57 protein-coding genes (1 of these 57 only partly in view) are annotated in these 54244 nt (G+C 67.5%); 32 read left to right on the forward strand and 25 right to left on the reverse strand.

Annotated features, from left to right (window positions below; genetic code table 11):
• The first annotated feature begins 133 nt into the window (after positions 1–133).
• Complete coding sequence (locus HZ321_RS14995) at positions 134–1258, forward strand: glycosyltransferase family 4 protein (RefSeq protein ID WP_181703191.1); 1125 nt, start codon at positions 134–136, stop codon at positions 1256–1258.
• Here HZ321_RS14995 and HZ321_RS15000 read toward each other — a convergent pair.
• Together HZ321_RS15000 and HZ321_RS15005 are read right to left on the reverse strand one after the other, a co-directional pair.
• The gene (locus HZ321_RS15000; protein ID WP_181703192.1) at positions 1231–1731 is read right to left on the reverse strand and encodes a hypothetical protein; all 501 of its coding nucleotides are present in this window, start codon (positions 1729–1731) and stop codon (positions 1231–1233) included. The two genes, HZ321_RS14995 and HZ321_RS15000, sit on opposite strands and share 28 nt — an antisense overlap.
• Positions 1721–2584 (reverse strand): hypothetical protein, encoded by an 864-nt coding sequence (locus tag HZ321_RS15005; protein WP_181703193.1) that lies wholly within the window; start codon positions 2582–2584, stop codon positions 1721–1723. Before HZ321_RS15005 ends, HZ321_RS15000 begins: the two co-directional genes overlap by 11 nt.
• Before the next feature lie 379 nt (positions 2585–2963).
• On the opposite strand from HZ321_RS15005, the gene HZ321_RS15010 reads away from it, so the two are divergent.
• The 5 genes from HZ321_RS15010 to HZ321_RS15030 all read left to right on the forward strand — a co-directional run bounded on the left by HZ321_RS15010 (position 2964) and on the right by HZ321_RS15030 (position 10335).
• A complete protein-coding gene (locus HZ321_RS15010; protein ID WP_181703194.1) occupies positions 2964–5432 on the forward strand; it encodes a GNVR domain-containing protein in 2469 nt (822 codons plus the stop codon).
• A gap of 190 nt (positions 5433–5622) precedes the next feature.
• Positions 5623–6759 (forward strand): glycosyltransferase, encoded by a 1137-nt coding sequence (locus tag HZ321_RS15015; protein ID WP_181703285.1) that lies wholly within the window; start codon positions 5623–5625, stop codon positions 6757–6759.
• Between the two features lie 178 nt (positions 6760–6937).
• Positions 6938–7288, forward strand: a complete 351-nt coding sequence (locus HZ321_RS15020) for a hypothetical protein (protein ID WP_181703195.1) — start codon at positions 6938–6940, stop codon at positions 7286–7288.
• A 134-nt stretch (positions 7289–7422) separates the two neighbouring features.
• The gene (locus tag HZ321_RS15025) at positions 7423–8790 is read left to right on the forward strand and encodes a GH1 family beta-glucosidase (protein ID WP_181703196.1); all 1368 of its coding nucleotides are present in this window, start codon (positions 7423–7425) and stop codon (positions 8788–8790) included.
• A gap of 234 nt (positions 8791–9024) precedes the next feature.
• A complete protein-coding gene (locus HZ321_RS15030) occupies positions 9025–10335 on the forward strand; it encodes a hemolysin family protein (RefSeq protein WP_181703197.1) in 1311 nt (436 codons plus the stop codon).
• A 14-nt stretch (positions 10336–10349) separates the two neighbouring features.
• On the opposite strand, the gene hpaR is transcribed toward HZ321_RS15030, so the two are convergent.
• A complete protein-coding gene (gene hpaR / locus HZ321_RS15035; RefSeq protein WP_342343858.1) occupies positions 10350–10784 on the reverse strand; it encodes a homoprotocatechuate degradation operon regulator HpaR in 435 nt (144 codons plus the stop codon).
• A gap of 545 nt (positions 10785–11329) precedes the next feature.
• Between hpaR and HZ321_RS15040 the strand changes: the two genes are divergently transcribed.
• Genes HZ321_RS15040 through HZ321_RS15055 form a run of 4 tightly spaced genes read left to right on the forward strand, consistent with a single transcriptional unit; the run spans position 11330 to position 14397 of the window.
• Positions 11330–11680: a hypothetical protein gene (locus tag HZ321_RS15040; RefSeq protein ID WP_181703199.1), complete on the forward strand. Its 351-nt coding sequence runs from the start codon at positions 11330–11332 to the stop codon at positions 11678–11680.
• A 10-nt stretch (positions 11681–11690) separates the two neighbouring features.
• The gene (gene aztA, locus HZ321_RS15045) at positions 11691–12473 is read left to right on the forward strand and encodes a zinc ABC transporter ATP-binding protein AztA (RefSeq protein WP_181703200.1); all 783 of its coding nucleotides are present in this window, start codon (positions 11691–11693) and stop codon (positions 12471–12473) included.
• Positions 12470–13342, forward strand: coding sequence for a metal ABC transporter permease (locus HZ321_RS15050; protein ID WP_181703201.1), 873 nt, complete (start codon positions 12470–12472; stop codon positions 13340–13342). Before aztA ends, HZ321_RS15050 begins: the two co-directional genes overlap by 4 nt.
• A 29-nt stretch (positions 13343–13371) precedes the next feature.
• A complete protein-coding gene (locus HZ321_RS15055) occupies positions 13372–14397 on the forward strand; it encodes a metal ABC transporter solute-binding protein, Zn/Mn family (RefSeq protein WP_181703202.1) in 1026 nt (341 codons plus the stop codon).
• Positions 14398–14401: 4 nt separating this feature from the next.
• On the opposite strand, the gene HZ321_RS15060 is transcribed toward HZ321_RS15055, so the two are convergent.
• Both HZ321_RS15060 and HZ321_RS15065 read right to left on the reverse strand, forming a co-directional pair.
• A complete protein-coding gene (locus HZ321_RS15060; RefSeq protein ID WP_181703203.1) occupies positions 14402–15373 on the reverse strand; it encodes a hypothetical protein in 972 nt (323 codons plus the stop codon).
• Between the two features lie 241 nt (positions 15374–15614).
• Positions 15615–16139, reverse strand: coding sequence for a DUF1134 domain-containing protein (locus HZ321_RS15065; RefSeq protein WP_244635903.1), 525 nt, complete (start codon positions 16137–16139; stop codon positions 15615–15617).
• Between the two features lie 254 nt (positions 16140–16393).
• Between HZ321_RS15065 and HZ321_RS15070 the strand changes: the two genes are divergently transcribed.
• From HZ321_RS15070 to HZ321_RS15100, 7 genes are all read left to right on the forward strand, one after another.
• Positions 16394–16816 (forward strand): YHS domain-containing (seleno)protein, encoded by a 423-nt coding sequence (locus tag HZ321_RS15070; protein ID WP_181703205.1) that lies wholly within the window; start codon positions 16394–16396, stop codon positions 16814–16816.
• Positions 16817–16930: 114 nt separating this feature from the next.
• Positions 16931–17590, forward strand: a complete 660-nt coding sequence (gene chpT, locus HZ321_RS15075) for a histidine phosphotransferase ChpT (protein ID WP_181703206.1) — start codon at positions 16931–16933, stop codon at positions 17588–17590.
• A gap of 143 nt (positions 17591–17733) precedes the next feature.
• Positions 17734–20565 carry a hybrid sensor histidine kinase/response regulator gene (locus HZ321_RS15080; RefSeq protein WP_181703207.1) on the forward strand — a complete coding sequence of 944 codons (2832 nt, stop codon included), beginning with the start codon at positions 17734–17736 and terminating at the stop codon, positions 20563–20565.
• On the forward strand, positions 20562–21056 hold the full coding sequence (locus HZ321_RS15085) for a chemotaxis protein CheW (RefSeq protein WP_181703208.1): 495 nt from the start codon (positions 20562–20564) through the stop codon (positions 21054–21056). The genes HZ321_RS15080 and HZ321_RS15085 overlap by 4 nt, the downstream gene beginning before the upstream one ends.
• A gap of 43 nt (positions 21057–21099) precedes the next feature.
• Complete coding sequence (locus HZ321_RS15090) at positions 21100–21465, forward strand: response regulator (RefSeq protein ID WP_181703209.1); 366 nt, start codon at positions 21100–21102, stop codon at positions 21463–21465.
• A gap of 35 nt (positions 21466–21500) precedes the next feature.
• The gene (locus HZ321_RS15095) at positions 21501–22685 is read left to right on the forward strand and encodes a protein-glutamate methylesterase/protein-glutamine glutaminase (protein WP_181703210.1); all 1185 of its coding nucleotides are present in this window, start codon (positions 21501–21503) and stop codon (positions 22683–22685) included.
• On the forward strand, positions 22682–23557 hold the full coding sequence (locus HZ321_RS15100; protein WP_181703211.1) for a CheR family methyltransferase: 876 nt from the start codon (positions 22682–22684) through the stop codon (positions 23555–23557). The genes HZ321_RS15095 and HZ321_RS15100 overlap by 4 nt, the downstream gene beginning before the upstream one ends.
• A 75-nt stretch (positions 23558–23632) precedes the next feature.
• Here HZ321_RS15100 and HZ321_RS15105 read toward each other — a convergent pair whose 3' ends face one another.
• Positions 23633–24736 carry a hypothetical protein gene (locus HZ321_RS15105; protein WP_181703212.1) on the reverse strand — a complete coding sequence of 368 codons (1104 nt, stop codon included), beginning with the start codon at positions 24734–24736 and terminating at the stop codon, positions 23633–23635.
• Positions 24737–24895: 159 nt separating this feature from the next.
• Between HZ321_RS15105 and HZ321_RS15110 the strand changes: the two genes are divergently transcribed.
• Both HZ321_RS15110 and HZ321_RS15115 read left to right on the forward strand, forming a co-directional pair.
• On the forward strand, positions 24896–25465 hold the full coding sequence (locus tag HZ321_RS15110) for a nitroreductase family protein (protein WP_181703213.1): 570 nt from the start codon (positions 24896–24898) through the stop codon (positions 25463–25465).
• On the forward strand, positions 25465–26070 hold the full coding sequence (locus HZ321_RS15115) for a flavin reductase family protein (RefSeq protein WP_181703214.1): 606 nt from the start codon (positions 25465–25467) through the stop codon (positions 26068–26070). Before HZ321_RS15110 ends, HZ321_RS15115 begins: the two co-directional genes overlap by 1 nt.
• Before the next feature lie 4 nt (positions 26071–26074).
• Here the strand turns inward: HZ321_RS15115 and HZ321_RS15120 are convergent, their stop codons facing one another.
• Positions 26075–26671, reverse strand: a complete 597-nt coding sequence (locus HZ321_RS15120; protein WP_181703215.1) for an aldolase/citrate lyase family protein — start codon at positions 26669–26671, stop codon at positions 26075–26077.
• 68 nt (positions 26672–26739) lie between these two features.
• Between HZ321_RS15120 and HZ321_RS15125 the strand changes: the two genes are divergently transcribed.
• Both HZ321_RS15125 and HZ321_RS15130 read left to right on the forward strand, forming a co-directional pair.
• Complete coding sequence (locus tag HZ321_RS15125) at positions 26740–27804, forward strand: transglycosylase SLT domain-containing protein (protein ID WP_181703216.1); 1065 nt, start codon at positions 26740–26742, stop codon at positions 27802–27804.
• Positions 27805–27905: 101 nt separating this feature from the next.
• Complete coding sequence (locus tag HZ321_RS15130) at positions 27906–29372, forward strand: DUF2336 domain-containing protein (protein ID WP_181703217.1); 1467 nt, start codon at positions 27906–27908, stop codon at positions 29370–29372.
• Positions 29373–29412: 40 nt separating this feature from the next.
• Here HZ321_RS15130 and HZ321_RS15135 read toward each other — a convergent pair whose 3' ends face one another.
• Together HZ321_RS15135 and HZ321_RS15140 are read right to left on the reverse strand one after the other, a co-directional pair.
• On the reverse strand, positions 29413–29925 hold the full coding sequence (locus tag HZ321_RS15135; RefSeq protein ID WP_181703218.1) for an Hpt domain-containing protein: 513 nt from the start codon (positions 29923–29925) through the stop codon (positions 29413–29415).
• Positions 29926–30078: 153 nt separating this feature from the next.
• On the reverse strand, positions 30079–30864 hold the full coding sequence (locus tag HZ321_RS15140; protein ID WP_181703219.1) for an NAD kinase: 786 nt from the start codon (positions 30862–30864) through the stop codon (positions 30079–30081).
• Between the two features lie 104 nt (positions 30865–30968).
• Between HZ321_RS15140 and cutA the strand changes: the two genes are divergently transcribed.
• Positions 30969–31322, forward strand: coding sequence for a divalent-cation tolerance protein CutA (gene cutA / locus HZ321_RS15145; protein ID WP_181703220.1), 354 nt, complete (start codon positions 30969–30971; stop codon positions 31320–31322).
• 118 nt (positions 31323–31440) lie between these two features.
• Here cutA and ctrA read toward each other — a convergent pair whose 3' ends face one another.
• Positions 31441–32136: a response regulator transcription factor CtrA gene (gene ctrA, locus HZ321_RS15150; RefSeq protein WP_181703221.1), complete on the reverse strand. Its 696-nt coding sequence runs from the start codon at positions 32134–32136 to the stop codon at positions 31441–31443.
• A 443-nt stretch (positions 32137–32579) separates the two neighbouring features.
• Here ctrA and fliI point away from each other — a divergent pair, with 443 nt between their 5' ends.
• Entirely contained in the window at positions 32580–33926 is a 1347-nt protein-coding gene (gene fliI, locus HZ321_RS15155) for a flagellar protein export ATPase FliI (RefSeq protein WP_181703222.1), read from the forward strand.
• 6 nt (positions 33927–33932) lie between these two features.
• Positions 33933–34346, forward strand: coding sequence for a flagellar export protein FliJ (gene fliJ, locus HZ321_RS15160; RefSeq protein ID WP_181703286.1), 414 nt, complete (start codon positions 33933–33935; stop codon positions 34344–34346).
• 90 nt (positions 34347–34436) lie between these two features.
• Here the strand turns inward: fliJ and ychF are convergent, their stop codons facing one another.
• From ychF to HZ321_RS15190, 6 genes are all read right to left on the reverse strand, one after another.
• Entirely contained in the window at positions 34437–35531 is a 1095-nt protein-coding gene (ychF, locus tag HZ321_RS15165) for a redox-regulated ATPase YchF (protein ID WP_181703223.1), read from the reverse strand.
• Positions 35532–35614: 83 nt separating this feature from the next.
• The gene (pth, locus tag HZ321_RS15170) at positions 35615–36346 is read right to left on the reverse strand and encodes an aminoacyl-tRNA hydrolase (protein ID WP_181703224.1); all 732 of its coding nucleotides are present in this window, start codon (positions 36344–36346) and stop codon (positions 35615–35617) included.
• Positions 36347–36455: 109 nt separating this feature from the next.
• Positions 36456–37052, reverse strand: coding sequence for a 50S ribosomal protein L25/general stress protein Ctc (locus HZ321_RS15175; RefSeq protein ID WP_181703225.1), 597 nt, complete (start codon positions 37050–37052; stop codon positions 36456–36458).
• A gap of 220 nt (positions 37053–37272) precedes the next feature.
• On the reverse strand, positions 37273–37773 hold the full coding sequence (locus HZ321_RS15180) for a YbjN domain-containing protein (protein ID WP_181703226.1): 501 nt from the start codon (positions 37771–37773) through the stop codon (positions 37273–37275).
• A gap of 382 nt (positions 37774–38155) precedes the next feature.
• Positions 38156–38488, reverse strand: a complete 333-nt coding sequence (locus HZ321_RS15185; RefSeq protein WP_181703227.1) for an accessory factor UbiK family protein — start codon at positions 38486–38488, stop codon at positions 38156–38158.
• Between the two features lie 113 nt (positions 38489–38601).
• Positions 38602–38934, reverse strand: a complete 333-nt coding sequence (locus HZ321_RS15190; protein ID WP_181703228.1) for a hypothetical protein — start codon at positions 38932–38934, stop codon at positions 38602–38604.
• A 228-nt stretch (positions 38935–39162) separates the two neighbouring features.
• Here HZ321_RS15190 and lgt point away from each other — a divergent pair, with 228 nt between their 5' ends.
• Positions 39163–39990, forward strand: a complete 828-nt coding sequence (gene lgt / locus HZ321_RS15195; protein ID WP_181703229.1) for a prolipoprotein diacylglyceryl transferase — start codon at positions 39163–39165, stop codon at positions 39988–39990.
• The gene (locus HZ321_RS15200) at positions 39987–41069 is read left to right on the forward strand and encodes a class I SAM-dependent methyltransferase (RefSeq protein WP_181703230.1); all 1083 of its coding nucleotides are present in this window, start codon (positions 39987–39989) and stop codon (positions 41067–41069) included. Before lgt ends, HZ321_RS15200 begins: the two co-directional genes overlap by 4 nt.
• 6 nt (positions 41070–41075) lie before the next feature.
• Here HZ321_RS15200 and HZ321_RS15205 read toward each other — a convergent pair whose 3' ends face one another.
• The 4 genes from HZ321_RS15205 to pgeF form a co-directional block, all read right to left on the reverse strand.
• The gene (locus HZ321_RS15205) at positions 41076–42008 is read right to left on the reverse strand and encodes a ribose-phosphate pyrophosphokinase (protein ID WP_181703231.1); all 933 of its coding nucleotides are present in this window, start codon (positions 42006–42008) and stop codon (positions 41076–41078) included.
• Positions 42009–42198: 190 nt separating this feature from the next.
• Entirely contained in the window at positions 42199–42810 is a 612-nt protein-coding gene (locus tag HZ321_RS15210; protein ID WP_181703232.1) for a hypothetical protein, read from the reverse strand.
• 75 nt (positions 42811–42885) lie between these two features.
• A complete protein-coding gene (locus HZ321_RS15215) occupies positions 42886–44040 on the reverse strand; it encodes a M24 family metallopeptidase (protein ID WP_181703233.1) in 1155 nt (384 codons plus the stop codon).
• A 15-nt stretch (positions 44041–44055) separates the two neighbouring features.
• Positions 44056–44829 (reverse strand): peptidoglycan editing factor PgeF, encoded by a 774-nt coding sequence (gene pgeF / locus HZ321_RS15220; protein WP_181703234.1) that lies wholly within the window; start codon positions 44827–44829, stop codon positions 44056–44058.
• A 176-nt stretch (positions 44830–45005) separates the two neighbouring features.
• Between pgeF and proC the strand changes: the two genes are divergently transcribed.
• The 3 genes from proC to HZ321_RS15235 all read left to right on the forward strand — a co-directional run bounded on the left by proC (position 45006) and on the right by HZ321_RS15235 (position 47273).
• The gene (gene proC, locus HZ321_RS15225; RefSeq protein ID WP_181703235.1) at positions 45006–45827 is read left to right on the forward strand and encodes a pyrroline-5-carboxylate reductase; all 822 of its coding nucleotides are present in this window, start codon (positions 45006–45008) and stop codon (positions 45825–45827) included.
• Between the two features lie 72 nt (positions 45828–45899).
• The gene (locus HZ321_RS15230) at positions 45900–46574 is read left to right on the forward strand and encodes a TetR/AcrR family transcriptional regulator (protein ID WP_181703236.1); all 675 of its coding nucleotides are present in this window, start codon (positions 45900–45902) and stop codon (positions 46572–46574) included.
• Positions 46575–46916: 342 nt separating this feature from the next.
• Positions 46917–47273: a tRNA-binding protein gene (locus HZ321_RS15235; protein ID WP_181703237.1), complete on the forward strand. Its 357-nt coding sequence runs from the start codon at positions 46917–46919 to the stop codon at positions 47271–47273.
• A 7-nt stretch (positions 47274–47280) separates the two neighbouring features.
• Here HZ321_RS15235 and HZ321_RS15240 read toward each other — a convergent pair whose 3' ends face one another.
• The 4 genes from HZ321_RS15240 to HZ321_RS15255 all read right to left on the reverse strand — a co-directional run bounded on the left by HZ321_RS15240 (position 47281) and on the right by HZ321_RS15255 (position 51292).
• Positions 47281–48342 (reverse strand): LysR substrate-binding domain-containing protein, encoded by a 1062-nt coding sequence (locus tag HZ321_RS15240; protein WP_181703238.1) that lies wholly within the window; start codon positions 48340–48342, stop codon positions 47281–47283.
• Between the two features lie 249 nt (positions 48343–48591).
• Positions 48592–50052: an ATP-binding protein gene (locus HZ321_RS15245; protein ID WP_181703239.1), complete on the reverse strand. Its 1461-nt coding sequence runs from the start codon at positions 50050–50052 to the stop codon at positions 48592–48594.
• A gap of 15 nt (positions 50053–50067) precedes the next feature.
• The gene (locus HZ321_RS15250) at positions 50068–50775 is read right to left on the reverse strand and encodes a response regulator (RefSeq protein WP_425305409.1); all 708 of its coding nucleotides are present in this window, start codon (positions 50773–50775) and stop codon (positions 50068–50070) included.
• A gap of 13 nt (positions 50776–50788) precedes the next feature.
• Positions 50789–51292 carry a MarR family winged helix-turn-helix transcriptional regulator gene (locus HZ321_RS15255; RefSeq protein ID WP_181703241.1) on the reverse strand — a complete coding sequence of 168 codons (504 nt, stop codon included), beginning with the start codon at positions 51290–51292 and terminating at the stop codon, positions 50789–50791.
• Positions 51293–51513: 221 nt separating this feature from the next.
• Between HZ321_RS15255 and HZ321_RS15260 the strand changes: the two genes are divergently transcribed.
• The 3 genes from HZ321_RS15260 (at position 51514) to HZ321_RS15270 (ending at position 53786) form a co-directional block, all read left to right on the forward strand.
• Positions 51514–52410 carry a branched-chain amino acid aminotransferase gene (locus HZ321_RS15260; RefSeq protein ID WP_181703242.1) on the forward strand — a complete coding sequence of 299 codons (897 nt, stop codon included), beginning with the start codon at positions 51514–51516 and terminating at the stop codon, positions 52408–52410.
• A gap of 77 nt (positions 52411–52487) precedes the next feature.
• Positions 52488–52811: a cupin domain-containing protein gene (locus tag HZ321_RS15265; protein ID WP_181703243.1), complete on the forward strand. Its 324-nt coding sequence runs from the start codon at positions 52488–52490 to the stop codon at positions 52809–52811.
• 198 nt (positions 52812–53009) lie between these two features.
• Positions 53010–53786, forward strand: a complete 777-nt coding sequence (locus tag HZ321_RS15270; RefSeq protein WP_181703244.1) for a class I SAM-dependent methyltransferase — start codon at positions 53010–53012, stop codon at positions 53784–53786.
• Between the two features lie 27 nt (positions 53787–53813).
• Here the strand turns inward: HZ321_RS15270 and HZ321_RS15275 are convergent, their stop codons facing one another.
• Positions 53814–54244, reverse strand: the 3' portion of a protein-coding gene (locus HZ321_RS15275; protein WP_181703245.1) for a molybdenum cofactor biosynthesis protein MoaE. Its footprint extends 31 nt past the window's final position; the window shows 431 of its 462 coding nt (coding positions 32–462); the start codon falls outside the window, past its right edge — the gene reads right to left on this strand; the stop codon is at positions 53814–53816.

A 54244-nucleotide genomic window follows, 5' to 3' on the forward strand; every position in this document is an offset into this window, starting at 1 on the left:
TGCTCTAGGACATGTCGCGGGTTTTTGCGACCGCTTCGTCGGGATGGCTGCATCGCGGCCGGCTTGCCTTGACGCTGCCGCACCCGGGTACTACCGCCAGACCGGTTGGCGCGTCCAGGCAAGCGGGTGAGGGATGACGAGCGGTTCGGGAGAAAGGGTCGTCGCGATCGACGTGCGGATGTGGCGGAACTCTGGCATCGGGGTGCATCTGCGCAACATCGTGCCCCGGCTGGTGTCGGCGCGGCCCGACTGGACCTTCAGGCTTATCGCCGGCCCCTCGTTCGACGAAGTTCCGGACGGACGGATCGAGGTCCGGACGATTTCAGCCGGGATCTACTCGGTGCGCGAGCAGGTGGAGGTGGCGCGCGCGGCGGCAGGGGCGGCCGTGGTCTGGTCGCCGCACTACAACGCGCCGATCCTGGCGCCAGCGCCTCTGGCGGTGACGATCCACGACGTGTCCCACCTGGTTGTCCAGCAGGGGTTCGGCGTCGCCAAGAAGCTCTACGCCAAGGCGCTGTTCGCCGCGGTCCGTCGGCGGGCGAGTGCGCTGATGTTCGTCTCGGACTTCTCGCGCCGGGAGTTTTCCGACGTGGTCGGACCGCCGCGCCAGCCGACCTTCCTGACGCCCAACGCGGTCGGCGAGGCGTGGCTCGCGGCCGGTGCCGGAGGGCCGCCGCCGCGGTCCGGACGCTACGCTGTGGTGATCGGCAACCTGAAGCCCAACAAGAACCTGCCGCGGCTGATGACGGCTTTTCAGGCAGTGGCGGCGTCGAGCGACCTCGATATGGTGGTGATCGGCCGCCGGGACGGGCTGCTGACGGGCGACGAGGGCGTGGCGGCTGCGGCTGCGGCGCTCGGCGACCGGGTGCAGTTCACCGGCTTCGTGTCCGACACGGCGCTGGTCGACTGGGTGCGCCACGCGACCTTGCTGGTGATGCCCTCCTACCATGAAGGGTTCGGAATCCCGCCGCTCGAGGCGATGGCGGTGGGTTGCCCGACGGTGGTTTCGGACATCGGCGCGCACCGGGAATCCTGCGGCGAGGCGAGCCTGTTCGTCGATCCGGCGAGCCCGCAGGACATCGCGCGCGGGATCCTCGCCGTTGCAGGCGATCCGGCCTTGGCGGACGACCTGAGGCGACGCGGCCGCGTTCAGGCGCGGCGGTTCACTTGGGATGCCTCGGCGGAGACTGTGGCGGAGGCGCTGGAGGGGACGATGGCGGGCCGGCACGCTCAGCCGGCGAAGCCACCTCGGCGGTAGGCGGCCCGGCCCATCTCGCTCCACGGCAGGCCGGCGATGTCGCATCCGGGCTGGTGGATGGTGACCAGGATGGGTTCGAACCCGATGGACTCGTCGAAGATCCAACGCGCCCGGTTGAGGTAGTCGCGCGTGGTGGCGGCCATCTTCGGGGCGGTGGTATGGGTGGCGCCGTCGAAGACATAGGTGGCGCTCCATCCCGGCGGGACGATCTTCTGAACCAACCGGTCTTCCGCACCGACCAGGTTGATCACGCCGGCGAGCATGTCGCAGCCTTCGCCTCGCCAGGCTTCGATGCCGAGCGGAACCTTGTCGGGCAGCGGAAAAGGTTCGAAGCCTGCGGTCTTCAGAAAGGCGTCGAGGCGCGCTGCGGATTCGGCGCGCTCCGGGACGCTCGGGGTGCCGCCGGTCGATATCTTGACACCCAAGGTGGCTGCGATCGCCAGGAGGGCGGCGGCGTAGAGCCTAGCGCGCATGGCGGCGGGCTCCGATGGCGCAGATCGCCACGACGGCGACGATGATCAGGTAGTTCGCCACGGTCTGTCCGACCGGTCCGTGCAGCAGATCGTAGCTCTCCGGATAGGCGCCGATCAGCGTCATGCGCAGGGTGTTGATGAAAACGACCGCCCCGGCGGCGGCCATTACCCAGAGGATGTTGGACGGGCGCCAGCGGCGTTGATTGACCTGGGTGAACACGGTCCAGCACAGCACCGACAGCGAGATGTTGGCGAAGGACGAACACTCCTCCAGGATCTGCAGATAGCCGCTCTGGCCGGGTATCCCGACCAGATTGCCGTTGCGATCGGTGCCCAGGATGTTGGAGACGAGGAGGGCGTCGAACGACAGGAAGGCGTCGTTGAAATAGGCCATCAGCCGCCGGCCCCAGAAGATGGGGATGGTGGCCGCCGCCATGATCCAGGCGGCGCGCGTGATGGGAGTCCCCCGCTCGCCGGTCATGATCAGAAGACCGGAGAACGCGAACAGGGCGAGGCTGGCGAACTGGGGAATAGGCAAGGCGGAGACAGCGACGGTCGCCAGGGCGGCGGCGGCTTCGAAGGGTCGTACGTCGTGGCGCGAATCACCCAGCGCCAGCGTGACGGCGAAGTACAGCGCCGCCCAGAGGATGGCGCTGATGCCGAAGGTGTTCGCCAGCGCCGATCCGATGCCCTTGACGACGATCTCCTCGGCCGCGATCCCGTAGATGGCGTTGACGAAGGCGACCAGGAAGGCCAGCGCGAACAGCTCGCCGCGCTTCAGCACCCAGCGCGACGCCGACCGCCCGTCGGAGGCGAATCGCAAGCCGGACGGGCTCTCGGTTGAGACGGTCATGAACAGCCTTTCTGGCTCTTTTTCAGGCGATTCGGTGTCGGTCCCGGTGGGTCGCCGGGGAGATTGCCACGTCGGGGATGCCGCAGCAAAGCGGCCGATTTCGGGCCGGATCCGGCGAGCGCGTTCGGCAATTCACGTGAAATCCAGCTATTCCGGCCGCCGCCGCATTGTCGCCATAGGCCTTGGCGACCCTTAGCGTTGTGCGCCGCCCACCAATCACCTATGGTCCGATACATGGATCGTTAGTGGTTCGTGTCGCGGCGACGGTCGAGCCAGGATGGCGGCGGCTTTTTGATTCTCGGGTTACGGTCACCTGGACAGGCGTGACGCCATGCGTCAGCGCTGCCCGATTCCGTCCAGACGAGCACAGAGGGCGTGGATGCTCAAGGAAGTCGATCCCCTGGACTATGGCGATCAGGCGTCGGATCTCGGCGAGCAGTCCGGCGCGCTCGACCTGTCGCGTATCCAGGCGGCCGCGCATCGTCAGCTGAAGGTGGTGGGGCTGCTCGGCGGCGTCGGGCTGCTGGCCGGGCTCGCCTATGCCTTCACGGCGGTACCCCAGTATACGGCGACTGCGACGCTGCTGATCGACGGCCAGAAGGCGGGCGCGGTGCAGGACCTGGCGAATGGCGCGCCGTTCATGTTCGAGTCGGCGGCGGTGGACAGCCAGGTGGTGGTGCTGCGGTCCGAACGCATCGTCGTCAACGTGATCCAGCGGCTGAAGCTGCTCGACCGGCCGGAGTTCACAGAAGCCAAGCCCAGCGTGCTCGGCCGGGTGACGGGGGCCGTGGGCGACGTGTTCGGGGCGGTCGGTTCCGTGTTCGGAGAGGGCCCGGAGATCCCGCAGCAGGTCAAGGACTACGTGACGCTGCGTGCGGCGGTCTACCGGTTGCTGGGCAACCTGGAGGTCAATCGCGTCCAGCGCACCTATGCGATCGAGATCTCGTTCACGTCGCCGGACCAGAACCTTGCGGCGCAGATCGCCAATGCCTTCGGCGAAGCCTACATGGAGGACCAGCTCGGCTCCAAGTTCGACGCGACCAAGCGCACGGGCCAGTGGATGCAGAGCCGCATCCAGGAGCTGAAGCAGCAGGCGCTCACCTCCGACATCGCCGTGCAGCGCTACAAGGCGACCGAGAACCTCGCGTCGTCGTCCGGCCAGCTGCTGGACGACCAGGCGCTGTCGCAGCTCAGCGCGCAGCTGGTCTCGGCCCGATCCGACAAGACGCTCGCCGACGCGAAGTACCGGCGCATCCGGGCCATCATCGACAACCAGGAAACGGAGGCGGCGATCGCCGAATCGATCGCCAACCCGGTGATCACGGATCTCCGGTCGAAGTATCTGAAAGCCTCCAAGCTGAAGGCGGACATCGCCCGACGGTTCGGCGAGGGGCACAGCCAGGTGGACAACCTGGACAAGGACATGGGCGAGTACCAGCGGCTGATCTTCGAAGAACTCGGCCGGATCGCCCAGAGTCTGCAGAGCGATGCCGATATCGCCGAAGCGCGCGTCCGTTCGCTGGAGGAGCAGCAGGCGACGCTGACAACCCAGTCGTTCGGCAACAACCAGACGCTGGTGAACCTGCGCGAACTGGAGCGCGAGGCGGAAACCTACGACACGCTCTACCAGGAATTCCTGCGGCGCTACCAGGAAACCATCCAGCGCCAGTCCTTCCCCGTCTCGGAGGCGCGAATCATCACGCCGGCGGCCATTCCGCTGGCTCCAAGCGCACCGCGCACGGGCTTCATCGCCCTCGGCTCGCTGATCCTCGGCCTGTTCGCCGGGGCCGGCGTCGGCGTGATCCGCGAGTTGCGCGATCGCGGCTTCCGGTCCACCGAGCAGGTCATCTCCAGTCTTGGCCTGGAGCCGCTCGGCCTGCTGCCGATGCTGTCCAGCGACGGCGGGCTCGCCGACACGACGAAGATGGATACCGGGAGAAAGCTGCCGCTTGTCGGCGACCTGATGGCCCGGTTCCGCAAGACCGGCGCCGCCGCCCAGCGCGGACGGCTCGGCACGCAGACCGCCGTCACCCAGCGGCCGCGTTCGCCCTCGCGCAACACGCGTGGGGAGCCGCACGGCACGGCGGCGGTTCCGCTGCGGCAGGGCGAGCAGCCCTACCGGGTGATCGAGCGGATCCTGCCGATCATGGCCGCGTCGCTCGACAGCCTGCAGTCGCGCTTCGCCGAGGTGCTGCGCTCCAGCAAGGTCGCGATCGACATCGCGACGGTCGACCGGCGGCCGAAAGTGATCGGCGTCGTTTCGCTCTATCCGAACGAGGGCAAGTCGACGGTCTCCAAGAATCTCGCCAGCCTGATCGCCCATACGGGCGCATCCACGCTCCTGATCGACGCGGATTTGCGCAACCCCGGGCTCAGCCGGTCGGTGGTGCCGGAGGCCGATATCGGCCTCGTTGAGGTGATCCTCGACGGAATCCCGGCCCGCGAGGCGATGTATGTGGAGACCCAGTCAGGGCTTCATCTGCTGCCGACGTCCGACCGCCAGTCAGTCACCCATTCCAGCGAACTGCTGTCGTCTCTGGCCATGCGCAACTTCCTGGTCAACGTCGGACGCGACTACGAGTACCTGATCGTCGACCTACCACCGATGGGGCCGGTGGTGGACGCGCGCGCGGCCTCCGCGCTGTTCGACGGGTTCGTGCTGGTTGTCGAATGGGGCAAGACGCCTCGTTCGACGGTGCGAAACACGCTGCGCAAGGAAGCGGACATCCGCCGGAAGACGATCGGCGTCATCCTCAACAAGGCCGACCCGGGGCGGTTGAACTTGTATGAGGAATACGGTTCGATGGGCTACTTCGATATCCACTACGATCGCTACTTCAAGAATTAATACAAAACCGTGGGATGGAGCGATACCTGATCCGGGGCGCGAATCAGGTAGGAATAAGACTGGGAATTGAGCGAATCGCCCTGTTGCGGCGGTTCGTCACGAGGCACCGGCCGACCGCCTCGCGGTCGTCGGGACGGGCATCGAGGGACATGATTTGCGGATCGCTCTAGTTCACTACTGGATCGTCGGGATGCGCGGCGGCGAAAAGGTTCTTCAGGAACTTTGCCGGATGTGGCCCGAGGCGGACATCTACACGCATGTCTACGATCCGGCTTCGGCAAGCGCGGAGATCCGCGCCCACAAGGTGACCTGCACGTTCATCCATCGGCTTCCGAACGCCAAGCGCTTCTACAAGACGTATCTGCCGCTGATGCCGATGGCACTGGAGAACCTGGATCTGTCCGACTACGACGTGGTGATCTCGTCGGAGTCCGGGCCGGCGAAGGGTGTGGTGGTGCGTCCCGACGCGATCCACATCTGCTACTGCCATTCGCCGATGCGCTACATATGGGACCAGTACTTCAAGTACCGGCGCGGGTTCGGCCCGGTGAAGCGGCTGCTGATGAGCGGGATGGTGACCTGGCTGCGCCAGTGGGACTACACCAGCGCCTCGCGGGTGGACCAGTTCGTCGCCAATTCCAAGTTCGTCGCCAAGCGCATCAAGAAATACTACCGCCGTGATTCGGTGGTGATCCATCCGCCGGTAGCGGTGGAGGACTTCGAAGTCCAGCGTGAGAGGGGCGAGTATTTCCTCTGCTTCGGGCAACTGGTCGCCTACAAGCGGGTCGACCTCGCCATCGAGGCCTTCAATCGGCTCGGCCTGCCGCTGGTGGTGGCCGGTGGCGGCGAGGAACTGAAGGTGCTGAAGGCGAAGGCGCTACCCAACATCACTTTCCGAGGCTGGGTGAACGATGACGAGGTTCCGGCGCTGATCGGCAAATGCCGGGCGCTGATCTTCCCGGGCGAAGAGGATTTCGGCATCGTTCCCATCGAGACCATGGCAAGTGGGCGACCGGTGATCGCCTACGCCAGCGGCGGGGCGGTGGAAACCGTGCTCGACGGCATTACCGGCATGCTGTTCGAGGATCAGACCGCGGATGCGCTGACTGCAACGGTGAAGCGCTTCGTGGAGCACGAGGAGAGCTTCAACGCGGACATCATCCGGCAGCGCGCGGAAGGCTTCTCCTGTACCGTCTTCCGCGACCGGATGACCGCACTGCTCGAGCAGTTGATCGCCGAGCAGAAGGGGACCACGACGGCGCGGCCGCCCGTGGAACGCAAGGTTCCGGACCCGGCGATTCCGGTCCGTGCCGGCGTCGCGCGCTGAGGCGCGATACGTTCATTGTCGACTGGATACAGCCTTTGCCTGTGCGCGCCTCGGCAGAAGAGACCGGGGCGCGTCGTTGTGTTGCGCGATAGGCCCCTCCAGGCGGGTGGACCGGGGGAACACCCAGGTGTATCGCGGGTTGCGGGAGCGACAACGCGTCAAGAAGGACGGACCGACCATGAAGATGCAGGTACTTGCGGCCTCACTCATCCTCCTCGCCGCCCCGGTCCACGCCGCGCCCGATCCGGCCAAGGCCAAGCAGTGCCGCGGCGAGATGGGCAAGATGGTTTCGATCGGCCTGATCCAGCATGCCGAGAAAACGTCGGACGACAGCATGGTGGTGACGCTTCTCGTGCCGCAGTGGAACGTGCTCCCGAGCGAGATGAAGCTGGCCGTCGGCCGCACCATCGGCTGCGTTCTCACCGAGGGCGAGGACCTGACGCAGAGCACGGCGACCATCGAGTTCGTCGGCGGCCCGGACAAGACGCCCATCGCCAAGATGACGGGCGACGACCTGACGGTGTTCTGACCGGGCTGACAGGGTCGCGGCAACGCGGCCTGCGATCGACTTGATAGATCTGACCTTTGTGACCATAGATCGGTTGCGGCCCGGGCGTTCGTCGGATAGGAGTGTGTAATCGTTTACATGTTTTGCGAGCCGTCGTGTCCGACCTGACCCTTGCCCGAAGGTTTCCGCCCGAGTTTGTTTTCGGCGTCGCTACCGCCGCCTTCCAGATCGAAGGCGCGGCCTCGGAGGACGGGCGAAAGCCGTCGATCTGGGATGCTTTCTCGCACATGCCCGGCCGCGTAGAGAACGGGGACACCGGCGACGTGGCTTGCGACCACTACCACCGGATGGAAAGCGACCTCGATCTGATCGCTTCGCTGGGTGTCGACGCCTACCGGTTTTCCATCGCCTGGCCGCGGGTGATCCCGGAAGGGCGGGGCGCCATCAACGACAAGGGGCTGGACTTCTACGAACGGCTCCTCGACGGCATCCTGGCGCGCGGGCTGAAGCCGTTCGCGACCCTCTACCACTGGGACCTGCCGCTCGAGCTGCAGGGGCGCGGCGGCTGGACCTCGCGCGAGACGGCGCATGCCTTCGCCGTCTATGCGGAGGTGGTCGCCAAGCGCCTGGGAGACCGGCTATCCAGCGTCGCAACCTTGAACGAGCCATGGTGCTCGTCGTTCCTGGGTCACTTCACCGGCGAGCACGCGCCGGGCGAGCGAAACCTTTCGGCGTTCCTGGCCTCGGCGCACACGCTCAATCTGGCGCATGGCCTGGCTGTCCAGGCGATGCGGGCGGTGCGGCCGGACACGGCCTACGGCATCGTGCTCAATGCCAAGTCGCTTCATCCGGCCAGCGCCGGTGCCGCCGACATCGCGGCGACCGGTCGGTTCGACGCCTTCCACAACGGGCTGTTCTTCGAGCCGCTGTTCAACGGCCGCTACCCCGACGGGGTGAGCGAGGCGCTCGGCTCCGCGATGCCCGCGGTCACATCGGAGGATCTCGCTGTCATCCGGCAACCGCTCGACTTCCTGGGCATCAACTACTACACGCCGGAGCATGTCGCGGCCGATCCGTCGCTGGCTTATCCCGCGGCTAGGGCGGTGCCGCCGCCGCTGGGCACGCCGGTGACCGACATGGGATGGGAGATCGACGCCGGGGGACTCAGCCACCTCATCCGGCAGTTGCGCAGCCGCTACGCGCTTCCGCCGATCTACATCACCGAGAACGGTGGCGCGTTCCGGGACGCCTGCGCCGACGGAGCGGTTCACGACCCGGAGCGTGTGGCCTATCTGCGGGATCACCTTTCGGCCGTTGCCGATCTCGTGGAGGGGGGCTCCGACGTGCGCGGCTACTTCGCCTGGAGCCTGATGGACAACTTCGAGTGGGCCTGGGGCTACGCCAAGCGGTTCGGGCTGGTCCACGTCGACTATGCCTCGCAGGAGCGGACTATCAAGGACAGCGGCCACTGGTATCGCGACCTGATCGGCCTCCGAGATCGGTCGGGTGACGCCGCCGCCTGACGGCCCGGAGCCGCGTTCGGCGATTGCCGCCTTCCCAGAGGGGGGGTGTTCGGCTATAACCCGGCCTTCCTTCCACAGCCGGACGCCAAGGACCCATTTCTCCGTGCCCTCAGGCGACAAGCCTCCGAGTTCCCAGCCGGCGCCTCGCGCGTCGGCCGGCGTCGTCATCTCCCGCGAAGTTCGCCGTCCCCGGGATCCAATCCTCCGGACGCGCGTTCCAGAGGCGGTCCGGTGATGTCCTATCTTTATCAAATCGGAATCGTCTTCCTGCTGCTCCTGGTCAACGGGTGGTTCGCCATGTCCGAAATGGCGATCGTCTCGTCGCGTCGGGCCCGGCTGGAAACCATGGCGGAGCAGGGTAGCCGCGGCGCCCGCAAGGCGCTGACGCTGGCGTCCAATCCGGGGCGTTTCCTGTCGTCGGTGCAGATCGGGATCACCTTGGTGGGCATCCTGGCCGGCGCCTACTCCGGCGCGACGTTGGCCGATCCGCTCGGCGACCTCCTGGTGCTGCAAGGCCTATCGGCCTCTGTCGCGGACGTGCTTTCGATCGCCATCGTGGTGGGTTCGATCACCTACCTGTCGCTGATCATAGGCGAACTGGTGCCCAAGCAGATCGCCCTCGCCAACCCGGAGAAGGTGGCGGCGCTGGTGGCGGGACCGATGTCCATAGTCGCTCTGGCCGCGTCGCCGATCGTGTTCGTGCTGGAGATCTCGAGCCGCGTGCTTCTCACCATGTTGCGCCTCAACACCGGCCGCGACCTTTCGGTGACCGAGGAGGAGATCCGCGCGATCATCGCGGAGGGCACCAAGACTGGCATCCTGGAGCCCGAGGAGAAGGAATTGATGGCGGGGGTGATGCGCTTCGGCGATCGCTCGATCCGGGCGATCATGACGCCGCGGCGCGACATCATCGGCATCGACCTGGACTGGGAGCACGAACGAGTCGTGGAGGTTCTGACCGCCTCCACCCACTCCCGCTATCCGGTCTATCGTGGCGAGATCGACAGCTTCCAGGGCATCGTTCAGGCCAAGGACCTGCTCGACGCGTATCTGTCGGGGCAGGGGATCGACATCGAGCTGTCGATGAAGCCGGTCGAAGCCGTGCCGGACACGGCGCCGGCGCTCAACGTGCTTGAACTGCTCCGGCGGTCGCCGATCCACATGGCGATCGTGGTGGACGAGTACGGATCGGTGGAGGGCATCGTGACCGCCGCCGACATCCTGGCCGCCATCATGGGCAGCCTTGCGAGCGACGACCACCAGGAGAGCAGCACGATCATCCAGCGCGCCGACGGATCCTGGCTGGTCGACGCCGATCTTCCGGTCGACCTGGTCGCCGACCGGATCGGTTGCCCGGCGCTCGACGATCCTGACCGCGACTACGAGACGCTGGCAGGTTTCATCCTGTCGGTGTCGAAAGCGATCCCGGCCACCGGCGACGTGCTCGCCTGGCAGGGATGGCGGTTCGAGGTGGTGGATATGGACGGCCGGCGCATCGACAAGGTGTTGATGACGTCCCCGGCCGGCGAGGCGCTCGACGGCTGATACCGAGCGCCGGCCTAGTCCTCGTCGAGCCCGTCGAGAATGCCGTTGGGGCCGATCAGCGCGGTGACCAGGTCGACGGAAAGGTCGATCATGTTCTCCAACCGCTCCAGGCCGAACTTTTCGGCGATGTCCTCGTAGACGGAGGTCGCGGTGGGGGCGAGCGCGTTCATCGTGCCTCGGCCGCGCGGGGTGATCGACACCAGCGTCCGCCGAAGGTCCTCCATGTGCGCCCGTCTGGAGATATAGCCGCGGGTCTCGAGGTCCTTGATGATGCGCGACAGCGAGGAAGCCCGCAGGCAGGTGGCTGCGGCAAGCTCGGACGCGGCCATCTGCTCGCTGGCGACCAACTGGCACAACACCCGCCATTGCTGTTCGGTGAGGCCATGCGACCGGAGCGCCGGTCGAAGTTGCCGCATGACGGCTTCCCGCGCCCGCAAGAGCGCCATCATGAGGCTCGGGCGGGTTTCAGGGGTGGTGCACAGGCCGTCTGTGGTAGCGGGCGCTTCGCCCGTCGTGTTTTCTTCTATGATCACGTGAATGGCCGATTGCTGTTCGGGGGCGTTGGTACCGGTGCGATGCTGCCGCGAGACCTTCGAATGTATGCGGACCGCACGTCGAAATACTAGAATCGTTTCATCGTAATATAAGACAATTTGTTCTTCTGCAAACGAGATTGTGCGCCAGGATAGGCTGTAATTCCCAAAATTTGTGGCAGGAGGGACGCGTGACTTAGCGCGGCGCTCCAGTCTACGCCAAACGGAGGGTTTTCACCGATAATTCCACAGAACATCTTGTTTCGATCGGAATTATGCTCCCCGAAAAAACTTCGCATTCATAAGCATCAATTGTGTTTTGCATTCCAAGTTCGCTCCATTTGCCCGGACCGGATGTGATCCACGGCAGTCCCCTAGAAGGCACGGTGGAGTCTCGCTTGACCATGTAATGTTATAGTGTTACATCGGATCGGAAGGGGAGCGGGGTCCCGGAGACCAGTATGGCGGAACGAGCGACGGTGACCTTGGCGACGGACCTTCAGGCCCGGAAGAGCGCCGCAAGCGCCCTGGATGATCCGCTTCGCGCGCCTGGTCACCCGCATCACGATCACGACCATTCACACCACGACCATTCGCACGACGATCCCGGTCATCGGCATCACCACCGTCACGACCACGGGCATACCCATCCGGCTGCGCGCCTGTTCCCATCCGGAGGCGAACCGGTCGTCACCACGCGCATGGTCGTGGTCCGGCCATCGCTGCTGCGGATGGGTGCCGCGGGACGGCTGGTGATCGGGTTCTTGATCGTCGCGGTGATCTGGGTCGCTACCCTGTCCGTGACCGGCTGAAGGGGGACGCATGTCCGCACTGGAATCTCCTCGCGCCCGACCCTATTCGGCCGCCGTCACCTTCACCAACGCGACCATCGGCTACGACCGGCACCCGGCCGTCCATCATGTGGAGGGCCGCTTCGCGCCGGGCAGTCTGACGGCCGTGGTAGGGCCGAACGGGGCGGGAAAGTCGACGCTTCTGAAAGCGGCCGTCGGGGCACTGCGGCCGCTCGGCGGCAAGGTTTCGGTGGAAGGCTGCCCGCGTCGGCGGATCGCCTACCTGCCGCAGCAGAGCGAAATCGACCGCTCCTTTCCGATCCCGGTGTTCGATTTCGTCGGCATGGGGCTGTGGCGCTCGGTGGGACTTTTTGGCGGCTTCGACAGAACGGCGGACGAACGCATCGCCGGTGCTCTGGCCACCGTCGGACTTGCCGGCTTCGAGCGGCGCACGCTCGACACCTTATCCGGCGGTCAGGTGCAGCGGGTGCTGTTCGCGCGCCTGCTGCTGCAGGACTCGCCCCTGATCCTGCTGGATGAACCGTTCACCGCGGTCGACGAGCGGACGGTGGAGGAACTGCTCCACCTGGTCACCGACTGGCACGCCGAAGGGCGGACCGTGGTCGCCGTGCTGCACGACCGGGAGCAGGTGCGCCATCACTTCCCGCAGACGTTGCTGATCGCGCGGCACGTGATCGCCTGGGGCGAGACGGCGTCCGTGCTGACGGCGTCCAACCTGCGCGCCGCGCGCAGCATGGAGGAGGCGTGGGACGACCACGCGCCGGTGTGCAGCGTCGACGAGGTCCACGCATGACGGCCTACGATCTGCTGATCGCCCCGTTCGCCGATTTCGCCTTCATGCGACGGGCGCTCACGGGCTCGCTGGTGCTTGCCGTCGGTGCGGCGCCGGTCGGCGTGTTCCTCTTGTTGCGCCGGATGAGCCTGATGGGCGATGCGATGGCGCACGCGATCCTGCCCGGGGCGGCGATCGGCTTCCTGATCTCGGGGCTCGACCTCTTCGCGATGACGGTGGGCGGCATCGGTGCCGGCCTGCTCGTCGCGGTGCTGAGCGGGCTGGTGGCGCGCACCACGGTGCTTCGCGAGGACGCGACGCTCGCCACCTTCTACCTGATCTCGCTGGCGCTCGGCGTGCTGATCGTGTCCTGGAAGGGATCCTCGGTGGACCTGATGCACGTGCTGTTCGGCACGGTGCTGGCCCTCGACGACGCGGCGCTGCAGTTCATCGCGCTGGTCTCGTCCGCCACGGTGCTGACGCTCGCCCTGGTCTGGCGGCCGCTAGTTATCGAGTGCGTGGATTCCGCCTTCCTCCGGGTGGTCAGCGGAACCGGGGCGACGGTGCACCTCGTCTTCATGGTGCTGGTGGTGCTCAACCTCGTCGCGGGCTTCCAGGCGCTCGGAACGCTGCTTTCGGTGGGCATCATGATGCTGCCGGCCGCCTCCAGCCGGCTCTGGGCGCGCGAGATCGGCGCGATGTCCGTCATCTCGCTCGTCATCGCCGTGCTGTCCTCGGCGATCGGGCTGCTGCTTTCCTACCACCTCAATCTGCCGTCGGGACCGGCGATCATCCTGGTCGCCGGCGGCTTCTACATAGTCTCGCTGCTGGCCGGGCCTGTGGGCGGGGTGATCCCGAGAAGCCTGCCCAGGGCCCACCGTACGGCCTGAACCCTGCCATCCCATCCGGAGAACGGACGATGAAGACGAAGCTGCTCGCCTCGCTTGCCGTGATTGCCACCCTTTCGCCCGGGCATGCCTTCGCCGAACCGTTGAAGGCGGTCGCCACCTTCACCATCCTTGGCGACATGGTCGCTCGCGTCGGCGGCGAGCGGGTCGCAGTGACGACGCTGGTCGGACCGAACGGCGACGCCCACGTCTATCAGCCGACCCCGCGGGACGCGCGGACCGTGGCCGGCGCGGACGTGGTCGTGGTCAACGGCCTCGGCTTCGAGGGCTTCCTGGACCGCCTGATCAAGGCCTCGGAGTACAAGGGCCCGATCGTGACGGCCGCCGCGGGAATCAAGCCGATCGAGGGCGTGGACGAGGACGAAGCGGGGCACGAGAACCACGCCGAAGCGGGGCACGAGGACGGGCACGACCACGAGGAAGTTGCCCGGACCGAGACCCACGACGGGCATGACCACGAAGAGACCGCCAAGGCTGAGCACGAGGACGGACACGACCACGGCGCCTTCGATCCGCATGCGTGGCAGAGCGTCGCCAACGCGGTGCTCTACGTGGAGGAGATCCGCAAAGGCCTCTGCGCGGCCGATGCGGAGGGCTGCCCGGTGTTCCAAGCCAATGCCGAGGGCTATGTGGCGGAGTTGAAGGCGCTCGACACAGACATCCGCAGCCGCGTGGCCGCAATCCCGGCCGAGCGGCGCAAGATCGTGACCAGCCACGACGCGTTCGGCTATTTCGGCCGCGAATACGGCGTGACGTTCCTGGCTCCGCAAGGTGTTTCGACCGATGCGGAAGCCTCCGCCCAGGACGTCGCCAAGCTGATCGCGCAGGTCAAGGAGACCGGCGTGAAGACGCTCTTCCTGGAGACGATGGTGGACCCGCGTCTTGTGGAGCAGATCGGCCGGGAGGCCGGCGCCACCGTCGGCGGAAGCCTCTTTTCGGACGCGCTGTCGGGGCCGGGCGAGGGTGGAGAGACCTACATCGAGGCGATGAAGCACAATGCCGACGCGCTGGTCGCCGCGATGAACGGCGGTTCCTGACCGCTTAACGTTCGGGGTCGGACAGCTTTTGTGCCGCCGCGGCCGTTTCCTCGGCCTCGGCGGCGCCACCACGCTCCCGGCCGCGCCGGATCCGGCGGGCGATCTCGGTGATCTGCATCGGGGCGACCAGGGCGTCACCCAGGCCGTCTCCGCGATTCGCGCCGGAAGCTTGCGACGCCGGCAGGAGGTGGGCGGCGGCTGCCGGGACCTCCCCGACGGGCGCCGGCTCGGGTTCCGGCGCCGCAGGGCGCGGGGCGCCGAAGCTTCGGGCTTCCCGCTCCAGCCGGTCGCGGCCGAGGCGCAGGGTCTGCAACGCGGAGGCGAGGGCGCCGTTGTCTGCCGGGGTCGACGGCCTGTCGGCGACGTCGGGGAAGGAGTGCGGGATCTGCTGCGCCGGCGAGGACGGCCGATCGGGCGCCCGTTCGTCCGGAGCCACCGGGGTCCAAGTGGCATCGATGTCCGGCGCCTGACGGTCGGCCCGGGCCCTGTCTATCCCCATCTCCAGTTCCTGGATCCGCCGTTCGGCCGCGCGCAGCCGGCTCGCCTCGGCGACCGCGCGGCGCTCCAGCTCTCGGCCGTCGGCGGTTGCCTGAGCCAGGGCCTCCTCGCGGTTGCGGATCGTCTCGTGGGCGGCGGAAAGCCGGCCTTCCGTTTCCAAGAGCGCAGTCGTCAGCGCATTCTTCTCGGCACGGGCGGCGGCGAGCTGGGTTTCCGTCTCCGATCTGGCGAGCCTCTCGTCCATCAGGGCATCGCGGCTTTCGCGGGCCTCCACCTCCGCGCGCGCGACGCGGGCGGCATAGACGGCGCGGACCGCGTCACGGGAGGCGGTGATCTCGTTCATGTTGCGCGGCAGGCGCGCTTCCGCCTCCCGGCGCGCCAGACGGGCGGCACGGCGGGTGAAGGCCGGGAAGACGATGAGCGCCACAAGGCCCGCGGTGAGCAGACCCAGAGCGAAGACGAGGGCGCTTTCGATCACGATGGATCCAGACCTGCCGCCCGCGACGGGCGTCTACTAGCCGGGCGTTCCGCTCTGTCGAGTCGGTCGGCCCGCAACTCGGGTGGCGACAAGCATCCGTCGAAGTCGGCGGGCGGGTCAAGGTTCCGGCGGGGTTTGCGCACGGCCGGATGCATCGCGCGGGCGGAATTCTTTCCTGGAGACTCGCGGCGGACGGGCGCCACTCCGCCGCCCAGGACGCACGGATCGGCGGTAGGCACCCTCAGAACGGGTTCCAGGTCGCTTCCGGGGTGAACTTGAGGTAGCCGACGTTGATGCCCAGGCGGGCGCCGAGGCCGGAGCGGACCGGCACCAGCGTCACGTCGCCAGCGCGCAAGGCGGTCAGTCCGAAGCCGCCGACGAGGTAGGCGGAGCCGGCGACCCCGCCGAAGCGGGTGTAGAGCGCAGGCACGGACGGCAGATTGTAGACCAGGATCATGGTCCGCGCCCCGTCGGCGCCGAGGTCCACGCCGAGCGTGGGGCCCTGCCAGTAGACCCGGTGCGTGCCGGCGTTGCGGGTGTAGAGCGTGCCTTCGCCGTAGCGCAGGCCGCCGAAAATCGCGCCGCTGCCCTCCTGGCCGAGTATGTAGCCGTTCGGCTGGCCATAGGCGCTGACGGACCGCTCGATCACCGAGGCGAGGCCGCTCGACACTTCGCCGAAGAAGGCGTTGCCGGTGTCGACGAGTTCGTTGGCGGAGAAGCCGGTGCCGGTTGCCTGCTGGGCCGGGGCCGGAGCGAGCGTGAGCATCAGGACCGCCACGGCGGCAAGGACCTGGCGCCAGATCCCGGTCAGGCTCGACTTCATCCGATCACTCCCCATGGTCGACGACCTCCGGTCGCCAGGCGCGCGTTAACGGGCTCGTCATCGCGACGGCCTAATCTTGTGGCTGACGAAACGCGTCGAATCAACACGCCACATCTCCCATGTCTCCTGAAATTCCGGCAGCAAGACGGCGGGTTTTGCAAGGGGCGGCCCTTGTGCTCTGGGTGTTCGCGGCTCTTTTGCCAGCGACCCGGGCCGTCGGTGCGATCTCCGATCGCTATGTGCACGACGCCTATACCGGGCTTGCACTCGGCGGCTACGATCCGGTCGCTTATTTCGTGGACGGCAAGGCCGTGCGCGGCGTGCGGGAGTTCGAGGCCGTCTACGACGGGGCCTACTGGCGGTTCTCCAACGCCGGCAATGCCGCAGCCTTCATCGACGCACCGAAAGTCTATGTGCCGGCCTACGGCGGCTACAACACAGTGGCGGTTGCGGGAGGGAGGCTGGAGGCCAGCGACCCGACGCTGTTCGCCGTGCACGCCAACCGCGTCCACCTGTTCGCGACGGCGGCCGACCGGGAGACCTTCCTCAAGGATCCCGCCGGCTATACGGCACTGGCGGAGGCACGCTGGCCGGGATTGCTGGACACGCTCAGCCGTTGACCGGCCTCTAAAGGTTGGCAGCCGTGCCCGCTGACTGTAATCACAAGAGTAGGCCGCGAATCCGATTCGGATCCGCGGGCGTCCTTGACAGCGCACCCATGGAAATCGACGGCCATGACCGAACCCACCAAGATCGAGGCGCTCGACTTCGCCGCTCTGCTCTGCTCGCGGGTCTGCCACGACATCATCTCCCCGGTGGGTGCGATCACGAACGGGCTGGAGATCCTCGACGAAGAGGACAATGAGGAGATGAAGGCAATCGCCTTCGACCTCATCCGCAAGAGCGCGAAGACCGCATCCGCAAAGCTGCAGTTCGCTCGGCTGGCTTTCGGCGCGGCCGGATCGGCGGGCGCCGAGGTGGACCTCGGTGACGCGGAGACGGTGGCCAAGCGCTACATGGAGGGCGAGAAGGCCGATCTGGTGTGGGAGGCGCAGCGTCGGCTGCTGCCGAAGAACCAGGTCAAGCTGATGCTCAACCTGCTGCTCGTCTCGCTGCATGCCATCCCGCGCGGCGGCAAGGTGGTGGTCCGCACCGAGGGTGACCTGCCGGTGCCGACGCAGATCATCGAGGCGACAGGTCCTGCCGCGCGCATTCCGCCGCGAGTCGCCGACTTGATCGAGGGCCGGATCACCGATGGACTCGATGCGCACGCCATCCAACCCTATTACGCCGGGGCGCTCGCTCGCGATGCTGGACTTCTGGTAACCATTTCGAAGACTGAAGAGACTGTCATCTTTGAAGCACGGCAAATAGCTCCCGTAGATGCGGCGTAGTTCTTTCGGCTTTGAACGCATTCAACCATTGGGATTTCAGCCTATCTTAACCGTTTGATCCCACACTCCCCAAAAGCGACCCAGACCACGTCGTATCTACCGTATCCGCCACCCTGCAGGCGGAACGGTGCCGGGGGTGACACATGGATGACTTGCTGCGGGAATTCCTGACCGAGACGAACGAGTCTCTCGACGTCGTCGACGTCGAGCTTGTCAAGTTTGAACAAGAACCCAACAACGCCCGCATTCTCGACAACATCTTCCGACTGGTTCACACCATCAAGGGAACCTGCGGATTCCTGGGCCTGCCCCGCCTGGAAGCCTTGGCGCACGCCGCCGAGACCCTGATGGGCAAGTTCCGCGAGGGCGCTCCGGTCAACTCCGACGCCGTCAGCCTGATCCTGCAGACGATCGATCGCATCAAGGGCATTCTCGCCGAGCTCGAGGCGCTGGAAGGCGACGAGCCGAAGGGCGAGGACACGGACCTCATCGCGCAGCTGGAGGCCATGTCGATGGCCGGAGAAGCCGCGAAGGCCGAAGGCAAGAAGGCCAAGGACAGCAAGGCCGCCAAGAAGAAGGCGGCCGAGGAAGCGCCGGTGGAGATCGTGGTTCCGCCGACACTGGATCGCGAGCTGCGACCCGGCGAAGTCTCGCTGGAGGAACTGGAGCGCGCCTTCCGCGAAACGGAACCGGAAGTTCACGTCACGCCGGCCGCTCAGGTGGTCGCCGAGATCACGGCGGCCGCGGCAGCCGAGTCCGCCGCCACCGGCGTACCGCAGCAGGGCATCGATCTTGCCCGCGTCGCCGCGGAGATCGAAGCGCGCATGAACAAGCAGCCGTCGAAGTCGGACAAGACCGACAAGACTGCCGCCCTCGACGAAAAGGATGGCGAGGGTGACGCCAAGGGCGACGGCAAGGGCTCGGTGTCCAGCCAGTCGATCCGCGTCAACGTGGAGACCCTCGAGCATCTGATGACGATGGTCTCGGAGCTCGTGCTGACGCGCAACCAGCTGCTGGAGATCGTCCGCCGGCACGAGGACAGCGAGTTCAAGGTTCCCCTGCAGCGCCTCTCCAACGTGACGGCCGAGCTGCAGGAAGGCGTCATGAAGACGCGCATGCAGCCGATCGGCAACGCCTGGCAGAAGCTGCCGCGCATCGTCCGCGATCTGGCGCAGGAACTCGGCAAGCAGATCGAACTCGACATGATCGGCGCCGAGACCGAGCTCGACCGCCAGGTGCTGGAGCTGATCAAGGATCCGCTCACCCACATGGTCCGCAACTCGGCCGACCATGGCCTGGAGAAGCCGGAGGACCGCAAGAAGTCGGGCAAGACGGAGAAGGGCACGATCCGCCTCTCCGCCTACCACGAGGGCGGCCACATCATCATCGAGATCGCCGACGACGGGCGCGGTCTCAACGTCGACAAGATCAAGTCGAAGGTCATCGAGAACGGGCTGGCCTCAGAGGCCGAGCTCGAGAAAATGGCCGAGGGCCAGATCTTCAAGTACATCTTCGCGCCGGGCTTCTCGACCGCCGCCGCCGTCACCTCGGTGTCCGGCCGCGGCGTCGGCATGGACGTGGTGCGCACCAATATCGAGCTCATCGGCGGCTCCATCGACCTGAAGTCGACGGCCGGCAAGGGCACGACGGTCACCATTAAGATCCCGCTCACGCTGGCGATCGTCTCGACGCTGATCGTGGAGAGCGCCGGCGACCGGTTCGCGATCCCGCAGCTCTCGGTGGTCGAACTCGTCCGCGTGCAGACCAATTCGGAGCACCGGATCGAGCGGATCAAGGACACCCCGGTCCTGCGCTTGCGCAACAAGCTGCTGCCCCTGGTGCCGCTGGCGCGGCTGCTCGGGATCCAGGAAGATCGCGAGGGCAAGAGCGAGGACGACGGCTTCATCGTCGTCATGCAGGTGGGCAACGTGACCTTCGGCGTGGTCGTCGACGGCGTGTTCCATACCGAGGAAATCGTGGTGAAGCCGATGAGCAAGATGCTCCGCGACATCACCATGTTCTCCGGAAACACCATCCTCGGCGACGGCTCGGTGATCATGATCATCGATCCGAACGGGGTGGCGGGCGCCATCGGCACGGCGATCGCGGCCGACCTGAACGAGAAGACGGACGGCGACAAGGTTCGCGGCGGCGACGACCAGGCGAAGGTGTCCATGCTGCTGTTCCGCGCCGGTTCGCCGGAGCCCAAGGCGGTGCCGCTGTCGCTGGTCACGCGTCTGGAAGAATTCGACATCGACAAGATCGAGCACTCGAACGGCCGCGACCTGGTCCAGTACCGCGGTTCGCTGATGCCGCTCGTCTACCTCAACCACGGCGTCCAGCGCCGGATGGAAGGCACCCAGCCGATGCTGGTGTTCTCCGACGCGGGCCGGTCCATGGGCCTGGTGGTCGACGAGATCGTCGACATCGTGGAAGAGAAGCTCGACATCGAGGTCGGCTCCGACATGCAGGGCGTGCTCGGTTCGGCGGTCATCAAGGGCAAGGCGACCGAGATCATCGACATCGGCCACTTCCTGCCGCTGGCCTTCGAGGACTGGTTCACCCGCAAGGAGATCTCGTCCGCCGCGCTCACGCGCTCGCTGCTGTTCATCGACGACAGCCCGTTCTTCCGCAACATGCTCGGGCCGGTGCTGAAGGCTGCCGGCTTCGACGTGACGACCTGCGCCTCGGCGACGGAAGCGATGCGGCGGCTTGGTGAAGGCGAACGCTTCGACGTGATCGTCTCCGACATCGAGATGCCGGGCGTCAACGGCTTCGAACTCGCCGAGATGCTGCGCCGCGATGCGCGGTTCAAGACGACGCCGATCATCGCGCTGTCGGCGCTCTGCACACCGGCCTCGATCGAACGCGGTCGCCAGTCGGGCTTCGACGACTACGTCGCCAAGTTCGATCGTCCGGGCCTGATCGCAGCCCTCAAGGAAGTCACCAGCCCCGAACTCGGAATTGCCGCATGAGCACCAAAGACACCACCGTCCCGGGCGCCGCGGACAATGACGCCCGTTCCGACACCACGCAGTACGTCACCGTCGTGATCGGTGGCCAGCTGTTCGGCCTGCCGATCCACAAGGTGCACGACGTGTTCGTGCCGGAGAGCATGACGCGCGTGCCGCTGTCGGCGCCGGAGATCGCCGGCGTCCTCAACCTGCGCGGCCGAATCGTGACGGCCATCAACATGCGCCGGCGCCTCGGTGTGCCGCCGCGCGAGGGCAAGAGCGGGATCATGGCCGTGGGCATCGAGTACCGCGGCGAGTCCTACGGACTGATCATCGACGAGGTCGGTGAGGTCCTGACCCTGGAAAACGCCGGCCGCGAGGCCAATCCCGCGAATCTGGACCGCCGCTGGGCGGAAATTTCCGGCGGCGTTCACCGTCTGTCAGGGCAATTGATGGTCATACTGGATGTGGAACGCGTTCTCGGTCGAATGCTCGACCAGATCGCAGCCTGACGATCCGGCGGGGGGCGAACCGTCCGGAGCAATGGAGTTAGCTATGAAGCACTGTCTCGTGGTCGACGATTCGAGCGTCATTCGCAAAGTCGCCCGTCGCATCCTGGAAGACCTGTCGTTCTCGATCACCGAGGCGGAGGACGGTCAGCAGGCGCTCGAGCAGTGCCAGCAGCACATGCCGGACGCCATCCTTCTCGACTGGAACATGCCCGTCATGGACGGCCTGGAGTTCCTTGGACAGCTGCGCAAGCTGGACGGCGGACAGGGACCGAAGGTGGTGTTCTGCACGACCGAGAACGACGTCGGGCACATCGCCCGGGCCATCCGTGCCGGCGCCAACGAATACATCATGAAGCCGTTCGATCGCGAGATCGTCGAGGCCAAGTTCCAGGAAGTCGGACTCATCTGAGCCCTTGGAAGACGACGGAAGCTGGGGGCGACAGGATGTCTGCAATTCAACGCAATTCCGGCACCGCAGGCGCGGTGACGAACCCGATACGGGTGATGGTGGTCGACGACTCCGTCGTGATCCGTGGCCTGGTCGGCCGCTGGATCGACGAGGAGCCGAACCTTGCCGTCGTGGCGAGCCACCGCAACGGGCGGCTGGCCGTGGAGGACGTGATCCGGTCCAACCCGGATGTCGTCATCCTCGACATCGAGATGCCCGACATGGACGGGTTGACCGCGCTGCCGCTCCTCCTGGAGAAGAAGCGCGACCTGGTGGTCGTGGTGGCCTCCACGCTGACGCGCCGCAACGCGGAGATCTCGCTGAAGGCGCTTTCGCTCGGCGCCGCTGACTATGTTCCCAAGCCGGAGAACAACTCGGGCGTCACCACCTCGGTGGACTTCCGCCGCGAGCTCGTCGACAAGGTCGTCAACCTCGGCCAGCGGGCCAGATCCCGCGCCGCCGGACGCAGCGGGACCGGCGGCATCGCCATGCCGACCGCCGGGGTGCGCATGCCGATGGCGACGTCGCGCCCGGCGGAGCCGGCGCCTGCCCGGTCGAAGTCGGCGTCGTTCACGATCCGCAGCTATTCGATGGTCAAGCCGCGCATCCTGGCGATCGGTTCGTCCACAGGCGGGCCGCAGGCGCTCAACACCCTGTTCGGCGAGATCGGATCGGCGATCGGCCAGGTCCCGGTGGTGATCACCCAGCACATGCCGCCGACCTTCACCGCCATCCTGGCCGAGCACCTGTCCAAGTCCGCCGGCCGCCAGGCCGCCGAGGGCAAGGACGGCGAGGTGCTGCAACCGGGCAGGATCTACGTGGCGCCCGGCGGGCGGCACATGGTGCTCGCCAAGCAGGGCGGCGACGTCGTCATCCGCCTGCAGGACGGACCGCCGATCAACTTCTGCAAGCCGGCCGTCGATCCGCTGTTCAAGACGGTGGTCGACATCTACGGCAACGCCACGCTGGCGGTGGTGCTGACGGGCATGGGTTCCGACGGTGCCGAGGGCGTTTCGGCCATCGGCCGTGCCGGGGGCAGTGTGATCGCCCAGGACGAGGAAAGCAGCGTCGTCTGGGGCATGCCCGGAGCCGCCGCCCACACGGGGATGTGCAGCGACGTGCTGCCGCTCCCCGAAATCGGCCGGAAGGTCTCTCGCGTGCTTCTGGGGGGCCGTCCATGACGCCAGCCGAATACGACTACCTGCGCCAGTTTCTGAAGCAGCGCTCAGGCCTCGTGCTCTCCAACGAGAAGCAGTACCTGATCGAGAGCCGGCTGCTGCCGGTGGCCCGGAAGTCGGGGCTCGCCTCGATCACCGCGCTGGTTGCCAAGCTGCGCGACCCGCGCGAGTCGATGCTCGCCGACGCGGTCGTGGAGGCGATGACGACCAACGAGTCGTTCTTCTTCCGCGACAAGGTGCCGTTCGACCACTTCACCCAGGTGATGATGCCGGCGATGCTGGAGCGGCGGGCGATGAAGCGCCAGATCCGCATCTGGTGCGCTGCGGCCTCCACGGGTCAGGAATCCTACTCCCTGGCGATGTGCCTGAAGGAGATGGGCTCCAAGCTGGCGGGCTGGCGGATCGAGATCGTCGGCACGGACATCTCCAACGAGGTGCTCGACCGGGCCAAGGCCGGCGTCTACAGCCAGTTCGAGGTTCAGCGCGGCCTGCCGATCCAGATGCTGCTGAAGTACTTCGTCCAGAACGGCGACCAATGGACGATCTCCAACGAGCTGCGCAGCATGGTGCAGTGGAAGAAGTTCAACCTGTTGGAGAGCTTCGCGGGCCTTGGCCAGTTCGACATCGTGTTCTGCCGCAACGTGCTGATCTACTTCGACCAGCCGACCAAGGCCGACATCCTCAGCCGAGTGTCGAAGACGATGACGCCGGACGGCTTCCTGGTGCTCGGCGCGGCCGAAACCGTGGTGGGGCTCACCGACGCCTTCAAGCCGGTGCAGGACCGGCGTGGCCTCTATGCGCCGAACGTGCCCGGCCAAACCGCGGCGGCTCCGACGCCCGCCACGCGCTTCGCCTTCGGCAGTGGCGCCGCCTGATCGACGGCGCGGATCGGGAGAGCAGACCAGACGCGGCGCCCGGTGCGCCGCGTTCTTCGTTTCCGGGGCGCCCGGCTACTGGGTCGCGCTGGTGGAGGCGGCGAGCACCTCGATCTCCGCGTCACGGCCCGTCTCGACCTCGAACTCGCGCTGGAACAGCGCTTCGTCGTGCTTGGCGACAACGGTATAGGTGCCGGACGCCAGGATGAACGACGGAAAAGCGCCGACGCCCTCGGTCACCACGTCGCCGCCGGGGGTGAGCACCGACCACTGGGTGTCGGCGATCGCCTCGCCGCCTGGTTCGCCGACGAGCTTCAGCGTCACCTCGGCGGCCTTCTGGTAGAGCGTGACCTCAGACATCTTGCCGGCCTTGACCTCCACGTCCGCGCGGGTGCGGGCGTTCACCTCGCCGTAGCGGCTGACCACGTGGTAGGTCGCCGCCGGGAGGCGGAGCAGCTTGTCGGGCGCGACGTCGAGGGCCACGGCCTTGCGCTCGCCCTGGCCGTCGATCTCCAGCGAGTATATGTCGAAGCGGACATCCTCGACCGGGAGCGGGCGATCCTCCGCAAAGGCCAGCAGCTTCAGGCCGCCTGCGTTGAGAACGACGCTCTCTTCCTGCACGCCCTCGCGCACCTCGATGCGGGTGGTGGAGGAGGCGTAGCCGAAATTGCAGTGGGCGAGATAGACGCCCGCCTGCAGACGGATGTCCGCGACGCCGCCGGCGGTGGTCGCCACCAGGGGCAGGGCGCCGTCGCTGCCTGCCTGGACGCCGAAGATGCGCCAGACCACGCCGGACTTCAGCGGTGCGCCGCCCTCGACGAGACGCGCGGTGAGGACGACCGTCGGCGTCAGGTCGGGCAGGGGGTTCAGCGTCGGGCCCGTGCTCGGGTCATTGCCGGGCGGGGCATAGGGCGCGGCGGATTGCGGAAGCAGCGGATCGGTGCTCGGCAGGCCGAAGGTGGGGTCGAGGCCCTGGGACTGCAGCGGATCGGCGGGCAGCTGTGGCTCGGTCGGGACGGCCGGAATGTCGGCCGGCGGGATCGGGTGGTTGGGGTCGAACTCCTGCGCGCCGGCCGCGCCCGCGGCTTGGATCAGGATCGCCGTCAGGGCGGCCAGACCCCATCGCCGGAGGCTCGCCCGGATCGCATGCAAAGCCGTTGCCGCGTCTTTCGTCCCCACCGGTCCGCCACCCGTTCTTCGACACGCGATTGTTATAGCTGCTCGTCGCGTTGATCGATACTGTTCGTGGCGATTTCAAGTCGCGGCCGGGCAGCTGGCGCGGATGGCCCCACGGCCCGGGCGACGATCGTCAACCTCCAGACCTTCTCCGGACCCCCGATGACCGATGCGCTGACGCTTCTGAAGACCCGTCGTTCGATCCCCGCTGCCTTTCTGGCCGAACCCGCTCCCTCCGACGCCGACATCGAGACGCTGCTGACGATCGCCTCGCGGGTGCCGGACCACGGCAAGCTCGCGCCCTGGCGGTTCATCCTGTTCCGCGGCGACAGCCGCCGGCGCGCGGGAGAAAAGTTGGCACAGCTGCTGGCCGAACGCGATCCGAGCCTACCGGAGGCGCGGCTGGAAGAGGAGCGCAACCGTCTTGCGCGGGCGCCGCTGGTCGTCGGCGTGGTCAGCCGCGCCGCCGAGCACGTCAAGATCCCGATCTGGGAGCAGCAACTGTCGGCGGGCGCCGCCTCGATGAGCCTCGTGATCGCCGCGCATGCGATGGGCTACGCGGCCTGCTGGCTGACGGAGTGGCCGAGCTACGACGCCGAAGCCGGGCGGATTCTCGGGCTGAAAGAGGGGGAGCGCTTCGCCGGCCTCGTCCACATCGGCACGCCAACCGTTCCGGCGCAGGACCGTCCGCGTCCGGCTCTGGCGGACATCGTCAGCGCGTGGAGCGACTGATGTTCTACGATCCGCGCCGGCAGCCGCACGGGCTGCCGCACGATCCGTTCCTGGCGCTGGTGGCGCCCCGGCCGATCGGCTGGATCTCCACCGTCTCGGCGGCCGGCGTGCGGAACCTCGCCCCCTACAGCTTCTTCAACGCCTTCTCCTCCAAGCCGGCGATCGTCGGCTTCTCCGGTTCGGGGATGAAGGACAGCGTGCGGAACGCCGCAGAGACCGGCGGCTTCGTCTGCAACATCGTCAGCGAGGACCTGAAGGAGGCGATGAACGCCTCGTCGGTCACCGCGCCGCCGGAGGTCGACGAGTTCGCCGTGGCCGGGCTCGCCGCGGCTGCCTCGGAGCTCGTCGCCGCGCCGCGCGTGGCGCTTGCGAAGGCGGCGCTCGAATGCATCCACCTGCAGACGATCCCGCTGATGGGAAGCGGCGGCGGGCCGGTGGGCGCCTATCTCGTCCTGGGTGAGGTCGTCGGCGTCCACATCGCGGATGACATCCTGACGGACGGGCTGGTCGACGTCGCCAAGCTCCGGCCGGTGTCGCGGCTCGGCTATCGCGACTACGCGGTGATCGACGAGACCTTCGAAATGGCGCGGCCCGCGCCGCATTGAGGCGTCAGGCGACGGCGCCGGGCGGCGGCCCGACGACCACCGCGAAACCAGCGGCACGGGCGACTTCCGTCCGCAGCACGTCGGCGCCGCGCAGGCGGATAACCGCGGGCAGGCCCGCCGCCGCGGCGGCCAGAAGCACGAGGCCGCGCGCGGTGTCCAAAGCCGGTGTCGGCGAATCCGGCGGCGTTCCGAGGGCCGCGGCCAGCGCCGCGGGATCGAGGCCGATCGCGAGCAGGCGGCGGGACGCCGAAGCGATCGAGGCGGCCTGGAGCACGCCGGCGGGATGATCGAGCAGCGCCACGATGCTGGTGACGCCGTCATCGAGGCCGAGGGTGGCTTCGGCCACCGCCAGGCGGGCGGCGAGCCGTCCGATGTCCTCAGCGGAGTGGCAATCGGTGAGCAGCAGCGCGGCCGAGCCGCGGGTGACCGCGGCTGAAAGGATCGCCTCGTCGGCCCCGGCGGGGATGGCGAGCAGGTCCGCAGGACCTGGATCGTCCCAGGCTCGGACGGTCGGCGAGGGTCCGGCCATCGCCGGGAAGCCGGCCTCCAACCAGGTCCAGCTTGTTGCATTCAGCAACGCAGGCGGCAGGGAACGTCTCACCGGTTTACCCTTCCTTAACCATGGGGGCGGAGAAGATGGTCAACGCGTGTTCCGACCGGTGACCTCCTATGATGCCGGGCTTCCAGTGGCTCAACACCCAGTCCGCCCCGACGACGTCCGTCCAGACGGGGAATCGGATCGCGCAGGCGTTCGACGCCGCGAGCCAGTCCACGGGAACCTCGTTCGACTATCTCCTGAAGACGGCGCAGCGTGAATCCTCCCTCGATCCGACGGCCAAGGCGAAGACGTCGTCGGCGTCCGGCCTGTTCCAGTTCATCGAAAGCACGTGGCTGGAAACCGTCAAGCAATCCGGTTCCGAATTCGGCCTCGGTTCCTATGCCGACGCCATCGAAATGGGTGCGGACGGGCGATACCGTGTCGCAGATCCGGCGCTGCGCGAGACCATCCTGAACCTGAGGCACGATCCGGAGGTCGCCTCCACCATGGCGGGGGCGCTGACGCGGCGGAACGCGGGCTACCTGTCTGCGCGCCTCGGCCGGCCGGTCACGGACGGGGAGCTTTATATCGCCCATTTCCTGGGCGCCCGCGGCGCGGCCTCGCTGATCGCGGTGGCGGCGCAGGTGCCGCAGGCCAAGGCCGCGGATCTTTTTCCCAAGCAGGCGGCCGCCAACAAGTCGATTTTCTTCGCCGAGGGCCGCGCGCGCAGCGTTTCGGAGGTCTACGCCAACCTCGTCGCCAAGCATGGCGGTGAAGCGGATGCGGTGCCCGCCACGGTGACGGCTTTCGCCGATCCGATGCCGGAGAGCGCCGACAGCGCACCGAGCGGCGGCGCGTTCGCCTTTGCGGCTGCCTCCGACCGGGTGGACCAGGGCTGGTTCGCCTCGCGCGGGGAAACCGCCTTCCAGGCCCTCTTCGCCGGATCGACGCCTACGGAAACGGCAAGCGCCGAGCGGCCACCGGCGTTCCAGGTCTACCAGCTCGCGCCGGCGCTGTTCGATGTCGCTGCGGCGGAAGACACCAGCGGCTTCGTGGACGAGGAGCGGCCGTCCGTTCCGCTGCCGCCGGCGATGCGGGCCAACCCGTCGCTGGCCGAGTTCGTCGCGCTTCGCCAGCAGCAGCGCGGGCCCCTGGACCTTTCCACCTTCCTGCGTCCTCAGGACGTCGACGGTTAAAGCCCGCTGAAGAAACAGGGTGAACCGAACGTTAACCCTCGCATGCCACGCTCCCTCCAAGGGCCGAAGCACGGCCCACTCGGATGGCGGGACTAGGGTCGATGTTGGTGTTCCGGTTCCTTGCTTGGTTGGATACGGCTCCGCCCCACGCGCGGGCCGAAGCGGTTGCGCCGCTGGTGCAGCGGTTCTTCATGGGAGAGATATCGCCGGACGAGCGCGAGGCGCTGGACGCCGCGCTCACGGTCATGCTCGACGATCCCTCCGCCGATGTCCGGCGGGCGCTGGCCGAAGCGCTGGCGCTCTATGAGGAAGCGCCGCGGCATCTGGTGGTCGCCCTGGCGCACGACCGGTCGGACGTGTCCGAGCCGTTGTTCCGGCGCTCGCCGTGCCTTCTGGAGGCCGAACTGCTCACCGGGGTCCGCAGTGGCGCGAGCCGGACGCAGGTGGCGGTCGCGCGCCGGCCCTGGGTTCCTTACACGGTGTCCGCGCTGATCGCCGAGACAGCGTCCAAGGATGCCGTGCTGGCGCTGGTGCGCAACGACGGCAGCGACATCGACGAGGAGGCTTTCCATGCGATGGCGCGCCGCTTCGGCGACGACCCGGCTGTGCGGGAAGCGCTGTTCGCCCGGACCGACCTGCCGATCAACGTGCGCCAGTCGGTGATCGCGCTTCTGGTGACGCGTTTCAATGCGCGCTGCGATGCGGTCAGTTCCGGCGGGCGCCGCCTGCAGGACACCATGCGGGACGCCTGCGACCGGGCGACCATCCAGTTGCTGATGGAGGCCGACGAGGAGGAGATCGTCAGCCTGGTCGATCACCTGCGGGATACCGGGCAGCTGACGACGGCGCTTCTCATCCGGGCGATGTGCAGCGGGCAGATCCGCTTCTTCGAGGCGGCGCTTGCCAGCCTCACCGGGCTGCCGTCGACGCGGGTCTATTCGATCCTGGTCGGCGGCCGGGAGAGCGTCCTCTCCTCGCTGCTCACCAAGGCGAAGCTGCCGGAGCGCTCGCACAAGGCGTTCCTCATCGCGCTGGAAGTCTGGCGCGAAACCGATTTCGACGGCGCGCCCGGCGAGGAGAAGCGGTTCGCCCGCCGGATGATCGAACGGATCCTGACACGGTACCAGAGCTTCGCGCCTGGCGAGATCGACGATCTGCTCGCCCTGTTGCGGCGGCTTGCGTCCGAGGCCGCCCGGGAGGCGGCACGCGCCTTTGTGGCGAATGCCCGGCACGCGCTGCTGCGGCCCCATGCGGAGGACATCATCGTGACTGAAGCCCCCGACCACCGGGAGTCGCTCCCTCGCTCGGCACAATCGGCCACCCGGCAGGCCGTCCGGATAGAGCCGGAGCCGCAGGCCGATCTCGGCGCGGCGATCTATCACGCGACGGCGCTGACCACCGCGACCCAGCACGATTTCGAGGCCGACCTCGCCGCGGCGCTGGATTCGCTGGATCTGGAACTGGCGATCGCAGACGCCATCGACGTCTACGACCTGGACAAGGCCTACGAGGACGCGCTGCGGGAGTTGGCCGGAGATGCGCCGCAGGTCGCCCGTCGGGCCGCCTGAACGTCGAGGGGGCGAGATCCCCGAGAGGGGCGGAGAACCGCTACGTCAGCGGCGTACCGTGCTCGGCAAGATACTCGTCGGCGACCTTGGTCAGCGCATGCGCGAGTTCCTGACCGATGCGGTCGGTCTCGCTCTTGGCCTTTTCGCGGAAGATGGCGCGAACGGCGTCCACATGCTGCTCGATCAGCGGAAGCGGCAGCAGCGACGGGCCGGGCAGGCGCTCCAGCAGGCTGCAGAGGCTGCCGGCGACATGGGCGGCGAGCGGAAAGCCCAGCGTGGCCGCCTGGCCCTTGAGGTCGTGGACGGAGCGGTAGAACTCTTCCCGCTTGGGGCCGTCGGCATAGTCGGTCTTTGCCCAGGCCAGACGGCGTGCGGCGATGGTGTCGACCTCGGCCTCCATCCAGCCATCGAACTGCACGGACAAGGTCTTCAGGGCGGCCTCGGCGCGGGCGACCGGGTCGTCGGCGGGGTTCGAACCGGGGATCTCCCGCACCTTCTTGCGAAGGTCGTTCCGGGGTTCGATCAGGTCGACCGGTTTGGAACGTGGCGGCATGAAATTCTTCAATCCCAGATCATGCGGACGCGGCGTCGGCCTCGGCAGCCGAACTCGCCTGGGATGATGTGGCGGCGCGCTTAAGGAAGGGTTCCGAACCGCCGGTTTGTACCACCGTGTGGAATTACGATTAACCGGCGGTAACCTCTGGCCTCAATATCGGAATTGCTCGGCCAGGATGCGTTCGTCCCAGGAATGGTCGCGGTCAAACAGGATGAGGCTGCGCTGCTTGTGGTCCTCGCGCACGGTGACCTTGACCACGTCGCGGATCTCGGTGTGGTCGGCGGCGGCGCTGGTCGGGCGCTTCTCATGTTCCAGCACGTCGATCACCACCGAGCATCGGTTCGGCATCAGCGCGCCGCGCCAGCGGCGGGGGCGGAAGGGGCTGATCGGGGTCAGCGCCAGCAGCGGCGCGTGGATCGGCAGGATCGGGCCGTGTGCCGAGAGATTGTAGGCGGTGGAGCCGGCGGGGGTTGCCACCATGACACCGTCGCAGATCAGCTCCTCCAGGCGCACCTTGCCGTCGATGGCGATCCGGAGCTTGGCCGCCTGGTAGGTCTGGCGCAACAGCGACACCTCGTTGATGGCGCGGGCGGCGTGGCTCTGTCCGGCGGCGTCGACGGCCGTCATGATCAGGGGATGGATGGCCGAGACCACCGAATTGGCCAGGCGCTCGCGCAGCGAATCCAGCCGGAATTCGTTCATCAGGAAGCCGACGGAACCGCGGTTCATGCCGTAGATCGGTTTGTCGGTGTTCATGAAGGCGTGCAGCGTGGTCAGCATCAGGCCGTCGCCACCCAGCGTGACGACGACGTCGGCGTCCGCCGGGTCGGTGTCGCCATAGAGATCGATGAGGGCGGCCTTCGCCTCGATCGCCTCCGCCGTGTCGCTGGCGACGAACGCGATGCGGTCGAAGGTCGGGATCGCGCTTCTCGGCATCTGACCTCGGCGGAAACCTGAAAAAACTTTCGGGCGTCGTTCACGCCCGCCCGCCGTTTCGCTAGCATGGTGAAAGCGAAAAGGAAACGCGGCATGGGGGTGCAATGACTGCGACTGATTCCGATCTCAGGCTGGTCACGGTTACGTGCCCGGATCTCGACACGGCCAAGACGATCGCCCGGCTGCTGGTGGGGCGACGGCTGGCCGCGTGCGTCAACATCATGCCGGGTGTGACGTCGGTCTACCGCTGGAAGGGGGAGGTGAACGAGGACGCGGAGGTCTTCTTGTTCGCCAAGACCACGGACGACTACGTGGAATCGATCTTTACGGCTGTGGTGGCCAACCATCCCTACAGCCAGCCCTCGATCGAGGTCGTGCCGATCGTGGCGGCCGGGCGGGGCGTGGCGCGGTGGATCCAGGCGGAAACCGGCGGCGACGAGAGCGTCTCGCTCCCTTGAGCGGTGGGCGGCGACGACGGGTCGCCCGGAATGCAAAGACCCCGCCTGAGGGGGCGGGGTCCTTTCGTGATCTTGGCTGTCGCACGCCCGTCGAGGGGAACGCGGACGCGCGGCGAGGTCAGGCGATCTCGCGGATGTCGTCGGGTTCACGCAGCACGTAGCCGCGGCCCCAGACCGTCTCGATGTAGTTCTTGCCGTCGGTGGCATTGGCGAGCTTCTTGCGGAGCTTGCAGATGAAGACGTCGATGATCTTCAGCTCCGGCTCGTCCATGCCGCCGTAGAGGTGGTTGAGGAACATCTCCTTGGTCAGGGTGGTACCCTTGCGGAGCGAAAGCAGCTCCAGCATCTGGTACTCCTTGCCGGTGAGATGCACCCGCTGGCCGTTCACTTCCACCGTCTTGGTGTCCAGGTTCACGACCAGGTCGCCGGTCACGATGACCGACTGGGCGTGACCCTTGGAGCGACGGACGATCGCGTGGATGCGTGCGATCAGCTCGTCCTTGTGGAAAGGCTTGGTCATGTAGTCGTCGGCGCCGAAGCCGAGACCGCGGACCTTATCTTCGATGTTGCCAAGACCCGACAGAATCAGGATCGGCGTCTTGACCTTCGACACGCGGAGCGTCCTGAGGACCTCGTAGCCGGACATGTCCGGCAGGTTGAGATCAAGCAGAATGATGTCGTAGTCGTAGAGTTTACCCAGGTCGATGCCTTCTTCGCCCAGGTCCGTCGTGTAGACGTTGAAGCTCTCAGACTTCAGCATCAGCTCGATGCTCTGTGCGGTCGCGCTGTCGTCCTCGATCAGCAAAACGCGCATGCCAATCCCCTCGTGTTTTCGGGCTTCGGTTCCGACATCCTGTCAGCCCGTAGCCCGCAGATGCGGGTCGTTCGACGTCGGAGTACAACCTACCGACCAATGGTTAACAAACTCTGATTCCGCCGAGCAAGCGAATTGGAATCGAACCTCCAAAAAAGGTTTCACAGCCCTCTGATTCCTCGCAGAATCCCGTAGCTGTGAAGCTTCGATTCCGGTTTAACAAATGCCGCTAACCGACTCTTGCGACTCAGCCATTGCAGCTTGTCCACAGACCTTGATCGCCCGACCGGGGGAACCCGCTTTGGTCCCATGAGGGAAATCATTAACGCCCGGAGTAAACGAACCGTTACACTCTCGAATCAGTGAGCGCCATTTCTTAATGCCTGAGGTGAACTGTTGCGGGATTGCAACAACACAGTGGCAATCAAGGCTGGAGTGAGACGATGGATCGGCTGATCGCTGCCATCGAAGGCATCCGCGACGTGGAGGTCTACGGACGGGTCGCCGCGGTGCAGGGCCTGCTCGTGGAAGTCGCCGGTCCGGTGCAGGAGATGAGCGTCGGCGCACGGCTCGCGGTCACCGGGTTCAACGGCCGTACGGTCGGGGTCGAGGTGGTCGGCTTCCGCGGCGAGCGGGCGCTCTGCATGCCGTTCGCCTCGCTGGAAGGCGTGCGTCTCGGCGCCAAGGCGACACTGGTGTCCGACGGAACCGTGGTCAGGCCCTCGCGTGCGATGCTCGGCCGGGTGGTCAATGCATTCGGCGAACCGATCGACGGCAAGGGGGCGATCGCGCAGGGGCCGGTGGCCCGGCCGCTGCGGGCGTCGCCGCCGGCCGCCTCGGACCGGGCCCGCGTCGGCGGGCCGATCGACCTCGGGGTGCGCGCGCTCAACACCTTTGCGACCTGCTGTCGCGGGCAGCGTATGGGCATCTTCGCCGGCTCGGGCGTCGGCAAGTCGGTGCTGCTCTCCATGCTCGCCCGCTACACAGCCTGCGACGTGGCGGTGATCGGGCTGATCGGCGAGCGCGGGCGCGAGGTGCAGGAATTCATCGAGGACGATCTCGGGCCGGAGGGCCTCGCCCGCTCCGTGGTGATCGTCGCGACTTCGGACGAGTCCGCGCTGCTGCGCCGCCAGGCCGCTTATCTCACGCTGACGATCGCCGAGCATTTCCGCGACGAGGGCGACGAGGTGCTGTGCCTGATGGACTCGGTCACGCGTTTCGCCATGGCGCAGCGGGAGATCGGGCTGGCAGCCGGCGAGCCGCCGACTTCGAAGGGCTACACCCCCACGGTGTTCACGGAACTGCCGCGGCTCCTGGAGCGCGCCGGGCCGGGCCGGCCGGGGGAGGGCTCGATCACCGGGCTGTTCACCGTGCTGGTGGAGGGCGACAACCACAACGAGCCGGTGGCGGACGCGGTGCGCGGCATCCTGGACGGCCACATCGTGATGGAGCGGGCGATCGCCGAGCGGGGCCGCTACCCGGCCGTCAACGTGCTGAAGTCGGTGTCGCGCACGATGCCGGGCTGCGTGGAGCCGGAATGGCGGCCGTTGATCCGGGAGGCCAAGCGGCTGATGGCGACCTATACCGACATGGAGGAGTTGATCCGGCTCGGCGCCTATCGCAAGGGTACGAACCCGGAGGTGGACGCCGCGATCGCCGCGAACGGGCCGGTGGAAGCCTTCCTCACTCAGGCCAAGGAAGAGGCAACTTCGCGCTCGGAAGGATATCGCGTGCTCGCCAACCTTTTGGAAAGCAGTGTCGGTATAAAGTTCTCCTCATCCGGGGAGTAATGAATGATGAAGTCGCGTAACAGTCTCATCCGGCTCAAGCGTTTCCAGGTCGACGAGAAGCGTCGGCAGGTGGCGCAGATCGAGATGATGATCGCCGAGTTCGAACGGATGGCAACGGATCTGGACGACCAGATCCTGGCCGAGCAGAAGCGCGTCGGAATCTCCGATGTGAGTCACTTTGCCTATCCGACCTTCGCCAAGGCGGCCATGCAGCGCCGGGACAACCTCCTGGTCTCGGCCAACGAGCTCAGGTCGCAGCTGGATGCCGCTCAGGCGGCGCTCAGCGAGGCGGTCGAGGACATGAAGAAGGTCGAGCTCATCGAAGAGCGCGACCAGATGCGCGACCGCGCCGCCAGCGATGCGCTCGAGCAGGATGCGCTCGACGAGATGGCGACGCGCATGAGTTTTCGGACCGCCTGACGGCGGACACACCACCCCGGAGCGACCTTTCCAGGCGGCCGTCGGAGAACCCTCCGGCGGCCGTCTGCATTCGGTGACCCGGCCGGCCCCTCAGGCGTTGAACTTGAAGAGCATCACGTCGCCGTCGTGGACGACGTATTCCTTGCCTTCGTCGCGCGCCTTGCCCAGTTCCTTGGCCTTCACCTCGCCCAGCGTGACGTAGTCGTCGTAGGCGATGGTCTGCGCACGGATGAAGCCGCGCTCGAAGTCGGAATGGATGACGCCGGCGGCCTGGGGCGCCTTGGTGCCCTTGACGATGGTCCAGGCCCGCGTCTCCTTCGGGCCGGCGGTGAAGTAGGTGATCAGGCCGAGCAGGTCGTAGCCGGCTCGGATGAGCCGGTCGAGGCCCGGCTCTTCAAGGCCGAGGGTCTCCAGGAACTCCTTCTGCTCCTCGTCGGAGAGCTGGGCGATCTCGGCCTCGATCGCGGCGGAGATGACGACGGCCTTGGCGCCTTCGGCCTTCGCCTTGGCGAAGACCTTCTCGGAGAAGGCGTTGCCGGTGCCGGCCGAGGCCTCGTCGACATTGCAGACGTAGAGCACGGGCTTGGAGGTCAGGAGGTTGAGCGCGCCATACTGCACCTCCATGCCCTTCGGCACGTCCACGGTGCGGGCGGGGCGGCCCTCACGCAGAGCATCGAGGGCGAGGTCCATCAGTTCCACCTGCTCGCGGGCTTCCTTGTCGCCGCCCTGCGCGCGCTTGCGCAGCGGCACGACGCGGCGCTCCAGGCTTTCCAGGTCGGAGAGCATCAGCTCGGTCTCCACCGTCTCGGCGTCGGCGACGGGGTCGACCTTGCCCTCCACGTGGGTGATGTCGCCGTCCTCGAAGCAGCGGAGCACGTGGGCGATGGCGTCGACTTCACGGATGTTGGCGAGGAACTGGTTGCCGAGGCCTTCGCCCTTGGAGGCGCCGCGGACCAGGCCGGCGATGTCCACGAAGGTGAGGCGCGTCGGCACGATCTGCGCGGACTTGGCCTGCGCGGCGATCCGGGCCATGCGCGGGTCCGGCACCGCCACTTCGCCCGTGTTGGGCTCGATGGTGCAGAAGGGATAGTTCGCCGCCTGGGCCGCCGCCGTCTTGGTCAGCGCGTTGAAGAGGGTGGACTTGCCGACGTTGGGCAGGCCGACGATACCGCACTTGAAGCCCATGGGAGGGGAGTCTTTCCTAGGGAAATGAGAGTTGCCGGCTGTTTGCGGCAGGGGAGGGGGAAGGTCAAGGGGGATGGCCGGGGCTAGAGCCTCGGCTTGCCGCCCTTCGGCTTGCTTCCGAGGAGGCCCTTGAGGATGGAGGCCATGGCGTTGCGTTCGGCCGGCGGTTCAGCGGCGGGAGTGTCCACCGATGCAGCGGCGGGCTTGGCGGATTCCGCGTCGACGGCCTTCGGCTTCTTCTCCTTCTTCGGTTCGATCAGGAGGTGGATGCGGTTGGCGAAGCTGGTGTCGGCACCCTTCACGACCTCGTCGATGTTGTCGACGATGGCGTCGAAGAAGGGCTCCAGCCAGGCCGCGTCCGCCTTGGCGAAGTCGGAGAGCACGTGGCCGTGGACCAGTTCCTTGACGCCGGGATGACCGATGCCGAGGCGCATGCGGCGGTAGCCGTCTGTGATCTGGCTGGTGATGGAGCGCAGGCCGTTGTGGCCGCCGTGGCCGCCGCCGACCTTCATGCGGAGCTTGCCGGGCGGCAGGTCGAGTTCGTCGTGCAGCACGACCACATCGGTGGGCGCGAGCTTCAGGAAGCGCACGGCCTCGCCGACCGAGCGGCCGCTCTCGTTCATGTAGGTCTGCGGCTTCATCAGGAGCACGCGCTCGCCGGCGATGGTGCCCTCGGCGACCTCGGCCTGGAAGTTCTTGCGCCAGGCGGGAAAGCGATAGCGGTCGTGGATGCGGTCGACCACCATGAAGCCGATGTTGTGCCGGTTGCCGGCGTATTTCGGGCCCGGGTTTCCGAGGCCGGCCAGGATCAGCATGGCGACGGTCCCTTGCGTGGCTGGGGCGGCGTCAGCCCCCCGGTCTGAAAACGGACGGGGTCCCGATCGGTCGACCGGAACCCCGCAACGATGCGTGCGATACGGCCGATCAGGCGGTTTCGGCAGCTTCCGACTGGGCGGCAGCCGAACCGGCGATGGTGGCGATCGTGAAGTCGCGATCGCGGATCGTCGGAATGGCGCCTTCCGGCAGCTTGATCGCCGAGATGTGGATGCTGTCGCCGATGTCGGCGTCCTTCAGGTCCACTTCGATGAACTCGGGGATCGCGTCGGGCGACACTTCCAGTTCGATCTCGTGGCGGACAATGTTGAGCACGCCGCCGCGCTTCAGGCCCACCGAGGTGTCCTGGTTCAGGAAGTGCACGGGCACGTCGACGGTGATCTTGGAGTTCGCCGTCACGCGCAGGAAGTCGACGTGGATCAGGAAGTCCTTCACCGGGTCGGTCTGGTAGTCGCGCGGGAGCACGCGGATCTTCTCGCCGCCGACGTCGATGGTGGCGACGTGCGTCAGGAAGCCGCCGGCATGGAGCTTCTTGGAAACCTCGTTCGCGTTGAGGGCGATCGAGAGGGGGGCCTGCTTGTCGCCGTAGATCACAGCGGGAATGAGCCCTTCACGGCGCAGAGCGCGGGCGGACCCCTTTCCCACCCGATCGCGCGCGGAGGCCTTGAGCTCGTAGGTCTGAGCCATGGTGCCTTACCTTGCATTCGAGAACTGAAAACACGAAGGCGGCCGACGGCCGCCTCGCGGTGCCGCACTCCCTCCAGGGGGGTGGGTGCGGACGGCGGGTGCATAGCCGGAAACCGCGGAAAACGCAAGCGCGGGGGGTGATCCTCGTCCGCGCGGACATGAAAAACGCCCGGCGGGTGGCCGCCGGGCGTGTGGGTTGTCGTGACCGGCCCGACGGGGGTCAGGCTTCTCCCATGGTCTCGATCAGTGAATGGTCCAGCGCCTCGCGGGCGTTCTTGCCCGCCCAGACGACGAACTGGAAGGACTGGTAGAAGCGCTCGCAGGACGAAAGAGCATTCTCCAGCATGGATTCGATCTGCTCGTCGCTGGCCTCCGCCTGTCCGGCCAGGATCAGGGCGTGGCGGTACATGATCACGCCCTCGCGCTGCCAGAGGTCGAAGTGGCCGATCCAGAGTTGCTCGTTGACGAGGCTGAGCAGCTTGACCACCTCGGTGCGGCGGGCGTCCAGAACCTTGATGTCAAAGGCGCAGGCCAGGTGCAGCGCCTCCATGTCCTCCATCCAGGAAAAGGATACGTGATAGTCGCACCAGTTGCCCTGAATGGACACGGTGATCTCGTCCTCGCCCGACCGCTCGAACGACCAGTCGTTCTGGGCGGCGATGAGCTCGATCGAGTCGACTGGATTGCTTGGCCGTTCGGAATGAACATCGATGAGGGTCACGATCGACCTCCAAGGTTGCGGCTGGACTCCAGCGCGCGGCTACCTCAGGACGCGTCCGCGAGCCAGCGGCCGGCCGCCGTGGCCTTCGTCGCGTCCCCGAACCGGTGACCGCCCCACGGGAGACGGTGCGGGGTCAGCCGGTGTGGCACCCATGGGCGCAAACGCAACCCACGGGAATCCGTTGCGAGCATCCTCGGCGCGGGCCGACACAACCCCTTGGGTCGGAAGCCCGAATCTCATCTTCATCCAGTATAGGCAGGTGAAGCGGGGCCAAGGAATGGTTCGCTCGCGTTTTTGGTGAATCTGTTGCTTCCGTGCCGAGAGCCTGTGGACGACCCATGCGTCCGCCGCAGGGCTCGGCGGTGCAACATCGCGGAGCGCCTCAGTTCCCGCCGGACGCGCCGTCGGGCGGCGTCGCGGCGGCCGGGCCGGTCGCGTCCGCGGCGGGGCGGACGGACGCCAGATGGACGGCCAACTGGCCCTCCAAGGCGGCCACGCGGGCGGAGAGGCGTTCCACCTCCGCCAGCGCCTTGGCCGCCAGCTCCTGGGCGATCTCCAGGTCTTCCCGGCGGACCAGGTCCATCTCGGATGCGACCCGGTCGGCCTGGGTGCGCAGCACCGTCTCCACTTCGCGACGGGCCGACTGGGCGACGCCGGCGGCATCGTTCATCAGCTTGGCGAACTCATCGAGGATGCGGCTCTGGCCGTCTGACATGGCTCACTCCCGTCGGCGGAGGGGTCCGCCGTCAAAACGCGTGGGGCAAGGTGCCCCACGGCGGGAATGTGGCCCTCAACCGGGCGGCAATCAAGCCGGCCTTTGGAACGGCGTCACTCGGTGAAGCGGAAGGTGGCGACTTCGCAGACGTTGACGTCCTCCTGGATCGCCTCGCGGCCGTCTTCCAGAACCGCCTTGAAGTCGTACTTGCAGTAGCCGGTGCCGTCGTCGATGTTGATGATGATGTTCTCGCCCGCGCCGAGCATGTCCTGGCCGAGGATGTCTTCCTCCCAGGTGTTGGCGCCGACGTTCGAGGCGTAGAACTCGCGAATCTCCGACGAGGTCTCGTTGATGACGCGGACGCGGCGGTCCAGCGCGAAGGCGCTCCCGGCGACGGAGACGAGCGCAACGGCGGCAGCACAAGCCACCGCGAATCCCTTGACCATGTATTCCCCCCAGTCGTGGTTGGGTCCGGCGGCGGCCCGCGGCTCACCGCAAGCAGGATCGATGTTCTGCCTGACAAAATATGCATCAGGATTCGTATACATCTAGATAACCGCAGGCCTTGTGCGCCCTCCGTCTCCGGGCGGGCGCGGCGGCCGACGCGCTCCGGCTTGACCTCGCACTGCGCATCCCGCAAACGTGCGGCACCGTTCCCCGCGCCCAGGTTCGCGATGCCGCTCTTCGCCTTGCCGTTTCCGGCCATCAGTCCGGAACTCATCGAGATCGGACCGTTCGTGATCCGGTGGTACGCGCTCGCCTACATCACGGGGCTGCTGTTCGGCTGGTGGTATCTGCGCCGGCTGGTCTCCACGCCCGGGCTGTGGGGCGATCAGCGCAGACCCGGAACGCTCGACATCGACGACCTTCTGGTGTGGATCACGCTCGGCATCATCCTCGGCGGGCGGATCGGCTACATCCTGTTCTACAACTTCGCCTCCTACCGGGCCGCGCCGTGGGAGATCCTGATGATCTGGCACGGCGGCATGTCGTTCCACGGCGGCCTCATCGGGGCGGCGCTGGCGATGGCGCTCTTCGCGCGCAGACGGGACCTCAACGTCTGGTCGGTGTTCGATCTGGCGGCCGCGGCCGTGCCGGTGGGCCTGTTCCTCGGGCGAATTGCCAACTTCATCAACGGCGAACTGTTCGGCCGGCCCTCGGACGTGCCGTGGGCGGTGATGTTTCCCGCGGGCGGCGGGATCCCGCGTCATCCAAGCCAGCTCTACGAGGCCGGACTGGAGGGGCTGCTCACCTTCATCGTGCTGACGGTCGCCGTGCGGCTCGGCGGGCTGAAGCGGCCGGGGCTGGTGACGGGGCTGTTCGGTATTCTCTACGGGCTGTCGCGGATCTTCGTGGAGTTCTTCCGGGAGCCCGATCCGCAGGTCGGCTATCTCGCCCTCGACGTCGTGACGATGGGGATGGTGCTCTCGCTGCCGCTCGTCCTCGTCGGCGGCGGCTTCCTTGTCCTTGCCCTTTCCGGCCGTACGAGGTCGACGCGATGAATGCGCTGTCCGAGAAGATCCGGGCGCTGATCGAGGCGACCGGGCCTATGCCCGTTTCGGACTTCATGGCGCTCGCGCTCGGCGATCCGGAACACGGCTACTACACCACGCGCGAACCGTTCGGCGCGGCCGGCGACTTCACCACCGCGCCGGAGATCAGCCAGATGTTCGGCGAGCTGATCGGGATCTGGTCGATTGCTGTGTTCGAGGCGCTCGGCCGGCCGGAGCGCTTCGTGCTTGCCGAGCTGGGTCCCGGACGCGGCACGCTGATGGCGGACGCCCTGCGGGCCGCGCGGATCCGTCCCGCCTTCACCGCCGGGGCGGAAGTCCATCTGGTGGAGACCAGCCCGCGGCTGCGGGCGCTGCAGGCGGAAGCGCTGGCCGGGCTCGCCGAACCGGTCTGGCACGACCGGGTGGAGGACCTGCCGGCGGGGCCGGCGATCGTGATCGCCAACGAGTTCTTCGACGCGCTGCCGATCCGGCAGCTGGTGCGCACCGAAGCGGGCTGGCGGGAGCGGATGATCGGGCTCGGCGACGACGGCCGGCTCGTGTTCGGCGCAGGTGCGAGCGGCATCGATCCGATCCTGGTGCCGGACCACGCCCGGCGCGCGCCGGTCGGCACGGTCGTGGAGATCGCGCCGGCGGCGGCGGCGGTGATGGGCGAGCTGGCCGAGCGGGTGGTGCGCCACGGTGGCATCGTGCTCGCCATCGACTACGGCTCGGCGGTGCCGGGAACGGGCGACACGCTGCAGGCGCTGCACCGCCATGCCAGCGTCGACGTGCTGGAGAACCCGGGCGAGGCGGACGTCACCGCGCATGTGGATTTCGCTGAGCTGGCGATGGTGGCGCGCGAATTCGGCGCCACCGTCCATGGACCGGTGGAGCAGGGCGACTTCCTGGTCGCGCTGGGGCTCGTGGAGCGCGCCGGCACGCTCGGCCGCGACAAGGACGAGGCGACCCGGGCGGACCTTGTGACGGCCGTGGAGCGGCTCGCCGCACCCGAGCAGATGGGGCGGCTGTTCAAGGCGATGGCGGTGTCGAGCGGGATCCGCGTGCCGGGCTTCGGAAGGTCCGGCTGAGGCCGGTCAGTCGAACAGGCTGGAGACCGACTGCTCGGCTGCGGTCCGGGCGATGGCCTCGCCCATCAGCGGCGCGATCGAGATGACGCGCAGCTTGGGGCTGTCCTTCACCGCCGCTGTCGGCTGGATGGAATCGGTGATCACCATTTCCTTCAGCCGGCTATCGGTGATGCGGGCGACGGCGCCGCCGGAGAGCACGCCGTGGGTGGCGTAGGCGGTGACCGAGCGGGCGCCCTTGTTGAGGAGGGCGTCGCCGGCGTTGCAAAGCGTGCCGCCGCTGTCGACGATGTCGTCGACGAGGATGCAGTCGCGCCCTTCCACCGAGCCGATGATGTTCATCACCTCCGATTCGCCCGGCCGCTCGCGGCGCTTGTCGACGATGGCGAGCGGGGCGTCGATGCGCTTGGCGAGCGCGCGGGCGCGGACCACGCCGCCGACGTCGGGCGAGACGACCGTCACGTTGTCAACGGCGTAGCGCTCCTTGATGTCGCGGACGAGCACGGGCGCGCCGAACAGGTTGTCGGTCGGGATGTCGAAGAAGCCCTGGATCTGCCCGGCGTGCAGGTCGAGGGTGAGAACGCGGTCGACGCCGGCATGGGTGATCAGGTTGGCGACGAGCTTGGCGGAGATGGGCGTGCGGCCGGAGGAGCGGCGGTCCTGGCGGGCGTAGCCGAAATAGGGGAGCACCGCGGTGATGCGCTTGGCGGACGAGCGGCGGAGCGCGTCGGTGATGATCAGGAGCTCCATCAGGTTGTCGTTGGCCGGGTAGCTGGTCGACTGGATGATGAAGGCGTCCTCGCCGCGGACGTTCTCCTGGATCTCGACGAAGATCTCCTGGTCGGCAAACCGTCGGACGAGGGTCTTGGTGAGGTCCAGGTCGAGATAGCCGGCGATCGCCTCGGAGAGCGCGCGGTTGGAGTTGCCTGAAACCAGTTTCATGAAAGAGCCACCCTCGACGGCGAGCGGATCAACGCCGGCCGGCCCCGGGGCCCGTCGGCACGATCGCGTCCACTTGATGGCCGGGCTTTTAGCAGCGCGCCGGGGCCAGGACAACACGACCTGTCGTCGTAGCGGGAGGTTCTCCCCTGCACGGCACGATGACGTCGGTATGACGCAGGCCGCGAGGCGCTCAGATCGCCGTCGCTGCGGCTGCGGCCACGGCGGCCGGCGGCCCGTCCTCGGAGGGCACCTGGTTCACCCAGGCATAGAGGCCTTCGATGGTGCGCGCGGCGACGTTGGAGAGAATCTCCTCGCTGACGCCGGCCCAGGGATCGCTCGAGCTGGTCGTCCCGAGCTCGAAGCCGGTGACGCGGTGCAGGAGCTTGTTGTTGGAGTCCAGCACGTCCCAGACGTAGGTGAGGTTGACGCCCTGGTCGCCGCCGACCGCGGAGAGGTAGCCGAGCACGCGGTAGCTGGCGGTCGGATCGCCGCGGCGGACCAGCGTCAGGCCGCGCGCCTTGGCGGAGCGACCGAGGGCGCTCGCCAGATCGTCCGCCTTGTTGGTCGGAACACCCAGGATCTGGTTGAACTGGAAGGTTGCCTGCGCCGCGGGGATCGGCGGCACGGTCGGGCGGGTCGCCTCCGGCGGCGCGGGGACGGTGGGTCCGGCCAAGGTCGCCGGGTTCGATGCGGAGGGGCCCTCCAGGCTCTGGCAGCCGGCGAGCGTGCCGGCCAGCAGCGCGGCCGCCAGCATCCTTGAGGATAGGCCTTCGACGCTCCGGCGGCGTGCGGCATCAAACATCAAGGTCTTCCCCCCGCGTGATTCATTGTCCGCTTCATGCCCGTTTGTGAACGAGGCGAAGGCCGGGTTCAAGCCTCACCCGACGACGGACAGCTCGATGGGCAGGGTGGAGAGCGGTTCGGGTGCCGCTTCGGTGGTCAGGTAGGTGCGGCCGAGGCACATGGCCGTGCCGCTGTCGGAGTCCATCAGGATCATGTGGGCGAAGAGCGTCATGCCCGGCAGGATCGGCGCCGGGTTGCCCCGGTAGAACATCGGCATGTCCATCCAGCTCGGCGTGAACCGCGCGCCCAGCGAATAGCCGCAGGCGTTCAGCCGGTGCTTCTCCATGCCCCAGGTATCCATGACGCGGGCGTGGGCGTCGAAGACGTCGCCGAAGCTGGAGCCAGGGCGCATGGCGCCCTCCACGGCGGCGAGCGCCTCGGCCGCGGCGTCGAAGAGGATGCGGTGGCGTTCGGTGGGCGCGCCGACGATCACGGTTCGCATCAGCGCCGCGTGGTAGTGGCGATAGACGCCGGCGAATTCCAGCGTCAGCTGGTCGTTGTCGGACAGGCGCCGCCGACCGGCCTTGTAGCGGCAGAGGAGGGCGTCCGGCCCGGAGCCGATGATCACCTCGTTGGCAGGGTAGTCGCCGCCGCCTTCGAAGATCGTGCCCTGCAGGACGGCGAGGATGCGGCCCTCGTCGGCGCCCGGCCGGATCTCGGCCAGCGCGCTGGTGTAGGCGAGGTCGCCGAGCCGGGCCGCCTCGCGGACGTAGGCGATCTCGGCAGGGGACTTCACCAGCCGCAGCGTGCCCACCACGTCGGAGGCGTCCACCAGCTCGGCGAACCCCTCCATCGCCTCTTCCAGGGCGCGGCCGTTGCGAGCCGTCAGGCCGTGGGTGTCGAACTCCACGCCGATCGTGGCGGTGACGAGGCCCATCTCGGAAAGGAGATGGCGCAGCTGGTCGGCCGGGCCGGCGTCGGCGCGGTCCACCCAGATCCGGATGTCCTCGACGATCGACGTGTGCTCGGCCTGGCGCAGGTCCGCCGACCGGGTGAGCAGCGCGATCCGCCCGTCGGCGGTCAGCACCATCGACTGGAAGAAGCAGAAGCCGAAGGTGTCGTAGCCGGTCAGCCAGTACATCGATTCCTGGGCGAACAGCAGCATGGCGTCCAGCCCGCGCTCGGCCATGACGGCGCGGACGGCGCTCTGGCGTCCGGCGAATTCGGAGCGATCGAAGTGTATGGCCATGCCGGTATCCAGTTCTCAGCGGGGGTCGAGGGCGATGGCGGACAGGTGGCGGCCGTAGTCGGGTTCGCCCCGGTGCGTCATACGCCGGTAGGAGAAGAAGCGCGTCTCGTCGGCGTAGGTACAGAGCCCGAGATCCTCTGCGTGGCCGACGCCGACCCGCGACAGGCGATCGAGGATGTAGGCGGGCAGGTCGAAGAGCGCATGGTCCGCGGTGGCGGCGGGCGTGAACCAGCGGCCGACGTCCTCGCCGGCGTCCCGGAAGCGCGCGACGAACTCGGGGCCGACCTCGTAGGCCGCGCCGGAGATCATCGGGCCGACCACGGCGACGATGCGGGCGCGGTCGGCGCCGAGGCGCTCCATGGCGTCGACAGTCGCCTCCAGGACGCCGGTGAAGGCGCCGCGCCAGCCGGCGTGTGCCGCGCCGACCACGCCGGCTTCGGCGTCTGCGAAGAGCACCGGGCCGCAATCGGCGGAGGAGACGGCGATGGCAAGGTCCGGCTCGCGGGTGACCACGGCGTCGGCCCGCGGGTTTTCCGACACGGTCCAGGGGGACGTGGCGACGACCACGTCGGGCGAGTGGATCTGGTAGCAGGAGACGAGCCGGTCGGCGGCGACTCCCATGGCGGCGGCGATGCGGGCGCGGTTCTGCAGCACGTGGTCCCGATCGTCGTCGGAGCCGAGCCCGGTGTTGAGGCTGGCGTAGACGCCCTCCGACACGCCACCCTCGCGGGTGAACCAGCCGTGCCGGAGTCCGGGCAGGGCCGAGAGGGTGGGGGAACGCACGACCATGTCGAAGCACCTCTTGGAAAGCCGGCGGATGGTGGCGGGGGACGGCTGACCTGTCAAAGGGGAAGCGAGGACAGCCCGGATCCGGGACGGAGGAAAGGCCCGCGTCCCTCGCTTGCCGCCGCTGCGTACGGGCGGTACACCACGGCGAACCGGTCCAATCCCGCAGGAGCCTTCCCATGACCCTTTCCGCCGTCGGTCCGCTCGTCCTCATCGGCGCGGGCAAGATGGGGGGCGCGATGCTCGCCGGATGGCTGGAGCGCGGGCTTCCCGCCGCCAACGCGATCGTCGTCGATCCCAATCTCGCCGGGGAGATGGCGGATCTCGTGACGCGCCACGGAGCGCGGGCGGTCGCCTCGGCGGCGGAAATCGGCGTCGAGCCCGCGGTGGTGGTGCTGGCGGTCAAGCCGCAGTCGATGGCCGCGGTCCTGCCTCAGGTCGCGCCGGTGATCGGACCGCGGACGGTGGTGATCTCGGTGGCGGCGGGCACGACGATCGCTACGCTTGCGGCCGCGCTTGGCAGCGGCCCGATTGTCCGGGTGATGCCGAATACCCCGGCGCAGGTCAGCCAGGGCATGTCCGTGGGCGTCGGCAACGCGGCGGTCACGGCCGCGGACCGGGACCTGGTCACCCGGCTGATGGACGCGGTGGGCAAGACTGCATGGGTCGACGACGAGGCGCTGATGGACGCGGTGACCGCCGTCTCCGGCTCGGGTCCGGCCTATGTCTTCCTGCTCGCGGAGTGCCTGGCGAAGGCCGCCGAGAAGGCCGGGCTGCCGCCGGACCTCGCCATGCTCGCCGCGCGCCAGACCGTTGCCGGCGCCGGTGCGCTGCTCGCCGCCTCGCCACTGGAGCCAGCGGTCCTGCGGCAGAACGTGACTTCCCCGGGCGGCACGACCGCGGCCGCGCTTGCCGTGCTGATGGCGGAGGGCGGGCTGCAGCCGCTGCTCGACGAGGCCGTCGCGGCGGCGGCCCGGCGCTCCCGCGAACTTGCGGGCTGATCGGCCTACAATCCGCCATGACGGAGCCCTATCTCGTCTCAAGCGAGTGCATTCAACTCCCGGAGACGAGCCATGGCAGGCAAGGCGGATACCCAGCGCGGCAGGATGATCGACGCCTTCGTCGGCAGGCTCGCCACGCGCCCCTTCAACGAAGTCGAACTTGCCGATGTGGCGGCTGACGCCGGTGTCACGCTGGCCGACCTCCGGCGCGAGTTCGACGGGCGGCATGCGCTGCTCAAGGCTTTCGTCCAGCGGATCGACACGGCGGTGCTCGCCGGCGACGATCCCGCGATGGCGGACCAGCCGCCGCGCGACCGCGTGTTCGACGTGCTGATGCGCCGGCTCGACGTGCTTGCGCCGCACAAGGAAGCGGTCCGGTCGCTGCTGCGCTCCGTGCGCGGCGATCCGGGGACGGCGTTGTTCGTCAACGGCCTCGTCACCCGCTCGATGAGCTACATGCTGGCGGCCGCGCGGGTTTCCACCGGCGGGCGGCGCGGCGCGCTGAAGGCGCAGGGCCTTGCCTTCGCCTGGGCGCGGATCGTCGACGTTTGGATCGACGATCCCGATCCGGGGCTGGCCCGGACGATGGTCGAGGTGGATCGCGCCCTCTCCCGCGGGGAGCGGGCGCTCGACATGGTGGACCGGCTCTGCTCCGGCCTGTCACGTCTCGACGAGGGCCTCTCCCGGTTCCGCGGCCGCAGGCGCGGCGACAGGCCGGCCGAAGGCGTCGCCGGCGAGGGAATCTGAGCCTTCCAACGGGTGCCGAAACGAAACCGGGGCCGATCCGCAACGGATCAGCCCCGGACTCGATGGAGGTCATTCTTTGGAAAAAACGGCGCTTTCCTCGATGGGAAGGATCACGCCGGCTAATATCCGGCTCTGCAACACAAACAAACAAATCACCACGAAACGGTGTGGTTATCCGTCGTGCCGCAGCGGAATGCATCAACAATCTGAATGACCCGGTCGCTAACGCGGTGTTAACGCGCTCAATCCCCGCGCACCGTTGCGACAATGCAACAGATCCCCCCTGCCGCGGCCCGCAGCCCGGTGTAAGGTCGCCGCCCCGACATCCTTCGAGGAGCGCCCATGAGCGAGACCGCCCAGCCTTCCACCATCACCTTCGACGACTTCCTGAAGGTCGATATCCGCGTCGGGCGGATCGTGGAGGCGGAGGTGTTCGAAAAGGCGCGCCGCCCCGCCTACAAGCTCAAGATCGACTTCGGCCCGGAGATCGGCATCCGGAAATCCTCCGCGCAGATCACCGTCCACTACGCGCCGGCTGACCTCGTCGGCCGACTGGTGATGGGCGTCGTCAATTTCCCGCCCCGCCAGATCGGGCCGTTCATGTCGGAGGTGCTGACGCTCGGCGTCCCCGACGGCGAGGGAAACGTCGTGCTGGTGACGCCGAGCATGGACGTCCCGATCGGCGGACGGCTCTACTGAGCAAGGCTCAGGCCGGTACAGCCGCCGGAATAGCCTTTACGCCCGTCGGCAGGGTGGCCATCGCGGCCCCGGCTTCAGCCATCAGCCATTCCACAAACCGGTCGATGTCCTGGCGCGGCCGATCCCGGTCGCGGCGGACGAGGTAGAGGTCGTCAGGCCCTGTGGACGTGAAAGGCACCAGGGGAACCAGTCGTCCAAGTTCCAGGTCGTCCGCGATCATGGCCACATCGGCGATCGCGATGCCGCGCCCGCTTTCGGCGGCTCGAAGCGCCATGTCCATGGTGTCGAAGACCTCGCCGCGGCTGCAGTCCAGGTGTCCACGATTCCATTGCGTCGACCACCAAACCCAGTCCTTGGAGCCGGAGCAATGAAGGAGCAGGCCACGGGCCAGATCGGCGGCGCTTTCTACAGGTCCAAATTGATCCCGAAACGCCGGCGAGCACACCGGCATCAATCGCTCCGCCATCAAAGGGATCAAGTCGTCCTCCGGCCAATGGCGGCGGGAAAAGACGATGGCCACGTCGTGGTCGGCGTGGACCGGCAGGGTGCAGGCCCAGAGTACGCTGACTCGCACCGTGATGTCGGTGTTTGCAGCCTCGAAGCGGTGCAGGCGCGGCAGCAGCCATCGCGTGCCGAAGGTCGGCGGCGTGCGAAAGCGGATCTCACCTACGGGACCGCGAGCCTCGTCGACGCCCCGGCGGATCAGTTCGAAGGCGCTGGAGAGCGTGGCGGACAGCGACTGGCCTTCCCGTGACAGCCGGACGCCGCGGTGGATGCGTTCGAACAGGACGATTCCGAGGTCGTCTTCCAGCGAGCGGATCTGCCTGCTGACGGCGCTCTCCGTCACGCAGAGTTCGTCAGCTGCACGGGCGATGCCGCCGAGGCGCGCGGCCGACTCGAAAGCCTTCAGCGCGTTCAGCGACGGGACCCGGTTGGTCGCCTGAGGAACCTTCACTTGAGTTTTCCGTAGGCTTGAGCGGCGGAAATCCCGTTTGAACGGGTCTGTACGGTGCACAATAAAGAAGGCCCAGCAACCTGCAAGGTGCCGTGATGACCCATCGGCCAGCATCCCTCCTCTATTCATTCCTGCTCAACCCGGCAGCGGTGATTGCCGCCGTCCGGGAGCGAGTGGCGTTCCGCCGGGCGCTCCGCCGGTTGCACGCGGAGGATCCCCGGCTGCTGTCGGACGTCGGTTTGGAGGTCGAGGCCGCGATGGAGGAAGCCGCGCTGCCGTTCTGGGCGGACGCGCGCCTCCGTCAGATCTTCCCGGCGGAACCCGCCCCGGTCCGGCATCGACGGCGTTCGCTGCGGCGAAGCGTCATCCGGGAATGCGAACCGCGGCCCTGAGGCCGCCGAGGGGGCTCTTGTCGAGGCGGATGTCGCCGCCGTGGCTGCGGGCGATGTCGCGGGCGATGGCAAGGCCCAGGCCGGTGCCGGCGGTGTCCTGGTTGCGCGCCTCGTCCAGCCGGTAGAAGGGGCGGAAGACCGCCTCGCGCTCCTCCTCCGGCACGCCGGGGCCGTCGTCGTCCACCGTCACCGTGAGCCAGCCGCCGTGGTGCTCGGCGGTGAGATTCACGGTCGTGCCGTGGCGGACGGCGTTGCCGAGGAGATTGCCGATCAGCCGGCGGAAAGCGCCGGGCCGCACCTCCACCCTCGGGTCGCCGACGAACTTCAGCGCGACGGGCCGGTTGCGGGCGCGGCCGGCAACGTCGGCGAGAAGCTCCTGGAGGTCGACGGTCTGGCTCGCCTCATCCGGGTCGCCCTTGGCGAAGGCGAGGTAGGCCTCCAGCATGGCCTCCATCTCGTCCACGTCGCGCCGCATGGCGTCGGTGTCCTCGCTTTCCGGCATCAGCGCGAGCTCCAGGCGGAAGCGGGTCAGGACCGTCCGCAGGTCGTGGCTGACGCCGGCGAGCATGGTGGTGCGCTGCTCGATCTGGCGCTCGATGCGGCGGCGCATCTCGATGAAGGCAAGCGCCGCGCGGCGCACCTCGCGGGCGCCCTGGGGCGCGAAGTCGCCGACCGGGCGGCCCTTTCCGAAGGATTCGGCGGCGTTGGCGAGGCGCTGGATCGGGCGGATCTGGTTGCGGATGAAGATCAGCGACAGCAGGATCAGCACGATGGCGGTCGACACCATCCAGACCAGGAAGATGTGTGAGTTGGAGGCGTAGGCCTCGCTTCGGTCGACCAACACCCGCAGGATTCCGAAGCGGCTCTCGATGCGGATCTCCACAAAATCGGACTGGCCGACCGTGTCCACCCAGAAGGGACGATCGATCTGCCGGCGGATCTCGTCGCGCAGGGTCCGGTCCAGGATGTTGAAGACCGACCGGCGCTTCAGACCGGGCAACTCGCCGTCGCCGAGGAGTTCGAAGCGGTAGTCGAAGCGCTCTTCCGCCGCGGCGATCACCGGCGCGGCTTCGGCGGCCGACGGCTCGGCCTCGACGAGGTCGAGGACGAAACCGATGTCGCGGACCACCGAGGCGGAAAGGCGGCCGGTAACCAGCTGCCAGTGGCGGTCGAGGAAGACGTAGCCGACCACCGATTGGAGGATCACCATCGGCACCATGATGATCAGCATGGACCGGCCGAGCAGGCCTTTCGGCAGCATGCGGTTGATCAACCGGCCGGCAGCGGTCCAGGCGCGCACCACGAAGCCGGGCGTGACGCGGGACAGCGAGCGGCGAACCTTTCGGACGCCGTCGTCGCCGGCTTCCAGGACGCGTTCGACGACGCCCTCGTCCGGGTCCGGGCCGTCGCCGGGGCGCTCCTCGATCGTCATCCGCGTGCTCCGCCCTCAGTCGAAACGCAGGCGGTAGCCGATGCCGCGCACGGTCTGGAGGTGCAGGGGGTTGGCCGGGTCATCCTCGATCTTGCGGCGGAGCCTGTTGATCTGGACGTCCACCGTGCGTTCGCCGACGGCGGCGTCCGGGCCGGCCAACGCCTCGCGCGAGACGGTGCCCTCCGGCGAGGTGGCGAACAGCGTGAGCAGCTGGCGCTCGCGGTCGGTGAGACGAATCACGTCCTCGCCGTCGCGCAGCTCCTCGCGCTTGAGGTCGAAGACAAAGCGGCCGAAGGCGATGGTGTCGGCAATGGCCGGCTTGGCCCCGCCCGCGTTGCGACGGCGCAGCAGGTTGTTGATCCGCAGGAGAAGCTCGCGCGGCTCGAAGGGTTTGGTGAGGTAGTCGTCGGCGCCGGCCTCCAGGCCGCGCACCCTGTCCTCGCCGTCGGCGCGCGCGGTCAAGAGCAGGATCGGCACGTCGCTGCGGCCGCGCAGCGCGCCGGTCAGGCCGAAGCCGTCCTCGCCGGGCATCATCACGTCGAGCACCAGGAGGTCGAAGTCGATCGAGGCCAGCTTGTGCCGGGCATCGGCTGCGTCCGCCGCGCCGGTGACGCGGAAGCCGTTGGCGCCGAGGAACTTGGCGAGCAATTGTCGGATCCGGCTGTCGTCGTCCACCACCAGCACGTGAGCGGCATCGTCGGTCACGGCCGCCTTGGCGCGCAGGGTGGACATCGCGTCAGCTCTCCTCGTCGTCGGCCACCACATAGGGAGTCCGGTCGATCATGCGGTCCAGGAAGCCGCGGACCGCCTCGCGGGTCTCCGGGGGCGTGCCATCCAGCGCCGCCTGGATCCGGGCGGACTGGCGGGCAGCCAGGTCCACGGCGAGCCGCTTGCCCTTGTCGGTCGCGTAGAGCAGGCGCTGCCGCCGGTCGACGGGGCCGGGCGTCTGGTCGATGTAACCCTCGTCGACGAGTTGCTTCAAGACGCGACCGAGAGACTGCTTGGTGATGCGTAGCGTTTCAAGGAGATCGGTCACCCGCAGGCCCGGATTCCGGTTGACGAAGTGCAGCACCCGGTGGTGGGCGCGGCCGAAGCCGAGCGCGGCAAGCGCCTGGTCCGGCTCGGCCACGAAGTCGCGGTAGGCGAAGAAGAGCAGCTCGATCAGTTCATAGTCGATCACCGCCGGCCCGGCGCGGCGGTCCGTCACATCAGGTCGATCGAGCCAATTTACGTCAGCCATATTGACTTATCTGAGTTCGATTGTTACTGGTCGGGCCATTCGGACGACAGGATCGGTCGCAAAACGGCCCGGATCGGGTTGTTCCGTAAACCATACAGGCTCATTCGCTGCGACGCAAAAGGTAGGTCACCGTGACTGTCCTTCCAGGGCGGAGCGGTCCATAATCGCCGCCGACAACGCAGGCCCTTGCCGGCGACACGACACATCCGGGAGAAAAGGACATGGCTTCGGTTCCCTTCGACGATCGCGACGGCGTCATCTGGTTCGACGGAAAGTTCGTCGACTGGCGGGATGCCAAAGTGCACGTGCTCACCCACGGCCTGCACTACGCGAGCGCCGTGTTCGAGGGCGAGCGCGCCTACGGCGGCGAGATCTTCAAGCTCAAGGAGCACACCGACCGGCTGATCGAATCGGGCCGGATCCTCGGTTTCGAGATCCCCTACAGCGCCGAGGTGATCAACGAGGCCAGCCGCGAGACCCTGAAGCGGATGAACCTCGTCGACGGCTACATCCGTCCGATCGCCTGGCGCGGGTCGGAGATGATGGGCGTGTCGGCCCAGAACAACACCATTCATCTCGCCATCGCCGCGTGGGCCTGGCCGAGCTACTTCAACCCGGAAGAGCGGCTGAAGGGCATCCGTCTCGACATCGCGGAATACCGCCGCCCGGACCCGAAGACCGCGCCGTCGCGGTCCAAGGCGGCCGGCCTGTATATGATCTGCACGATCTCCAAGCATGCGGCGGAAGCCAAGGGCTACGCCGACGCGCTGATGTACGACTACCGCGGCTACGTCGCGGAGGCGACCGGCGCCAACGTCTTCTTCGTCAAGGACGGCGAGCTGCACACGCCGACGCCGGACTGCTTCCTGAACGGCATCACCCGTCAGACCGTCGTGGACCTCGCCCGGCGCGCCGGCATCAAGGTCGTCGAGCGGCACATCATGCCGGAGGAGCTCTCCACGTTCACCGAGTGCTTCATCTGCGGCACGGCGGCGGAGGTGACCCCGGTCGCCGAGATCGGCCCGCACAGCTACAAGCCGGCGGCGATCACCAAGACGCTGCTCGACGCCTACATGGCCGAGGTCCAGCCGAAGGCGAGCGCGCAGGCGGCCGAGTGAGATCGGTGGCGGGCCGGGCCCAGCGTCCGGTCCGCCCATTCCCGAGCGCCCGCGCGCCAAACGTTTCCGGAGCCGACATGGCCGACTGGCTGATTCCCCTCGCCGATGCCCGCGAATCGCTGTTCGAGGCCGACCATCCCTTTGCGGTGCTGCTGAAGCACGGCACCATGTCGGTGGAACTCTATGCGCCGGTGGGCGAGGACACGCAGACGCCGCACAGCCAGGACGAGCTCTACGTCGTGGTCGCCGGCAGCGGCATGTTCAACAAGGCGGGCGAGCGGAAACCCTTCGGGCCCGGCGACGTGATCTTCGTGGAAGCCGGCGTGGAGCATCGCTTCGAGGGTTTCACCGACGATTTCCAGACCTGGGTGATCTTCTGGGGTCCCAAGGGTGGGGAATGATAGGGCAAAGACTTGCGGTAAAAACGGTGCGGATCTTCTGACAAACCGCGCACTGTCTCGTTTTGGTGTTGCGGAATCAGAAGTATTTACAGATCTTCCGAGGCGTTAGTGCGGCCGGACAGGCATTCCTGTCGCAGGCACGCGGATCAGGGGTAACGGCCTTTCACCGGCTGTGTCCGCTGCAGCTCCGGGGATCCCATGGCCAGTTCGCCTACCGCCATCGCGTCGCATCGGATCACCAACGCCCGCATTCACGACATGCTCGAGCCGTTGATGTCGGCGCCGCCGAAGATCCTGGATCTCGGCTGCGGCAGAGGGTCCTTCCTGCAGACGGTCGCAAAGCGCTTCGCCGAAAAGAACTGGCCGGTCGCCGGCAACCTGATGGCCGTGGATATCGACCTCGACGCCTATGCCGCGCCCGAGGTTCCGAGCCAGGTGGTGGATCTCAACGCCGGGCTGCCGTTCGCCGACAACAGCTTCGACGTGGTCACCGCGATCGAGGTGTTAGAGCACACCCGCGCGCCCTACCTTCTGATCGAGGAGGTCTTCCGGGTGCTGAAGCCGGGCGGCAGGATCATCTTCTCCGTGCCCAACGTCATGCACATGACCAGCCGCTTCAGCTTCCTCCTGACCGGCCACTACTACATGTACCCGACCCCGAGCGCGAAGCTGAGCAACGCTGGGCGGCTCTGCGGCCATATCTCGCCGCTGCCGGTGCAGTATTGGCACTATGGCCTGCGGTTCGCGGGTTTCGAGGCGATCACCACCACCACCGACCGCATCAAGAAGAGCGCGCGGATCCTCTACGGCCTGCTGTGGCCGGTCCTGAAACTGGCGGCGGTCCGCTACAAGGCGAAGATCAGACGGTACGATGCCGATCTTCGCACGGAAGTCGAGGCGGTGTTGCCGCAAGCCAACGCGTTCGGCAGCGCCGCCGGGCGCAGCCTGGTTTTCTCGGCTGTGAAACCCGGCTGACGACGCTCGCCGATCACCGCGTCGCCCTCACCACCGTCCCGCCTTCTCGTCGTCGGCGCCCTTGGCGGCCACCCAGTCGCCGCTCGTGCCGTCGGTGCGGTGTTCCTTCTTCCAGAAGGGGGCCCGGGTCTTCAGGAAGTCCATCAGGAACTCGGCGGCCTGGAAGGCCGCGGTCCGGTGCGGCGAGGCGGTGACGACGAGAACGATGCGGCCGCCGGGCGCAATGCGTCCGTGGCGGTGGATGGCCGTGATGGCGGTAACGTCAGGCCACCGTGCGGCGGCCTCGGCCGCGACGCGCCCGATCTCCGCCTCGGCCATGCCCGGGTAGTGCTCCAGCTCGAGGGCCGCCAGCGCGCCGCCCTCGTCGCGGCAGAGGCCGACAAAGCTGACCACCGCACCGACGTCTGATCGGCCGCGATGCAGCGCCTCGATCTCGGCGCCGACGTCGAAGTCCTCCG

This window comes from Chthonobacter albigriseus (genome assembly GCF_013839445.1).
In the GTDB taxonomy this organism is placed as follows: Bacteria; Pseudomonadota; Alphaproteobacteria; order Rhizobiales; family Pleomorphomonadaceae; genus Chthonobacter; species Chthonobacter albigriseus.

Bases quoted from the DNA above. Each gene is read 5' to 3' on its own strand.
- HZ321_RS14995 (WP_181703191.1), top strand. From the start codon at position 134: ATGACGAGCGGTTCGGGAGAAAGGGTCGTCGCGATCGACGTGCGGATG.
- HZ321_RS15000 (WP_181703192.1), bottom strand. From the start codon at position 1,731: ATGCGCGCTAGGCTCTACGCCGCCGCCCTCCTGGCGATCGCAGCCACC.
- HZ321_RS15005 (WP_181703193.1), bottom strand. From the start codon at position 2,584: ATGACCGTCTCAACCGAGAGCCCGTCCGGCTTGCGATTCGCCTCCGAC.
- HZ321_RS15010 (WP_181703194.1), top strand. From the start codon at position 2,964: ATGCTCAAGGAAGTCGATCCCCTGGACTATGGCGATCAGGCGTCGGAT.
- HZ321_RS15015 (WP_181703285.1), top strand. From the start codon at position 5,623: ATGCGCGGCGGCGAAAAGGTTCTTCAGGAACTTTGCCGGATGTGGCCC.
- HZ321_RS15020 (WP_181703195.1), top strand. From the start codon at position 6,938: ATGAAGATGCAGGTACTTGCGGCCTCACTCATCCTCCTCGCCGCCCCG.
- HZ321_RS15030 (WP_181703197.1), top strand. From the start codon at position 9,025: ATGTCCTATCTTTATCAAATCGGAATCGTCTTCCTGCTGCTCCTGGTC.
- hpaR (WP_342343858.1), bottom strand. From the start codon at position 10,784: ATGATGGCGCTCTTGCGGGCGCGGGAAGCCGTCATGCGGCAACTTCGA.
- HZ321_RS15040 (WP_181703199.1), top strand. From the start codon at position 11,330: ATGGCGGAACGAGCGACGGTGACCTTGGCGACGGACCTTCAGGCCCGG.
- aztA (WP_181703200.1), top strand. From the start codon at position 11,691: ATGTCCGCACTGGAATCTCCTCGCGCCCGACCCTATTCGGCCGCCGTC.
- HZ321_RS15050 (WP_181703201.1), top strand. From the start codon at position 12,470: ATGACGGCCTACGATCTGCTGATCGCCCCGTTCGCCGATTTCGCCTTC.
- HZ321_RS15055 (WP_181703202.1), top strand. From the start codon at position 13,372: ATGAAGACGAAGCTGCTCGCCTCGCTTGCCGTGATTGCCACCCTTTCG.
- HZ321_RS15065 (WP_244635903.1), bottom strand. From the start codon at position 16,139: ATGCTCACGCTCGCTCCGGCCCCGGCCCAGCAGGCAACCGGCACCGGC.
- chpT (WP_181703206.1), top strand. From the start codon at position 16,931: ATGACCGAACCCACCAAGATCGAGGCGCTCGACTTCGCCGCTCTGCTC.
- HZ321_RS15080 (WP_181703207.1), top strand. From the start codon at position 17,734: ATGGATGACTTGCTGCGGGAATTCCTGACCGAGACGAACGAGTCTCTC.
- HZ321_RS15085 (WP_181703208.1), top strand. From the start codon at position 20,562: ATGAGCACCAAAGACACCACCGTCCCGGGCGCCGCGGACAATGACGCC.
- HZ321_RS15090 (WP_181703209.1), top strand. From the start codon at position 21,100: ATGAAGCACTGTCTCGTGGTCGACGATTCGAGCGTCATTCGCAAAGTC.
- HZ321_RS15095 (WP_181703210.1), top strand. From the start codon at position 21,501: ATGTCTGCAATTCAACGCAATTCCGGCACCGCAGGCGCGGTGACGAAC.
- HZ321_RS15100 (WP_181703211.1), top strand. From the start codon at position 22,682: ATGACGCCAGCCGAATACGACTACCTGCGCCAGTTTCTGAAGCAGCGC.
- HZ321_RS15110 (WP_181703213.1), top strand. From the start codon at position 24,896: ATGACCGATGCGCTGACGCTTCTGAAGACCCGTCGTTCGATCCCCGCT.
- HZ321_RS15115 (WP_181703214.1), top strand. From the start codon at position 25,465: ATGTTCTACGATCCGCGCCGGCAGCCGCACGGGCTGCCGCACGATCCG.
- HZ321_RS15125 (WP_181703216.1), top strand. From the start codon at position 26,740: ATGATGCCGGGCTTCCAGTGGCTCAACACCCAGTCCGCCCCGACGACG.
- HZ321_RS15130 (WP_181703217.1), top strand. From the start codon at position 27,906: ATGTTGGTGTTCCGGTTCCTTGCTTGGTTGGATACGGCTCCGCCCCAC.
- HZ321_RS15135 (WP_181703218.1), bottom strand. From the start codon at position 29,925: ATGCCGCCACGTTCCAAACCGGTCGACCTGATCGAACCCCGGAACGAC.
- HZ321_RS15140 (WP_181703219.1), bottom strand. From the start codon at position 30,864: ATGCCGAGAAGCGCGATCCCGACCTTCGACCGCATCGCGTTCGTCGCC.
- cutA (WP_181703220.1), top strand. From the start codon at position 30,969: ATGACTGCGACTGATTCCGATCTCAGGCTGGTCACGGTTACGTGCCCG.
- ctrA (WP_181703221.1), bottom strand. From the start codon at position 32,136: ATGCGCGTTTTGCTGATCGAGGACGACAGCGCGACCGCACAGAGCATC.
- fliI (WP_181703222.1), top strand. From the start codon at position 32,580: ATGGATCGGCTGATCGCTGCCATCGAAGGCATCCGCGACGTGGAGGTC.
- fliJ (WP_181703286.1), top strand. From the start codon at position 33,933: ATGAAGTCGCGTAACAGTCTCATCCGGCTCAAGCGTTTCCAGGTCGAC.
- ychF (WP_181703223.1), bottom strand. From the start codon at position 35,531: ATGGGCTTCAAGTGCGGTATCGTCGGCCTGCCCAACGTCGGCAAGTCC.
- pth (WP_181703224.1), bottom strand. From the start codon at position 36,346: ATGCTGATCCTGGCCGGCCTCGGAAACCCGGGCCCGAAATACGCCGGC.
- HZ321_RS15175 (WP_181703225.1), bottom strand. From the start codon at position 37,052: ATGGCTCAGACCTACGAGCTCAAGGCCTCCGCGCGCGATCGGGTGGGA.
- HZ321_RS15185 (WP_181703227.1), bottom strand. From the start codon at position 38,488: ATGTCAGACGGCCAGAGCCGCATCCTCGATGAGTTCGCCAAGCTGATG.
- HZ321_RS15190 (WP_181703228.1), bottom strand. From the start codon at position 38,934: ATGGTCAAGGGATTCGCGGTGGCTTGTGCTGCCGCCGTTGCGCTCGTC.
- lgt (WP_181703229.1), top strand. From the start codon at position 39,163: ATGCCGCTCTTCGCCTTGCCGTTTCCGGCCATCAGTCCGGAACTCATC.
- HZ321_RS15200 (WP_181703230.1), top strand. From the start codon at position 39,987: ATGAATGCGCTGTCCGAGAAGATCCGGGCGCTGATCGAGGCGACCGGG.
- HZ321_RS15205 (WP_181703231.1), bottom strand. From the start codon at position 42,008: ATGAAACTGGTTTCAGGCAACTCCAACCGCGCGCTCTCCGAGGCGATC.
- HZ321_RS15210 (WP_181703232.1), bottom strand. From the start codon at position 42,810: ATGTTTGATGCCGCACGCCGCCGGAGCGTCGAAGGCCTATCCTCAAGG.
- HZ321_RS15215 (WP_181703233.1), bottom strand. From the start codon at position 44,040: ATGGCCATACACTTCGATCGCTCCGAATTCGCCGGACGCCAGAGCGCC.
- pgeF (WP_181703234.1), bottom strand. From the start codon at position 44,829: ATGGTCGTGCGTTCCCCCACCCTCTCGGCCCTGCCCGGACTCCGGCAC.
- proC (WP_181703235.1), top strand. From the start codon at position 45,006: ATGACCCTTTCCGCCGTCGGTCCGCTCGTCCTCATCGGCGCGGGCAAG.
- HZ321_RS15230 (WP_181703236.1), top strand. From the start codon at position 45,900: ATGGCAGGCAAGGCGGATACCCAGCGCGGCAGGATGATCGACGCCTTC.
- HZ321_RS15235 (WP_181703237.1), top strand. From the start codon at position 46,917: ATGAGCGAGACCGCCCAGCCTTCCACCATCACCTTCGACGACTTCCTG.
- HZ321_RS15240 (WP_181703238.1), bottom strand. From the start codon at position 48,342: ATGCTGGCCGATGGGTCATCACGGCACCTTGCAGGTTGCTGGGCCTTC.
- HZ321_RS15245 (WP_181703239.1), bottom strand. From the start codon at position 50,052: ATGACGATCGAGGAGCGCCCCGGCGACGGCCCGGACCCGGACGAGGGC.
- HZ321_RS15255 (WP_181703241.1), bottom strand. From the start codon at position 51,292: ATGGCTGACGTAAATTGGCTCGATCGACCTGATGTGACGGACCGCCGC.
- HZ321_RS15260 (WP_181703242.1), top strand. From the start codon at position 51,514: ATGGCTTCGGTTCCCTTCGACGATCGCGACGGCGTCATCTGGTTCGAC.
- HZ321_RS15265 (WP_181703243.1), top strand. From the start codon at position 52,488: ATGGCCGACTGGCTGATTCCCCTCGCCGATGCCCGCGAATCGCTGTTC.
- HZ321_RS15270 (WP_181703244.1), top strand. From the start codon at position 53,010: ATGGCCAGTTCGCCTACCGCCATCGCGTCGCATCGGATCACCAACGCC.